The organism is Mastigocladopsis repens PCC 10914, from assembly GCF_000315565.1.
In the GTDB taxonomy this organism is placed as follows: domain Bacteria; phylum Cyanobacteriota; class Cyanobacteriia; order Cyanobacteriales; family Nostocaceae; genus Mastigocladopsis; species Mastigocladopsis repens.
In genome coordinates this window covers 5,379,552-5,436,237 of sequence record NZ_JH992901.1, presented here as the reverse complement: position 1 = coordinate 5,436,237, position 56,686 = coordinate 5,379,552, and the positions used below count along the sequence as shown (strand labels likewise).

The following is a 56,686-nucleotide window of genomic DNA, read 5'->3' as shown; positions in this document are numbered from 1 at the left end:
GCATTTTGGGATTTGTAGATCAAGAACGCCACTGGTTCAAATCATCTGTAGGCTTATCTAAGCTCCGAGGAGGAATAATGAATCAGCTGGCGCAAAGCCGTGAACTACCACGCTGGGAATCCTTTTGCACCAAGGTCGTAGAGAGTTGGCAAACATTGGTAATTAATGATACACACAACCTGACTGGCGCAGACAGTTCCGCGTATAGCAAGTTGGTTCACGATTATGGCATTCGCGCTTACTTGGGAGCGCCACTGTTTGATGCTTCAGGGCATTGTTTGGGTACATTGGCAGTCATGGATATAAAACCACGCGATTTTACAAATAAAGACATTGAATTGTTACAAATCATAGCTCGTTGGAGCATGAGTGAATTTGAGCGTAACCGTCTGTTGCAAGCAAACCCAAGCAGCAACATCCCTAGGAGTGCTTCTAACTGGTCACTCAAGGATGTCAATACTAGTGAAATCAGAATTAGCCCAGCTACTTTACAAAAAGAGTTAGTTCCTACCAACCAACTAAAACTGGAACTGTTAGAACAACTTATTCAGGAGTTACGTACCCCTTTAACATCTGTGCTAGGTATGGCTAGTGTGTTGGGACGTGAGATTTATGGTCCCTTGACAACTAAGCAGAGAGAATATCTAGAGATTATTCAACACAGCGGTCGGTACTTACTTTCGTTAGTCAACGCAATTTCTGAGATGGGGACAATGGAGGAAAACCCGACGGAGTTAAATCTAGCTCCTGTAGATATTGAAATGCTCTGTCAACAGGCTATCAATACTTTAGAAGAAGCAGCCAACCGCCGCGAACAAGATATTCGCTTGTCTGTAGAACCAGGGCGCAATCGCATTTGGTCTTTAGATAAAGACAAGGTGCGACAAATCTTGTATCACCTCGTTTTCAGCGTGATTCAGCTTTCTGCGACAGGTAGTGTTGTTCGCATTCATGTTTCTTACAAAGACGATACACTAAACATCACAATTTGGGTATCACATCCTTGGCTGGGTGACGGTATCACCGAAGTTGACCCCTACTTTCGCCTCAGTAATACACCACCATTGCTCAAGCTCATAGGTGCTATCTCAAGTCATAATGGTCATTTGGAGAACCAAGAGCCAGCAGGGGACTTATCAGCCAAACTGGATAAGTCAAGCGGAAATTCAACTAAGCCGCATGGTCATCTTTCTCGTGAAAGCTTGGGTCTGTTACTAAGCTGTCATCTGGCAGAGTTGCATGGTGGACAAATTGCTATTCAAGGTTCATCAGAATCAGGATATCGTTATGTGCTGAGTTTGCCACTGAATTTGGGCACAGTAGAAGCCGTGAGCGATGGCTGACTCAGGTTGACTTGCGTGGATGCCCGACTACAAACTACAGCGGTTTGCAACTGGGTAAGGTACAAAAAGAAATAAAGAACCACAGATGGACACAGATGGACACAGATGTAGGCGTAAGCCGTGCCGTAGGCTATTTGTACTTCATCCAATTGAATTGCGCTGTAGCTGTGTTCAATTAGCATCGACGGCAAATTGTTCAAATGATGAGCAATGGCTGATGGCAATTATCCATGAGTGAATAATAAGAAGCAACCTGCGTTGTGAACTTTTGGAAATCCCCAGATTATCATTAAGTCGAAGTTCTACGCGGGAATGCTAATTAATCACAGCTTGGTATTATGAATTTAGTTTGGCAACGATTCACTTTATCCTATCTGCCTCTGAGAGAATATCTTGGCACAAGTTACCTGCACCGCTCTCTAGTAGGGCTGTTGCATTCCTGGCGGCAAAGCAGCCTATTGATGCAGTGGGGAGAAACAATAGCGGCTGTTTTACTCAGCCTGGTCTATGCTTTTGCACCTTTTGTCCCCAATGACCTATTGGGATTGTTCCTGATAGCTTGTGCAGGATTCTGGCTGCTGTTAACTTTATCAGATGAAACAACACCAAATGCCCTAAATGTTACCCCCATTCACTTGCTGATATTGCTTTATTGGGGAATTGCTACCGTAGCGACAGCATTGTCACCTGTGAAGAAGGCAGCGTTGACCGATTTGAGGAATTTCACACTCTATTTGCTCTTGTTTGCCCTGTGTGCTAGGGTTTTGAGGTCGCCCCGTTTTCGCTCTTGGCTAATTGCGCTGTACTTGCACATATCCCTAATTGTGAGCGTCTATGGATTGCGGCAATGGTTTTTTGGAGCGCCAAGTCTGGCAACTTGGGTTGATCCAACATCTACTTTATCAAAGACGACAAGGGTTTACAGTTATTTAGGCAATCCCAATTTGCTGGCTGGGTATCTTCTGCCTGCGGTGATTTTAAGCATAGTCGCAATTTTTGTATGGCAAAGCTGGTTCAAGAAAGCATTGGCATTAACCATGTGTGTTGTTAATGGTTCCTGCCTGGTTCTGACTTTTAGTCGTGGGGGGTGGATTGGGCTAGTGGTTGCAGTTCTTATCTTAATAGGGTTACTGTACTACTGGTGGAGCGTGCAAATGCCTCCTTTTTGGCGCACTAGTTTGCCTTTGATTCTTTTGGCTAGCTTGACTGGGGTATTGGTGCTGTCTGTGCTGTTTGTTGAACCAGTACGCGAAAGGGTTTTCAGTATTTTTGCTGATAGAAAAGATAGCAGTAATAACTATCGCAGGAATGTGTGGACTGCTGTTTTCCAAATGATTCACGATTATCCAATTCTCGGTATTGGACCTGGTCACAATGCCTTTAATAAAATTTACCCTCTTTATCAACTTCCCCGTTACAGCGCTTTGAGCGCCTATTCAATTTTCTTGGAGATAGCTGTTGAAACTGGCTTTGTTGGTTTAGCCTGTTTCTTGTGGTTGGTGATTGTGATATTTAATACGGCTTTGCTACAACTGCGACGGTTACGAGAACTCAAAAGTGCAGATGGATTTTGGCTAATTGGCGCGATCGCTGCCCTAGCAGGTACGCTTGCCCACAATTTGGTTGATACTGTCTGGTTCCGTCCTGAAGTCAATACTGTATGGTGGCTGATGGTTGGCTTAGTTGCCAGCTATTACAAATCTTTACCCCAAGGTCGAGCCAGAGAATATAATTCTCCTAACCCAGAACCTACAGTTAGCTAACTTTTGTCTACAATAGTTAAGGACAGTCTTTGCTACATTAGACTGTCCTTAGCTTGATGGTCGTACAATTAAGCTTTAGATATCTACATATAAGCCTTAGATATCCAGTCTAAGGCTTTGCGTCTTTTCGTTGTTTCATCTCGTCCGCATTGACTAGATACTAGGATTATTCTCTGTAGCCAGTGGTGCCAACAGCATTGGGGTCACGATAGCGAGTTGGTTCTTCGTTGCGCTTTCTACCAGCCAAACCAGCCAAACCAAGCAAACCAAGTAATCCTAACCAACCCCAATCAAAATTATTGTCATCAGCAGTTCTTGTTTCAGTTGTTGTGCCAGGAGCAGTGGTAGCTCCGGATTCAGTTGTAGTCTGAGCAGAAGCAGGTACAGTGAAGGGCAATGCCATGCTTAGAGCAATAACGCTGGTGCCAATGACTTTAGTTAATTCACGTTTCATGATTTAAGTTCCTCAACCCTTTGGAGTTCACTCACCACTCTACCCAATCTGTACAAAAACAAAATCATTCTGCGGCTATAAAGTCTGCATTTAATAGACTCACACTCAAGAGGTACAAACTTATCTCAACTTTTATAGAAAAGAAATACTGAGTCTGTATTTGTTAAGATTTTTTGATTTTCTAGAACACACCATCAATTAGGTAGAAGAGGAAGATGAGTGTTTTTAAATAAGCTACAACTATTGTAAAAGTTTAATTAACAATACAAACAAGCTAAAACAGTACAAAAAAGCTAAATTAGTAGGATAACACTGAAATTCAGTTGAACATTTCTGGCGGTTTAATATCCACACATAATTCACAATCTCTCATAAACTATCTTTTCTAACACATTAGACGTACGTATAATTCTCGATGAGTGACAAGAACGAAGGTTACAAAGTTGTTAGCGACAATCGTCAAGCCCGTTATTTATACGAAATTCTCGAAACCTACGAAGCTGGTATTCAGTTGACAGGAACCGAGGTCAAGTCAATTCGTGCGGGTAAGGTTAATCTCCAAGATGGGTATGCCTTACTGCGTGATGGCGAAGTATGGCTGATTAACGCGCATATCTCCCCGTACACTGCTAGTGGGCAGTATTTCAACCATGAACCGCGCCGCACGCGCAAGCTGCTACTACATCGCGAGCAAATTCGCAAACTCATTGGCAAAGTAGAACAACAGGGTTTGACTTTAGTACCCTTGAAGATGTACCTCAAGCGCGGCTGGGTGAAAGTCAGTATAGCTCTTGCCAAAGGTAAAAAAATCCATGACAAGCGCGAAGACATTAAAAAACGTCAAGACCAGCGTGAGATGCAACGGGCGATGAAGAGTTATTAGTGCTGAGTATTCTTTTTTTGCACTCAAAACTGTTTTAAATCCTGCCACAGGTTAGAAGAAACGACATGAAAAATTAGGTAGTGTGAGGCTGGTTCCTCAAAAATCGGAAAAAACGCCTGTGGTTCCTATCAGAGATGATAATCCTATAACAATCACGCCTTATGTCACTTATGGGCTGATTGCTGCCAATGTCTTGGCTTTTCTTTACGAAGCAAGTCTGCCTCCGCAACAATTAGAAGGATTTTTACACCTTGCGGCTGTGGTTCCACGAGAACTCACTGCTAGTTTTGCGGGGATTTCAGTTCATCAGCCAGTCCCTGAATGGGTAAGTTTGATTACTTCCCAATTTTTGCATGGTGGTTTACTGCACCTGGCTGGTAATATGTTGTTCCTATGGATTTTTGGTAACAACGTAGAAGACAGATTGGGGCATATCAAATATTTGTTTTTCTACATAAGTTGCGGTGTTTTGGCATCACTAACCCAGTGGTACTTTTCACAAGGGTCTTCAATTCCTTCTTTAGGGGCTAGTGGTGCGATCGCTGGAGTTATGGGGGCATACATTCTGAGATTTCCCCAAGCGGAAATTCTCGGCGTAATACCCTTAGGGTTTTTCTTCCCCACCTTCCGTGTCCCAGCATTCTTCTTTCTGGGATTTTGGTTTATCCAGCAAGCTTTATACGGAGTCGCCAGTCTAGAAACACCTACTAATATTGGCATGGAAAATGGCGGTATCGCCTACTGGGCACATGCAGGTGGTTTTGTATTTGGGGCAATTCTTGGTCCAGTGCTGGGGTTATTTAGCGACAAACCAAGGGAAGAACCTTGGTACAGTTAGTACAAAGCAAGTGCCACGAATAGGGCTGGCACTTGTTTGTTATGAAGTTTGCCAAATATAGGTTTCTCATTGCAGCTTACAGCAGTCGGTGAAATTTCTTTTGATTTAGCAACTGCCAGCCCCACAAGATATATTGCAGTTAATCAGTGATGAGGAAAAACACCTGTGTTTCCCCTGTACGACGAAAACCCAACACGAATCACCCCATTTCTTACCTATGGGTTGATTGGCATGAATGTTTTAGTTTTTTTTCATGAACTTAGTCTGCCAGATGCACAATTAGAGCAGTTTTTCCATCTGTATGCCGTAGTACCACGAGAGTTAACTAACAACTTGGCTGGGGAGTGGACGACTTTATTTACATCGCAATTCTTGCACGGCGGTTGGTGGCACTTAATTTCAAATATGGTGTTTCTCTGGGTTTTTGGTAATAACATTGAAGACCGCTTAGGTCATTTGAAATACCTGATTTTTTATCTGGGTTGCGGTGCCCTAGCAGCCTTATGTCAGTGGGTAATAGGTATCAATTCTGCGATTCCATCCTTGGGGGCAAGCGGTGCAATTTCTGGAGTTTTAGGTGCTTACATCATTCGCTTTCCCCATGCAAGAGTGATGTCATTTGTCTTTTTAGGTTTTTTCTTTACCACAATTAGAGTTCCTGCACTGCTACTCATTGGGATTTTCTTTATCCAAAATGTCATCTCCGGTCTTGCTAACCTCCAAGCAGCTGCCAACATGAGTGTGGAGACAGGCGGAGTTGCTTACTGGGCACACATTGGCGGCTTTGTGTTTGGTGTGATTCTCGGTCCGGTGTTGGGGTTATTTAGGCGCGACGATTATTAGGGAATTGAGGCGAGGACACGTCTTTAATGAGTGCAACTTGATATAAGCGCGAAAGTGCTTCCTGTACTGTGGGAAGATTATTGTTGGGTTACGCCCAGTCAAGAGTTTGATGCTGCGTTTGAGCCATCCCATGTTCAAAATATTGAAATCCTGGCTGAATAACAGCCTAATTGCACTACTGCTGGTAACTCTATTTTTAGGAATAAGTACTGCTGGGTGGACTCCCGCTAGTAGCGCCGCGCTACCAGCCGGGAATGCTATTACTGACGGCAGATCTCTATTGCAGTACGCACTCCCTATAGATAATAAACCTGTGCGGCAACTGCAAGCTTCTTTAGAGGACATCTCCACCCAGCTGCGGGCAAATCGACGCTGGGGTGCTGTTTCCAAAGACCTTAGTAAAGCATCGCGGATTCTCGATAAACCCTCCCAACTTCTAGCAAGTGTTCCAGAAGAACGCCAACCCCAGGCTGAGGCTGTGATTGCTGAGTTAAAATCCGGTGTGAATGCCCTGCAAGAAGTCGTTAAAAGCAAAGATAAAGAACAAGTTCGGGAGCAACGTACCCATTTACTGAGTCTGGTTGGCAAACTAGAACAGTCAATGGTGAAGGAATTTCCCTTTGAAGTGCCAGCCGAATACAGCAATTTACCTCAACTTAAAGGTCGTGCCACTGTGGAGGTGAAAACTAACAAAGGCAATCTCACCGTTGTTGTAGACGGCTATAGCGCCCCTGTTACCGCTGGGAATTTTGTTGATTTGGTGCAACGGGGTTTTTATAACGGCTTAGAATTTACCCGTTCTGAAGAATCCTACGTCCTGCAAACTGGAGATCCACCAGGCAAGGATGTGGGTTTTATTGACCCAAAAACCGGTAAATACCGTGCCGTTCCCTTAGAAATTCTTGCTCAAGGCGACAAAGAACCTACTTACGGCATTACCTTAGAGGATGCTGGTCGTTACACTGATTTACCAGTTCTGCCTTTCTCTGCTTTTGGTGCTGTGGCGCTGGCGCGTCCTGAACGTGAAGTGAACGGTGGTTCTTCGCAAATATTCTTCTTCCTGTTTGAACCAGAACTCACTCCAGCAGGACGCAACTTGTTGGATGGTCGCTACTCCGTTTTTGGCTATGTCACTGAAGGAAAAGAGGTTTTGGATGAACTGAAGGCGGGTGACAAAATTGAATCGGCAAAAGTCATTCAAGGGGCAGAAAATTTAGTTGAGCCGAACGTGGCATAAGTCGCTATCAGCTTACTGTACCAGTAGACGCCCTCTATGGGCCAATACCGTTCAGATAAGACCAAAACAGTTATCAGCACGGCAATGTAGAGACGCGCCATGGCGCGTCTCTACACCTCACCGAATCTCACCAAAAATCCTTAACTGAACCGTATTGCTCTATGAGCGTCTACAACAATGAACAATTAGCTTTTGTGATGATAGCTGATACCTTGAGTTACTGAGAAACCTGCGGCGAACATCTGCTTGAGGGTGCTGCACTCCCTTGCAATCGCCAATTCTAGAAAGGCGTGACGCAAATTGTGTTGGCGTTTCTCAATAAACCTATTATAGTTGACATAATATAAAACTCCTATACATCAATTTTTATTTAAGAAATTAAGTAATTTAACAATACAATTTGTAAATTATTAAAAATTAAGCCACCAATACAAATATTTAAAGCTAGGTTCAAGAAAGTTGGAAGTTTTGACGTAGTTTCTCTTCTAGATTAATATTATTATACATATGTGTTGTTTTATTGAAAGTTAGTTTTTTCATATTTTTATATAAAGAAGACAAGGCAAATTTGTATTACTTTAACAAAATATCTGCCCAATAATTTTGGATTCTGGTAATCATCATTGGTTCTTAACCTAAAACTCTATGTAGAAATGATAGCAAAATTACTTACTGTAGAGCAGCAAGTCCATTCACAATCAACTAGACGAATTTTGCTAATTGAAGACAATGATGTCAATAGAATGTTGCTGAGTGATTATCTCAGATACTGTAGATACTCTGTTCAAAGTTTGCCAGGAGCTTCTAATTTTTTTAGAACCATAGATAAGTTCAAACCAGAACTAATATTACTAGACTTAAAATTACCGGATGTTGATGGTTATTCGCTACTAGAACAAATCCAGCAGAAACCAGATCTTTCAAAGATACCTGTTATCGTAGTTTCAGCCTTTGCTTTCAAAGCAGATCAGGAAAGAGCCATGAGATTAGGGGCTTGTCGCTACTTTGTTAAACCCGTCAATCTCACGAATCTTATCCTAGCAATTGAAGAAGAGCTTGCTGGTCTTCAACTATAAACTCTACTAAGCATACAATTATTCCAGGTTTTGCGTATTAATATACTCTTCAACAGTTTGACTTAGGCTTTGTACATAACTGCCAAGCAGGGAAATCGTATTTTGTACTTGCGCTAATAGCAGAATTGCTGTTTGTAGCTCATTTAGAGCTTCATCCATGTTGTTACGATACTGGGACTCAAATTCTTGTAAATTCATTCTTGACTCCGATAATCAATAAATCTAATCCATTTAACATGAATGTAAATCATAAAGTTCCTTGGAGAAATCCGTTAAACCTCTTAAGATTTTATGCTTACTTGTAGCTAGAGAATATTCGTAATATTCCTGCTTCTAAACCAGGAAGTATAATAATTTCATATAAGTAAGTAGATATTTTTGATAAGATAGAAAAATGAAAATATTGTTAAATAAGTAAGAAGATAAAAGCAAATGAAGCAAGATAAATAAATAAAAGAAGCAAGAGTAAATTTTAAATAAAGTGGTTTATAAAAGAAAAATTAACTTAGGGTAGCTATCTTGAATGTAAACGTAAATACATCAAACGAGTGTGGAAATTACCCCTAATTCACTGTTGACTAAGAGCTAAAGAATCAAACTAGGTGACTTCCCATTGGGAAAATGTGAAATCAAGAAAAAATAACAGTAAATTTACTTAAAATAGATATAGGTAAATTTGTAAAATTACCAAACACTGGTTGTGACAACATCTGCTCAAACAGTACCACTAGTCAAAGATCCAGAACGCCTGGAGCGCCGACTACAAGAAATTCCGCCGGAACCAGGAGTTTATTTGATGCGGGATGGAAGCGATCGCATCATATATATAGGTAAATCGCGGAAGTTGCGATCGCGTGTTCGTTCCTATTTCCGAGACTCCCAAAGACTAAGCGAACGTATCGCCACGATGGTTAAGCAGGTGACAGAAATTGAATTCATTGTCACCGATACCGAAGCGGAAGCTTTGGCGCTGGAAGCAAACCTCATTAAGCAGCACCAACCCTATTTCAACGTCCTGCTTAAGGATGATAAAAAATATCCTTACGTTTGCATTACATGGTCAGAAGATTATCCGCGTATTTTTATCACTCGTAAACGTCAATTAGGGAAAGAAAAAGATAAATTCTACGGACCTTATACCGATTCTCGGCTGTTGCGGGAGATATTGCGCTTGTGCAAGCGGATCTTCCCTTTGCGACAACGTCCTCAACCGCTGTTCAAAGACCGTCCTTGCTTGAATTATGATTTGGGACGCTGTCCGGGTGTGTGTCAAAAGCTGATTTCACCAGAGGAATACCGCAAAATCGTGCAAAAAATAGCGATGGTTTTCCAAGGTCGAACTCAGGAACTCATAGACATCCTAACCGAGCAAATGCACAAAGTAGCAGAAGAACTGAACTTTGAGTCAGCAGCACGCATTCGCGACCAAATTGCTGGGTTAAAGTCGCTGACTGCTGACCAAAAAGTCTCTTTACCAGATGATACAGTGTCCCGCGATGCGATCGCCCTTGCAGGGGACGAACAACTCGCCTGTATTCAATTATTCCAGATTCGCGCTGGGCAATTGGTAGGACGCCTTGCTTTCGTCGCAGATGCTCATGCTGAACCTGGTGCTATCTTACAACGAGTGTTGGAGGAGCATTATCAAACTGCTGACTCGGTGGAAATTCCCGCAGAGATTTTGGTACAGCACGAATTGCCAGATGGGGAGATATTAGCGGATGTTTTGACTGGGCGCAAGGGAAGAAAAGTCACGATTTTGAATCCTCAGCGACAAGTCAAGGCAGAATTAATTGAGATGGTGGAGCGAAATGCTCAGTATGAATTGCAAAGAATGCAAAAATTGGGCGATCGCAATCAAGAAGCCATGCACGATTTAGCTACCATTCTCGATTTACCCGACTTACCCCACCGCATCGAAGGTTACGACATTTCCCACATCCAGGGTTCAAATGCAGTTGCTTCGCAAGTCGTGTTTGTTGACGGTTTACCCGCCAAGCAGCACTATCGCCATTACAAAATTAAAAATCCCACAGTCACAACGGGACACTCAGACGATTTTGCTTCTCTTGCTGAAGTTATCCAGCGTCGCTTTCGCAAGTATGCGGAAGATCCGCAATTACAGCGAGTGGGAAATCCCGATTGGCCCGACCTGGTTATGATAGATGGTGGTAAAGGTCAGTTATCATCGGTTTTCGCAGTCTTGCAAGACATGAATTTATTGGAAGATTTGCGAGTTGTGAGTTTGGCAAAACGGCGAGAAGAGATTTTTTTGCCGGGAGAGTCCGAACCACTGGAAACTGACGCAGAACAACCCGGAGTGCAACTTTTGCGGCGCTTGCGAGATGAAGCGCATCGTTTCGCCGTGAGTTTTCACCGACAACAGCGTAGTGATAAATTGAAGCGATCGCGTTTAGATGAAATTCCAGGCTTGGGACACCATCGACAAAAGCAGCTTTTAGGGCATTTTCGCTCAGTTGATTATATTCGGCAAGCGACACCCACACAGATTGCTGAAGTTCCGGGTATTGGTCCGCGTTTGGCGCAGGAAATTTACGATTATTTCCATCCTTCTTGAACACAGGTGAGAAGTCAGGAGTCAGGAGTCAAGAGTCAGGAGTCAGAAGTCAGGAGTAAAATTGGCTCTGTGCCTGGCTTTTAGACAAAGCGCGTTGTACTTCATTTAGTTGCAATCTGCTGTAGTTGATCACGCTAATCTCTATGATTTGAATTTTTCCTTAAATTTTATTATTAGAGTTTCATCCCATTATTAACAATAAACAAAGATTAATAAAAGCTAAAAATTCATATTTTTTTACTAAGACTAAAGGTAGAGTTAGTTTTTAACTCATACTTTTTAGATACGCCTGTGAGCTAATACTAATGGCCTATGGAGTTCGTCTGCGGAGGTTTACTCTCTAGAAAAGAGTAGACGCTCTGAAAGTAGAGACTTAGCATTTAAAACAAACTGAGTTGCCGTAGCTGCATAAAAACTACATAAAAAGGGGATGAGAGTTGCTATTATCCGAGAATTATTGGGCTTTTCCCTGTTTGTTGCCAATATCTCGCTTTGAGAAAGCTTCTATAGCTTCGGCTAACATAAAATACAAAGTTGATATGACTATAAACTAGCTAATCTCAAAGGCTTATTCATTGGGATCAGGATATTTATAATTTGATTTGAATTAGTAAAAACAATTTATATATCTTTAGCTGGATAGCAGCAAAGCTAAAAACGAGGATAATAAAAAAACATAATTGAGTATAAATACTCGAAAATGTGTTAATTTAAGAGATAATAATTTATCACTTGTTAAATACCTTTAATCTCAAAGATTTTCAGGTTTAATTTGCGTTTTTTCAAAAAAATCATGAAAAACAAGGATTTGAAAATGCAGTTAGTACAAAAAATTCGCTGCCCAAACTGCGGTAGCGAAGGTGAAAGGCACTATTTATCTCAAAGTCAACTGACTCGCACGCAATGCCCAATCTGTGACTACTTAATGATTAGTTGTATGCGTACTGGTAGAGTGATTGAGGCTTATGCCCCAGGTATTCATGCAACAAGGTAAAAGTTAAAAGTAACAAGGTAAAAGTAGGAGAGAAATCTTTCTTTTGCCTTTTTACTTTTTACTTGCTCTAAGTTGTCCACAAGCGGCATCAGCTTCTAAACCACGCGAGTAGCGAACACTAACTGCAATTTTTTGCTGCTTGAGGACGTTGACAAAAGCTTGAATTTGGTTTTGGTTGGGGCGTTTGTAGTCAGCTTCTGTAATGGGATTGTAAGGAATCAAATTGACGTGGCTTTGGAATCCCCGTAGACGTTGCGCCAGTTCTAATGCGTGTTTTGGTAGATCGTTGACACCAGCAAGAAGAATGTATTCAAAACTCACGCGGCGTCCAGTCATTTCCACATACTCCCGACATTCAGCAAGCAAATCTTCTATAGGATAGGAGTGGGCGCTAGGAATGAGTTGTTCGCGCAGTGCTTGGTTGGGAGCATGGAGACTCACAGCAAGAGTGACTTGCAACTGATGTTGAGCAAATTGACGAATGCGATCGCGTATTCCAACAGTAGAGACAGTCAGGTTGCGCTGTCCAATACCCACATCTTTATTTAAAGATTTAATGGCTCCTATCAGATTATCTGTATTCAACAACGGTTCACCCATCCCCATGAACACTACATGGCTCACTCGCTGCTGGAAATCTTCCTGAACCGTCAACACCTGATCGACAATTTCATGGCGAGCAAGATTGCGCTTGTAGCCTCCTTTACCAGTAGCGCAGAAATCACACGCCATTGGGCAACCAACTTGAGAAGAAACGCAAACTGTCAGGCGCTTTTCTGTGGGGATACCCACACATTCAACAATTTGACCATCTGCTAGTTGTAAAAGATATTTAACAGTGCCATCGGGGGCAACAGAGCGGTAATGTATAGTTGAGCGCCCGATGGGAATTTCTGCAAGTTCTGCACGCCACTGTTTGGGGAAGACAGAGATATCCGAGAGACTACGCACTCCCTTTTGATAGATCCACTCGTGCAGTTGCTTTCCCCTGTAAGCTGGTTGTCCCTGATCATGCACCCAAGCCGTTAACTCCTCCAAACCAGCGCCTAAAAGCGGTGGAATAGAGAAGTTTGGTTGTTGCGGAATATGACTAGTTTTGGGGGAAGGGAGTACAGAGACAGACTTAGCAGACATGGTAGTTCAGAAATTCGCCTTGGATCTTTATGGTAGGCGATTCCTGCTCTTGTTGCCTGGGTTTGTGATTGCGGTTTCCAACACTCAAACAATCAAAAAATTAACCGAAAGTTGTACCATTCCAGCCCCACATTGCGCCTTTGGCATCAGCAAACTCTATATAGATGCGATTTTGAGGCACACCCAGCGCTTTGTTAATCTCTTGGCAAAAGTCCTGACTCATCGCCTGGGTTTGGTCTGGCTTCATTGTACCGACACTCTTAATCTCAATGTAACATACTGGATCTGTCGTACCGCCAAATGTCATAGGAACTCCTGCTTCAAAAGCCGTCATCATATAGGATTCTGGCTTTCCTGTATGCCTGGCTAGTTTAGCTGATAGGCTTTTGAGCATTGCTTCAACTTCTTCTCCAAGAGGAGCGGATACAGAAGTTTGGACTTTAATTAAAGGCATAATAACAATTCAAAATTCTCAATTTTGATAGTATCAATTACCCAGTTAATTTTATTAAGCTGCACGAGTAAGTAGGTGGACTTAATTAAATGTAAGATAAAACTTTTGTTCGTAGTGAGCGATTTATCGCTCTGTATAAGATTTTAAAGGGCTAAAGCCCTGACGCGCGAGTTTTTATTTAATTAAGCCCTTCTACTTACTTCCCCCACTCCTCATCACTGATCATGAGATGAGCGAAACAGATGAGTGTGTTCGGGATGATATAAACGAGAGCGTGCTGATGCTTGCGAGAGTGCAGGGCTGATGACATAAAGTGTGGTGCGAATCAGCTTTTCTTGGTGAGTACAATCTGCCATTTGATTGAGGGGAACAACCCTGATTTTTTCATCACTCCACCCTAATCGATAGCAAATTGCCACTGGCGTTTGGGCTGAATAGTGTTCTAAGAGTTTGGCTTGGGCATCTTCAACATGACGCGCACTCAGATATAAACATAGACTAGCTTGATGGGCTGCAAGCGTTGCTAATTCTTCTGTTTGGGGAACTTCTGTGCGTCCGCTGATGCGCGTCAGTATGATTGTTTGGACTAAACCGGGAACAGTGAGTTCTACTTTGAGTTTGGCGGCTGCGGCTTGAAAAGCGCTGATACCTGGTATGACTTCAAAGGGAATTTCTGCCTCTGCCAAAACGTGCATTTGCTCGTGGATAGCACTGTAAAGACTAGGGTCGCCAGAATGGAGACGCACAACAGATTTGTGCGATCGCACTCGTTCTATCATGACTGGTAAAATCTCTTCTAAAGTCTTGTTCGCAGTGGGAATAATCTCCGCATCTTCGCGGCAAAACTGTAAAATCTGTTGGGGTACTAAGGAATCAGCAAATAAAATCACATCGGCACGTTGGAGCAGTTTTTGCGCCTTGAGTGTCAACAAATCGGGATCTCCAGGTCCTGCACCCACGATATACACAGCAGGTTCTAAAGCTTTATAAGTTATTTTTGTACTCATTAGCTTAGTAAATTCACGCATACGCGAACACACATCAATTCCTCAAAAAATTTTTTTGGCATTTTCTTCAGTATCTTTCCGGATACAACCCCTCCTTCTAGAAAAATGTAGTGGTAGATGCACCCTGGTTAAGCCCTAGACAAAGCTCTGGGGCATTTTTTATTTTTGAGTCAAGGGTCAACAGTTAAGATTTCCCCTTGTTCCCCCACTCCCCCCACCTCCCCATTGCCCCATGTACCTAGGGTGTGGAAGTGACATCCGGTAAAGGGCGTTTAGCTTTGTAAAGCCAAGCTAACCCAGCTAAACCGAAGACTATTCCCAGTAAGCTCACAACTTGTGCTATCCGTAGCGGTCCAAGCATCAAACTATCCGTCCGAAAACCTTCTATCCATAGGCGTCCTAAGCTGTAAGCTGCCAAATAAACTAGAGACAGCGTACCTGTTTTCAAAGCTGGTTTACCCGACAAACTCCTAAAAAATAAAGTGATCAGCAAGGCGAATACCATGAAATCCCACAGAGATTCATAAAGAAAAGTGGGATGGAAGTACTCAAAATTAGCCAATTCTGGGGGACGGTGTTGCGGTGGAATATACAGCTTCCAAGGTAAATTCGTGGGACTACCAAAAGCCTCGGAATTGAAGAAATTGCCCCAACGTCCAATTGCTTGCCCTAAAATCAGCGAAGGAGCGACTACGTCAGCCAATTGCCAGAAAGAAACTTGCTTAGTTTTGGCAAATATTAATGCTGCAACAACGCCACCAATAATCGCTCCATGAATCGCAATGCCTCCTTGCCAAATAGCAATAATGCGCTCTGGGTGCTGGGCATATTCTGACCATTGAAACAAAACGTAATATAAGCGTGCTGCTGGAATTGCCGCAATGACCAACCAAATTGACAAATCGCTAATCAACTCTGGATTAACGTTACGGCGCTTTGCCAAGAACTGGGAAAGCGTAACACCAATCAATACTGCTGAAGCAATTAAAAAACCATACCAACGGATAGTTAATGGTCCTATTTTCACCAGAATCGGTCCTGGAGAAGTAAATTGAAATGCCAAGGGCAAGGTGGAAAGATCCAGTGCCATGCAAAAGTACCTAGAAGACTATAAAAAGCTAATGTACATTTGACCAAGAAGGGGTGTAGGGGTGTAGGGGAGCCAGTGCCGTGGGCGGGTTCCCCGACTTGAGGCATCTGGCGTTGTAGGGGTATAAGGTTCGTAGTCAGGACTTTAGTCCTAGATTCTTTGAGCGCTTAAGCGCTCACTACGAAGCCTTCAAAATAAATGTGATAGACCACTACTGTTGACTCCCTCAAAAACTGTTGCAACCACAGCATTGATTTTAAGTCCCCTTTGGTTAAGAAGGGAGCATAGGCAGTGTATTTATCAATAAGTTTATTTTCAGGGCAGATAAATAAGAGTATGACACCAGATGCACCAGAGCTTCACAAAGACAAATATCCTAAAATTTTGAAATGAAAACTTGTACTTTGCCACGAATAACCAGTGGTTAGATATAATCACCTAAGCAACTTTGATGCATTTCGTGATTGTGATTGCCATTTATCCAGGAAGCTTCGATCCTATCACCTTAGGACACCTTGACATCATCCAACGCGGCAGTCGGTTGTTTGCCCAAGTGATTGTCGCCGTCCTGAGAAATCCTAACAAAAATCCGCTGTTTACGGTGCAAAAACGGCTAGAACAGATTCGTCTATCGACAAAACACCTATCTAATGTAGAGGTAGACGCCTTTGACGGTTTGACCGTGAATTATGCTCAAATGCGGGAAGCGCAAGTGCTCCTGCGGGGTCTACGAGCAATTTCAGACTTTGAAGTAGAACTTCAGATGGCTCACACAAATAAAACCCTTTCTAATGAAATAGAAACAGTTTTCTTAGCAACATCAAATGAGTATAGTTTTTTAAGTAGTAGTGTGGTAAGAGAGATTGCTAAATTTGGTGGCTCTATAGATCATCTTGTTCCCCCGCACGTTGCCCTGGATATTTACCAATGCTACGCCCAAAACCATCCAGTATCGAATCAAATCAAAACGGAAGCAATCCCCGAACGCAAGAGTTTGCCGGTGGAATCTCCTACAACGGAGAAGCTACGCGAATAGCAAGCCTAGATATTCAGCAGGAACTCAACCGCTTGGAGGAGATGATTCTTGCTGGTTTCAACATTCCATTAACACGACGCACGTTAGTGGATGAAGACAAACTGCTGGATCAGCTCGATTACATAAGGCTTTCTTTACCTGAAGCTTTTCAAGAAGTAGTAGCAATCATCCAGCAAAGAGAGGAAATTCTCCTGCAAGCGGAAGAGTACGGGCAACAAATTGTTGATGCAGCGCAAGCCAAGCGATCGCAAATTTTGGATGAAAGCGATATCATCGCAGAGGCAGAACAGGAAGCCTCGGAAGTGCGGCGACAAGTGCAACAAGAATGTGAGGCTATGCTGCAAGAAACCCTCGCAGAAATTGACCGCAAGCGACGCGCCTGTCAGCAAGAAATAGAGGAAATCCGCCGTCAAGCAATTGCAGAAGCGGAAGCCATTGAACAGGGAGCCGATGACTACGCTGATGGCGTCCTAGAAAATATTGAGCAGAATCTTCAGGATATGTTGCGAGTCATCCGCAACGGACGTCAACAATTGCAACTAGACTCCTCTCAAGAGGATAATTCTCAATTTCCCAAGAAGAAATAGAAAAACTTTAGTTTTCCCATATCCTAGCTTTCTATTGCCCACAGCCCAAGTATTATAGCGGTTTGCAATTGGGTGAGGTACACAAAGAAATAATAAACCACAGATGGACACAGATGGACACAGATGTAGGCGTAAGCCGTGCCGTAGGCTATTAGTACTTCATATAAGATGAGAAGCGCTATATACAGCAGGAGTCAGAAGTCAGAAGCGGAGCCACCAGATGCTCCGCCTCCGGTCAGAAGTAAAATTGGCTCGGCGTCTGGCTTTTCGACAAAGCGCGTTGTACTCCATTTACTTGCAATATGCTGTAAGTTCTTACAGAGGCTGCAGTTTTGAACTGACCTTTAACCTCTTGGCGCGCAACTCATTTTTTGACAATAGACCTCTTGCATCTGTTTGATTCCATCTGTGTCCATCTGTGTCCATCTGTGGTTCATTATTCTTTTTTTGGAATGAATGCAAGAAGTCTAATCAATCAGCGGAATTTTCTGGGATTTAGGCGATAGCCTGTTTGAGGTTGAGACTTCTGACCACCAAGCGATACACCATTGCGGAGTTTTGCTCCGGTACCGCCATCGGCTCGATCCAGGAAAGGTTTGAGATTGATGGGGTCTTTAGAAGAAGCAGAGGGTTTTTTGCCCCCGCCGAAAATTGTTCGACCCAAGTTGGACAGCTCGTCATTACCACTGGTATAAGTGTTGACGCCAAAAGTTTGCTGTCCGCTATCAGCAGATGCGAGGTTTTGGAAAACGCTATTACGGACAACATAAGGGTCTTTTTCGGGAGGTACTGTCAGTACAATTCGACAGTAAGGAACAGCTTCAGTGGTTACACACAGAATATTCTGTCTGTTCTCTACCGCTGTCTTCAGATCAACCAAACCATCTGGGCGATACGTTTCTAAGCGTTGGGCAATGGTTTCACAACGCTTTTGTGTATCCCAGCCGCCTCCCAAAGTTCTAGGAGTTGCCCAAGCATAGTATTGACCGGGTTGACTTTCTGGCTGGTACATCACAGTGTACTGACCGTTGTAAGACTGACAGAAAAACCGATTACCGCTATCAATAGCTGTTGAGGAATTTGTTGTCGTTGTGCTTGTGGAGGAACCTGTTCCTGTTGTCGTTGTTGTAGTTGATGTTGTACCACTACTACCTGCTGGAGTTGTTGGTACGACAACATCACCCGATCCACCCACTTGCGCGAATGCTGTGGAATTACCCAGGAACAAGGATAAACCAAGACCACTCAAAAACAGAAACTTCAGAGGTTGAGATAGCATAGACACTTTTAACACGAGATCAAAGTTGGGAGTTGATAATTCCAATGACGAATAATCTTGTGATTTTGATTCATCGTCGGCGTCCCTTTTTATCTTTTCTTTCCTTTTCCTCTTTGAGGATCTGTTTTGCCTTTGCTTTAATTTCTGCGTGACGCGCGACTCCTTCATAAGCGTAGCGGTTGTAGTTGTTGCGCGAAATCAACTCTTCTAGAGAGCGAACTCGCTCATCGCCGCCTGGGTGAGAAGATAACCAACTGGGAGGGTTGAATTTCTGTTGTTTGTCCAGTGTCACCATTAAGTTACGCAAGCCATCAGCAGCGTATCCTGTTGCAGTAATCAAGCGTGTCCCAAGAGTATCTGCTTGACGTTCCATATCGCGGCTATAGCTGAGTGCAAACAATTGACCGATAGTACCACCATAGGGAATATACTGGGTGACGTTGGCAATGAGGTTTCCCTGTGTGACGAGTTGAAAACCGTGGGAAAGGACGACGTGGGATAATTCATGACCGATTAACCCAGCTAGTTCTGCTTCTGAGTTGGTTTTGGCAATTGCACCTGCGTTAAGAAAGATTTTGCCTCCAGGGAGTGCAAAGGCGTTGAGGTCTTCTTGCGGCATGACAAAAAACTCATATTTAAACTCATTACGTCCTGCCACTTTCGCAAGTTTCTGTCCAATTTCATCGACGTATTTTACAACAGCTTCATCTTTGACTAAATTCATTTGCTTTTTCGCCTGCTTTGCTACCGACTCACCTATGGCTTCTTCTCCCCGTAGCATCATAATCGTGGAGTCTAGGGCAGAAAACGGACCGAAAAGACTACCAGTCACTGCGTAACCTAAGACACCAGTGACGATGTTGGCGATCGCATTGCCTCTAATTTTTCTTCGTGCATCTATAAGAAGATAAATGCTTCAAGCTAAACCTGCATACTATATTAAGTACAAGCTCATTTGTGTGACACAAACTTATTTGAACAGCTTGAAGTATACAAAAGTTCAATAGTCTAGATATTTCAAATGTAAATTTTCTTGTAGATTTTGTATTCATGAAAAAAGATGAAAAAAGTTCTAATTTTATCAGCCAACCCTAGAAACACAGATTGGCTACGTTTAGATGAGGAAATTCGGGAAATAAAGACAGCTTTGAAACGTTCCAAATATCGAGATAATTTTGAAGTCATTACTGAGGGTGCTGTTCGGATTGATGATTTGCGTCGTGCTTTGTTAGATTACGAACCACAAATTGTACATTTTTCTGGGCATGGAATCAGAACTAACAGTTCAGTATTAGAAGATAACTCCAGACTAGTGCAACAACAGCGAAATATTGTCCCTAAGCCTGAGGTCTCAGGAGGCATAGCTTTAGAGAATAACTCTGGGCAAATGCAATTAGTAAGTACAAAATCACTAACAGACCTATTTAAGAGTTTTAAAAACAAAATTGAATGTGTGCTACTCAACGCCTGCTATTCAGAAGTTCAGGCTGAAGAAATTCATAAGCATATTTATTGCGTTATTGGTATGGAGAGTAGTATAGGGGATGATGCAGCAATTAAATTTAGCCAAGGATTTTATGATGTGATTGGTGCTGGGAGAAACTATGAGGATGCTTTTCAACTCGGCTGTAACAATATTGATCTAAATGGCATTCCACAGTCTTTCATTCCAAAAATCAAAATTAACAAAATTTTAGAAAATTTACCTTCTAGCAATCAAATAATTTTAAAAAATCAGGAACTAAAATCTGATATGACTGAGAAACGCAGTATCAACATAGGAAGCGGTAACTACAACGAGCGCATTCAAGGCAATTATGTACAAGGTAATTATTATGCTGATGGTGGTGGGCAAAAACAAAGCCTTGAGGTAGATGCTGCTGCTGAAATTCAGAAGTTACTCGAACAGTTAGACAAGTCTTATTCCACTGATACCACCTTGGGTAAAATGCAAGTAGCTGCCGAAACTATTAAGAGTATTGAAAATAATCCCTCTTTAGCAGAGAGGATACTTAGTGCATTGGAAGCAGGTGGTGTTCAGGCTTTTGAGCAATTACTCAATCATCCAGCAGCTAGCTTTGTCATTGGTGCTTTAGAAGATTGGCAAAAAACTAAGGGGAATTAAAGCTTAATATCTTCTATTTTTGTGTAAATTGTAGTCGTCTGTTTTCTTTGTTATTTAATAACTTTACTGGTGTAAGAGTATGACAAACAATAAAGAGTCTGCAAACCGCAATATTAACATAAGAACCGGCAATTATAATGAGTCAATTGAGGGTGATTATATCCAAGGTGACTTAATTCATGGAAGCGTCATTTATGTAAATAAAAGTCTTTTTCAGATATCTGATTTCTTAGGTCGGCGGGCATCTGATGTAGCAAAACCCTCTACTCAGGAGGAGTACAGACAACGTAAGGTTTTGCTCAATAAAGTTAAAAACTATTGGATTGAAGGTGTTTTAGAAAAGTCATTGCATACCAGAGTGATGATTGAACTGGGTTTGGAAGAGCGATTAGACGCAGTAGAACATCTTGGTATTGAGGAGTTGCCTGATAAATCTGGACAAGCACTACCCACGGGAGTTGGGGTAACAGATGTCTTCAATCGGATGGGAGAGGGACGAACTCTTCTGATATTAGGAGAGCCAGGAGCGGGTAAAACCACAACCCTCCTCACACTGACAAAGCATTTGATAACTCGTACTGAAGAGGACTTAAGCCGACCGATTCCAGTCGTATTTAATTTATCCTCTTGGGCAACTAAGCGGGAAAATATTGCTGATTGGCTTGTTCAAGAATTGAATAGGCAATATAAAGTTTCCAAATCGCTAGGTAAAACTTGGATTAAAGAGCAACAACTGCTACTGACGCTGGATGGTCTGGATGAGGTGAAGTCTGAGTATCGGGAAGCCTGTGTTCAAGCGTTAAATCAATTCATGCAAAAGCATGGACAAACCGAGATTATCGTGTGTAGCCGCATCCAAGATTATAAAGCTCTTTCTACTCGTCTGCAACTACAAGGTGCTATCTGCGTCCAATCTTTAACCGATGAGCAGATTAACCAATATCTAAACAGTGCTGGCAATCAATTAGAAGCCTTGAGAACACTACTTGAAAAAGATACTGCACTGCAAGAGTTAGCCAAATCTCCCCTGACTCTCAGCGTTATGACCCTGGCATATAAGGGCAAATTAGTTGAAGACTTACCCCAAATAGACTCGATAGAAGAACACCGTCGGCATCTGTTTAATACTTATATTGAAACGATGTTTAGCCGCAAGGAAGCTAAACAGAAATACCCGAAAGAACAAACAATGCGCTGGCTAATTTGGCTAGCAAAGCGTTTGTCTCAAACCTCTCAGACGATGTTTTTAATTGAAGGATTGCAGCCTACTTGGTTCCAGACTAAGACTCAAAAAATACTTTATAGGATTGGAAGTTTTCTGATTGGAGGGCTATTTGGGGGACTGATTGGTGCGTTAATCGGATTTATAGATCAAAGTAAGTTTGTTCAACTTAGTTTGCAAATTGGTCTACCTATTGGCGGGCTGAGTTTATTATGGCAGATGACAGAAATCAAAACAGTTGAAACCCTGAAATTGTGGTCTTGGCAAGAAGCAAAGAAGCTTCTGATCAATGGGCTAGTTGTTACACTGCCTCTGGGGCTGATTGTGGGGCTGCTTAATGGAAAGGATTTAGGATTGAAGGTGTTTTTGGGGGTGATTTATTGGCTAATTGCTGAACTGATTTTGGGGCTGCTTGGTGGGCTGAGAGGTCCAGAAATAGAGAGAAAAACAAGTCCCAATCAGGGCATTTCAAACTCAGGCAGGAATGCTCTGATTATTGGAGGAATTGGCGGATTAATTGGCATATTAATCGGCTTATTAAGCGGTAAACCAAATTGGGTACTTTTGGGGCTAGACTTTGGGCTAATTTTTGGGCTAATTTTTGGGGGTGGTAAAGCCTGCATCCAACACTTTACTTTACGCTTTATTCTTTATAGTAAAGGTTATATCCCCAAGAACTATGCCCACTTTCTTGACTATGGCACTGAACGCATCTTTTTGCAAACGGTTGGGGGTGGCTACATTTTTGTTCATCGAATGCTGCTCGAACATTTTGCTCAGATGTAGCCAGTACTTGTTCAAGTAACTCCAGTATTAATTCCTCAGTCTTTTGACAGCAATAATCCACCAACTGAACCAAATTTAACTAACGTTGGCAATAGCGCTTCTCAGCCTCAAACTCCAGTTCAAAATCATATTGTATGTACCAATTGTAGCCACAATAATCCGGATAATTCCAAATTCTGGTCCAAGTGTGGAACACCATTGGTTATACCACTTATCTGACAGTATCGGACAGATACCAATCTTTATAGAACCCATTTGAGATCTTTTTGCTAGCTAGCAGCTAATCGTTTGAGCATCAATCGGATAAAACAAAGTTTGAGCTTGGCATTGGCACGAGCGAGTGTGCGGTCAAAGTTTTTGACTAAACTTTTACATCGCTCTACCCAAGCATTGGATCTCTCTATCACCCATCTAGCAGCCACCGGAACAAATCCGGATTGTCCTTTGGCTTGCTTTTCAGCTTTTGATGGCTTGGCAGAGAGTTCAAATTGGATTTTGGTCATGATCTGGGGATAAATTTGCTCTAAGGCCGGGATAATTTTTTCAGGATGATAGCCATGATCTACCAAGATAGTTGTTTTGGGCAATTCCAGTGGTTTAGATTGGAAATAATCGATATTTTGTGAGAGCATTTCAATCAACCCCTGGTCATCAGATACGTTGGCGGTGGTGCAGTGAGTGAAGAAAGGGAAACCCAATATATCCACTGCTAGATGTCTTTTAATCCCGTTGGTTGCTTTTAAAAACAAAACCCTTTCGACTCAACACTGGCATTACAAGTATTTTTGACCGCTTGTGAATCAATCAGGATCAGGGTTGTCCAGTGTGGTTTTTTTTTACTTGTTCACGCACTCCCTGATGTAAATTAGCCATAATTGAGTCCAGGATGCCATCTTCACACCACTGCTTGTAATGCCAGAACACAGTAGAATAGGGCGGCAAATCTCTGGGTAAGTCTGCCCAGTTGCAACCATTCTTAAGTTGATAAAATATCCCGTTCAATATTTGCCTCTTTGTCCACACAGGAGGTCTTGTTTTCTTCTTGGTCGGCAATAACGGCTCGATAATTTCCCATTCCAAGTCTGTCACGTCGCTTGAATATCCCATTTTTCGCCCTGACCTGATTCTATTCCACTGTTTGTGCCGATTTTACTTCTTCACCTCAAAGATCTCAAATGGGTTCTATATATCAGACATTAGTCTGAACTCATTAAATATTAGCGCAGAAGACTGAAACATAAATACCTAAAATGATAATTACACCCTTACATCCCTCCTTGTATGTTGTTCTAAATGCAAGGACGGGTTTTACCCGCCCTTAGTACTTACCCTTGCATCACCGCATCCAACAACTTACCCGCGCCAAAACGCACTGAATCTGTACATGGTAGACCAGTTTCTGCTTCAGCCTGGGTGATCGCATCCAATGCCTCTGATTCCTCTAAGTGTTTAGTGTTAAGAGCGATACCCACTACAGGGACAGGTGCAAAAGCGCCACCTGCATGGGCTACAGTTTCATAAAGCTTTACCACCTCCCCTAAAGGTGGAATTGGCACATCACTATTATGCACCTCAGTTTGTCCAGCACGATGTACCAATATCAATTGTGTTGGTTGAGAACCGCGTATTAAGGGCAACGTTGCGGTGGAACCGGGGTGCAGGAGCGAACCTTGTCCTTCAATGTGCAAGATGTCATAGTTTTTACCATATCGCAGCACCATTTGTTCCACAGCACCAGCGGCATAGTCCACCCGTACGGCATCCAATGGCACACCGTCTCCTTCTAATATCAAACCAGTTTGACCTGTGGCAAGGAACTTAGAACGCCAGCCCCTCAGGCGTGATACCGAATGTAACTCTAGGCTTGTTGACATTTTGCCGACTGACATATCAGTACCCACAGTCAAAACCCGCCGACATGGAAGATGACGTGCTAAACCGCTTGCAACACCTAAGTTGGGTGGTTCTTTGCGTACATCCCAAATGAGTTGCCCTGGTTTAAGCAATGCCTTTAACTCTGGCATAGTTGCCAATGGTGTGTGCAAACCGTTCACCACCGACATCCCAGCTGATACAGCGTCCTTAAGTTCATGCCAATAATCATCTGGCAAAGCGCCACCTTTAGGAGCAATGCCAATGACCAAAACCTGAGGCTTGTATTCTAGGGCGGCTGCAACCGATGCAACTATCGGCACATCACGCTTGATACCTGTTAATTCTGGCAAAGATTTGCCTGCACATTCGCGGTCAATCGCGGCTACAATTGAGGCTTCACTATAGCGTAAAAGTGACAGCCCTGTTTTACCTAATGGTCCAGTGATTCCCTCATGGAGTAGGATAGCTACCCGTTGATTAAGCGCTAGACGCACTACGTTGTACCCCCAATCCTGGTAAATCGTTTGGCAAAATTCTCCCCTCCTGCACGTATGCACCTGTAAAAGGGTCATCTATTAAATTCAAGTGACTATCCAAGTCGAGATAGTCAGCCAGTGGGGCAAGCTGTGCCGCTGCTGTATTAGCTAGCGTACTGTCAGAATAGCAACCAAACATCACTTGCAACCCATGTGCCCGTGCTGTATGGACTATCCGCATTGCTTCGGTTAAGCCCCCAGATTTCATCAGTTTAATATTAATTCCATCCACACAGCTCACCAATTTAGGAATATCGGAGCTAGTGAAGCAACTTTCATCAACAAAAATAGGTAGAGAAATTCGCTTCTTCAGCTCTGCTAAATCTTCTTCCTGCCCTCTTGGCAGTGGCTGTTCTACATACTTTACACCTATATCGGCAAGCCAATTGCACATTTGGAGTGCATCTTCCAAACTCCAACCCCCGTTTGCATCAACGGACAACTCTAGCGCTGGTGCTTCTTCTCGCACTGCCATTAACATTTTCCGGTCTGCAGCAATGCCGTCTGGAGTACCTAACTTGACCTTAAAAACACGGACATCAGTCAATTCCAACCAATTTCGTACCCTTGCTCTTGCCCCTTCTGGCGAATTAATACCAATTGTCATTGAGGTCGGTACTATGGTGTTGCGATCCAACCCCCACATTTGCCACAGCGGTAGCCCCACACGCTTTCCCAACCAATCATACATTGCCATATCTAGCGCCGCTTTTGCAGACGAGGGCACTAACGCTTTTGTTAACACTTGCTCGATTTCCTGCCGTTGCAACGGATTGAATTCTTGCAAAGAAGATGCGGTTTGCAGCAACGCATCTTGTATAACCTGTGTTGATTGCGGATAAGTACCCACATTAAAGGGCGATGCTTCCCCCCAGCCTTCAATACCATCATGCAAAATCCTCACCCATACATTCGTCGTCTGTGCCCTTGTGCCGCGACTAATGGTCAAAGGAAAACGCTTGTTAAGAGTAAAACTTTCTACCTTTATATGCATGATTATACTTAATTTTCCAATAGATTGCAGACCCCAAACCCGAAGTTTAGTTCAGCGTTCTATCTTTAGAGTGTCTGTGTTATACTTTTTAACAAGCTTAGATTTTTTCTCTTACCTTTGGTATCCATTTTTTCATGACAGACTTACAAAAATGGAAGCTTTTGCAGTCAAAAATGGTTTTAGCTCATGACTGGTGCAAAGTCAGGCAAGATGAAATAGAATTACCAAATGGCAGAATTATAGATGATTATTTTGTAAATATTAAGCCAGAAATTGCTCTGATTTTACCTATTACTAGTAGTAAAGAGATTATTTTCGTTCGTCAATATAGGCATGCAGTAGGTGAATTTTTTATAGAACTCCCTGCAGGGAGTTTTGACGCAACAAAAGAAAGCGCCGAAGCAGCAGCAGCTAGAGAACTACAAGAAGAAACAGGTTATATTGCTCAAGAACTGACAAAGATAGCAACACTTTACGATAAGCCAAGTAAAGATACAAATAAAATACATTTATTCTTAGCAGAAAATGTGATAAAGTCTGGAGAACAAAAACTAGACATAACAGAAGAAATTGAGGTTCTCCTTATTCCTGTGGAATCAGTCAGGGAAAAAATCCTTCAAGGTGAAATTTGTGTAGCAGGAACCGTTGCGGCTATTTGCTTGGGGCTGAATTTTCTATAGAACCCATTTGAGATCTTTTTGCTAGCTAGCAGCTAATCGTTTGAGCATCAATCGGATAAAACAAAGTTTGAGCTTGGCATTGGCACGAGCGAGTGTGCGGTCAAAGTTTTTGACTAAACTTTTACATCGCTCTACCCAAGCATTGGATCTCTCTATCACCCATCTAGCAGCCACCGGAACAAATCCGGATTGTCCTTTGGCTTGCTTTTCAGCTTTTGATGGCTTGGCAGAGAGTTCAAATTGGATTTTGGTCATGATCTGGGGATAAATTTGCTCTAAGGCCGGGATAATTTTTTCAGGATGATAGCCATGATCTACCAAGATAGTTGTTTTGGGCAATTCCAGTGGTTTAGATTGGAAATAATCGATATTTTGTGAGAGCATTTCAATCAACCCCTGGTCATCAGATACGTTGGCGGTGGTGCAGTGAGTGAAGAAAGGGAAACCCAATATATCCACTGCTAGATGTCTTTTAATCCCGTTGGTTGCTTTGTAAAAACAAAACCCTTTCGACTCAACACTGGCATTACAAGTATTTTTGACCGCTTGTGAATCAATCAGGATCAGGGTTGTCCAGTGTGGTTTTTTTTTACTTGTTCACGCACTCCCTGATGTAAATTAGCCATAATTGAGTCCAGGATGCCATCTTCACACCACTGCTTGTAATGCCAGAACACAGTAGAATAGGGCGGCAAATCTCTGGGTAAGTCTGCCCAGTTGCAACCATTCTTAAGTTGATAAAATATCCCGTTCAATATTTGCCTCTTTGTCCACACAGGAGGTCTTGTTTTCTTCTTGGTCGGCAATAACGGCTCCATAATTTCCCATTCCAAGTCTGTCACGTCGCTTGAATATCCCATTTTTCGCCCTGACCTGATTCTATTCCACTGTTTGTGCCGATTTTACTTCTTCACCTCAAAGATCTCAAATGGGTTCTATAGTAGTTCTCAGTTGGGTGCAAGATACTACCAATTAATATGTAAATGACTCAATAATGTCTTTACGAGTTAAAACAGATACATAGTATTGAGCAAGAACAGTTTATCTACGAAACAATTGCAACCGCAGATGGACGCAGATGTAACAGCCTATTATCTGCGTCCATCCGCACGGCAGTTGCTAACTCCTACGGAGACGCTACGCGTAAGTGCTGCGGGAGGGTTTCCCTCCCGCAGCACTGATTCACCAACGCACTGCCTCGTTTATCTGCGGTTAATACATCCAAAATCCAAAATTTAGCGTGCCCATTGCTGCAAAATATAAGCGTAGAAAGCCTCTTTATCTACCTGATCCATCGCATAAATCTTACGTCCTCCTGGCACTATTTTGGTACGTCCTTGACTAAGACCAGTGGTGATAATTTCGGTTTCCCACTCATGCAATTGATAGAATTCTGGATGAGCAAGATAAGCTGTTGCTAGAACATCCCAGAAATAATAATCTTGAGGGATAACTAGGGCATAACATTGCCCCGCTAAATCAGAGATTGGATAGTCGCGTTGTTTTCCCATTTTGTACACAATTTCTGATGTCACAGGTACATTGTTGGTCAAATCTAAAGGACACATGATAATTTCAATCTGGGTTTGCCACACCCGCGCAACTGAAATAGGGTCCCAATACACATTCCATTCTGCGGAACCGTCTTGTCCTGGTTCCCAATTTTTTTCTACATTACCACCAACATTCAACGCACCTCCCATCCAAACAATCTTTTGAATTTTCGCTTCAATGTCTGGTGCTTTTTCGAGTGCGGTTGCTACCGTGGTTAACGGACCAGTGACCATCAGTGTTACAGGTTCTTCTGCTTCACGTAATACCCGGATCATGAAATCTTGACCAGGTTCTGCAACTAAAGGTGTGCGAATTGTTTCGTTTTGATTAAGAATGGGAAGATGGTCAACAACAAATGAATCGCGACGATAGAGGCGAGGAAAAGGGTTGATACCGCGTACACTACTTTCAGCAACGGGGATATGAGAACACCCCATTAAATCTAGAATTTTACGTGTAGCGCTTACAGCTGGTTCAGCATAGCAATCAGCTGGCGTGACGACAACACCTAGTGGCTGTATGTGATCCATCGTCATTAGCAGCATAGTTGCTAGATAATCATCTACACCGCCATCGTGATCCATTAAGACAAGTTGTTTAGACATGGAGATTTGATAAATGGATGAGTTCATGCAAGCTGCGATCGCACAAGCAAAAAAAGGCAGACAAGAAGGTGGAATTCCAATTGGTTCTGTTCTCGTCAAGGATGGCAAGATTATCGGCAAAGGACACAACAAGCGTGTGCAAGACGGAGATCCAGTCACCCATGCCGAAATCGATTGCCTTCGTAATGCTGGTAGAATCGGCAGCTACAGAGGTACAACACTCTATTCAACCTTAATGCCGTGTTATCTGTGTGCTGGGGCAGTCGTACAATTTGGGATTAAACAAGTTATCGCAGGAGAATCAAAAACTTTTCCTGGTGCCAAAGAATTTATGGTATCCCACGGAGTGGACGTTGTTGACCTCAACCTCGATGAATGCGAACAGATGATGAGTGAGTTTATTGAAGAAAATCCCCAACTGTGGAACGAAGATATTGGTAAATAGTTGATAGTTGGTAGTTGGTAGTTGGTAGTTGTTCCACTTCCCACTAACTACTAACCACTAACCACTCCCCTTTCCCGAACAAAGGTATCAAACGTCAACCTATCCGGAAGCGAAGGTTGCGCCCCTGATTTTGTCGCAGCCATTGCACCCGCTGCTGCACCCCAAACCACCGCCTGACGTAAAGGAAGTTCTTCACAAAGCGCCGCAGCCAAACCACTATTAAACGCATCCCCGGCGGCAGTTGTGTCAACGGTATGAACTGGAAACGCAGGTATAAAAAAGGTCTCCTTGGTGGTTGCACAAACAACACCCTTAGCACCTAGTTTCACAATTGCATTTTTCACACCCCGTTGCTGTAACACTTCAGCAGCCTTTTTTGCCGACTCTTCTCCATCCACCGGAAAACCCACCAGTTGCCCTGCTTCCACTTCGTTCGGTGTCATAATGTCTACCAATGAGTAAAGTTCATTTGGGACATCTTTTTGCACGGGTGCTGGATCGAGAATGACTGTCACTCCCGCCTCTGTTGCGACTTTGGCAGCTGCAACAACAGCAGACATGGGGATTTCAAATTGTAAAAGCAGTGCCCTAGCTTCCGGTAATAAACGCGACAATCGTTCCACATCTTGCTGATTGACACGCCCATTCGCACCAGGAATGACAATAATTTGATTTTCACCCCTCACATCTACAGTGATCATGGCAACACCAGAACTCACACTTTCATCCACAAACACATTGTCAGTCTGCACGCCAGATTCTTGTAGACTGTGGACAAGTTCTGCACCAAAACTATCTGCGCCTATGCGTCCCACCATGTATGTTGGAACTCCCAGTCGCGCTGATGCTACTGCTTGATTTGCGCCTTTACCACCTGGTGCTTTGAAAAAATCTCCTCCTAGCAGCGTTTCTCCTGCAACTGGTAAGCGAGGCGCTGTTGCAACCAAGTCTATGTTGATACTGCCGAAGACGATAAGAGTCATAATTTAGGGAAGTAGCGCAGAATTCTATTATCCCTCGTTCAGGCTCAGGTATCTTCTATTAGCACACTGCGATTTTCAACTTTTTAGTTGATCTAAGTTAGTCATTTATTTGGTACTAAGATAGAGATTTTCGCCATATCCTACCTATAGTCATAAGCTAATGAGCATTCAAGTTGCATAGTTACTATAAGCGAATCATCCTGGAAAAATGAATGACGATTGTATATACACATGACAGAAATTTTTGCCGATTACTCATTAATCTCCAGTAACTGCTGGGAATTAAACATAACATAATGAGCTTTTCCCTGTTCCTTTGCATGGTACATGGCGATATCAGCATCCCGCAGCAGATTTTCTGGTTGCTCATAACTACTACAACTTAAAGCAATACCAATGCTAGCTGCAATTGATATAAGATGTTCATTTAGATAAAGTGGTAATCTTAAGGTTTCTTGAATACGGTTGGCAACATTTGTTGCATCGGAAACGTCTTTAATATCTTCGATGAGAATCGCAAATTCATCACCACCAAATCGTGCTACCGTATCGCCACTGCGTAAGCACGATTCTAAACGTCGGGCAATTTCCATCAATAAATTATCACCCACACTATGTCCAAAGCTATCGTTAATTCTCTTGAAGCCATCCAAATCTAAAAACAAAACAGCATAACCATAATTGTTCCTTCGTTTTCCACGATCAAACACTTGTCTAAGCCTCTCAAAGAATAAAACTCGATTGGGTAGTGCTGTCAGCGCATCGTAGAAAGCATTGCGAACAAGTTGCGCTTCTGTTCGTTTACGTTGAGTGATATCTTCAAAAACTAAAACAGCGCCAATAATGTTACCATCGTCATCGCGGATGGGTGCAATACTACCCCCTATTTGTATTTCTGTATCATCTTTAGCAACTAATGTAAGAGTTTCTGGTAGATTCAAAACAACACCTGTTTGTATGACTTGTGTAGCTAAATCCTTGATAATCACCCCTGTATCTTTGTCAACCAAGCTCAATACTTCTGTTAAATTTTTATTAACCGCTTCATCTTGCTTCCAGGCTGTAAGTGCTTCTGCAATTGGATTTATCATATAGATACAACCATAGGTGTCTGTGATAATCACTGCACAGCCCATACTTTTAAGAATCGCTACAAACTTTTGCTTTTCTTCCTGTAATTTTCTTTTGGCTTTGTGCTGATAAAGAGCCATTTCAATAGCAATATGCAGGTCTCGTTCAGCAACTGGTTTAGTGATGTAGCCGAAAGGTTCTATTAATCGATTTGTATTTATTTTTTCTTCTGGACAATCGGTTAAATATAAAACTGGAACTTTAAAATTATTCATAATAATATCAGCAACTTGCCACCCATTAATTTTTCCTTTTAAACAAATATTAACTAATACTAGACTGGGATTTGTTTCTTCTACTTTTTTTATTGCTTCTTCTCCAGAAAGGGTAATTTCAGGAACAGAATAACCCAGGTTTTGCAATCTCTTTTTAAGCTCTAATGCTATTTTTTTTTCATTTTCAACAACTAAAATTTTTGGACTAAGCATATTAAAATTTAGCTTTGACTTAAGTAATAACGTTTTTGACAATATTAACTCAATCTAAAGTGAGTAATCATATCATAATAAAGTCTTCAAAATACCTACATATTTACTTTACTGGATACTTACTGAATAACTAGTTATTTATTAACTTAAAGATTTTTTCATTTGCGCTTTTTTTAACTTTTTGGCTAGACTAATTGAATTACCATAGATGCTTACAGCCATTTGCATCTAAATAGACCAGATTGTCCAGACGTTGCACTTGCTAGTCTGTACAGGGTTTAAATTAGTGCATCTGTGGTTCATTTATTTAAAAACCGCTCTAATATCGGGTCACAAGCGGGATAAAATGGATGTCTGCAAAAATAGCAGGTGCAAAAGGAATCTTTTCAAATATGTATGAATTCCTAAAACCTCCTCACTTACGTCGCACTCTCCCCTTTTAGGGGAGACTACGGGAATCAACACGATTTATTTCCCTGCTTGCAAGTTGGGAAGATTAGGGCTAGGTATTAGATTTAGTTTTAGTCAGTTCAATGCTAATTCTGCCGCCAAAATCTGGAATGGGTGCAGCAGGTTTACTCAAAATAACTTGAACTTGTACCACGCGATCGCTTGATGCCAAGATAGAATCTGCAATGGTGGTTGCTAACCGTTCTACCAAAGAGAACCTTGATGTCTTCACCAGATTTTGCACTAAGCTGATAACGCTACGATAATCAATGGTATCTTCTATTGCGTCAGTTTTAGCCGCTTTTGAGAGATCCAGCCACAACCTCACATCCACCTCAAACCATTGTCCAAGTACCTGTTCTTCTTGCAGATACCCAGTGTAGCCATAGCAGCGAATTCCTGTTAAATGAATGCAATCCATAAAAAATAGTCCTGAGTTAGTACTTTCAGTATTTATCAACCCATTGGATTTCCTGATTAATCTCCGATAGGAAGGTTGGTTGAAATATACCAGAGAATAGGACGATGAAATAGCAACACAGATAATCAGTTTAAGATGACACGATGATGAAAGCATATACAAGTACAAGACCTAACCCTGGCTTAACTCATCCCTTCGCTGGAAGGAATGGGCTTCCCCGCCGCCTTTTTGTGAGAGGTTTGGAGAGAGGTCAAATTTACCTTGATCGAACTCACATTAAATAACGTGAGTTCGACGGGGTGAATTGACTGTGGTAGTTGGTTGGGGGTTCAATTCAAGTTAGGCGATCGCTGCGTATAGATTATGATGCATCTCAAGTCTCGGTTGGACATCACACAGGTTTTTTGTGACCTCGACGACTTCTGCCAATTTTACAAAACATCAAAGTCACAAAAACTCAGAAGATTCAAGGTTTCAACCTAGCTGCTAAATGGAAGCGATTGCCCGAAGGGCACTGCGCAGAGCGCAATCGCTCAAAGGATGGTCAACAGAAGAAGGATGGTTTATCTTAACCAATTTAACCGACTTAACCTCGGCTATAAATGCTTATAAAAAACGCTATACTCGCCTCTGGCGAGAAGCAAGCTACGTAATTCGTAGCAGTGCGCTGATAAAGTACGGGAGCGTAGGCGTAGCCCGTCGTAGACATCGCTACATGCCCCTCCTTAGCTAAGTTCTCAGCAACTTCCCGAATATGAATATTTACCCCAAAGATTTCCTGAATCACAATCACGGCGGGGAATTTTCCCTCTTTTGCAGGTTCAGCTAGGTAAGCATCAATTTGCAAATCACCGTTTGGGACTTTAACTTGAGTTGTGCGAATTTCTGTGCTTGTCATTAGACATCTCCGAAATAGTTTTTGTCGCGATACAAGAATATAAAATGACCTTTTTAGCACACAAAAATGGCTAACATACTAGAGTACATCGAGAAAAATCCAGAGCAAGCACAGCGCTTAGTAGGCCTAAAATATGACCAATTACAGCAGCTAATTCAAAACGCAATCACACATAATCAAAAGTTGGCAGAAGCCGAAGAACAAAAAATAAGAATTATTAAGGGAGGTGGAGGTCGGAAAGTCAAGCTGTCTATGGAAGAGCAAATAATATTAACTTTAATTTACCTCAGACATTTGACTACATTTCAATTGCTAGGTATCCAATTTGGAGTTAGTGAGACCACAGCAAATGACACTTTTAACTATTGGTTCCCACTGCCCGCGAGAATTGTTACCTTCAAGTATGTTAGAACAAGTAAAAAAAACTCTAGTGACTACGAAATTGTTAAAGAAATTCTCACAGAGTATGAATTAATAGTAGATAGCTGTGAGCAGCCGAGGGAACGCCCTGGAGAGTATCAGGAGCGAAGTCTGCCGGGGGAAGCTTCCCCCGGCGAGCTTCAAAAAAAAGTATGATTCGGGTAAAAAGAAAAATCATACTTTAAAAAACCAGTTAATCGTTTTACCTGACGGTACAGACATTGTTGATGTTGTAGCAGGTAAACCAGGTCCGAAAAGTGATATCAATCTGTTTAGACAGCAGTCATGTTTTGACCCAAGACAAAGATTTAACGGTGACAAAGGTTATGTGGGAGAACCATCAATTAAAACTCCACAGAAGAAACAAAAAAATCAAGAATTAACGCCCGAACAAAAACAATTAAATAAAGAGCTATCATCTGAAAGAATATTTGTTGAACATATAATTCGTTTTGTGAAAATCTTCAGGATAGCCCAAGAAAGATTTCGATTGAATCCCCATAAATATGAAGAAATCATTCTCACAATTTGTGGACTTGTAAGGTTAAGAATTGGAGCGTTAGTCTTATAAGTTTAAACTTATCTGTTTAACGGGGTTAAAATTAGGTACCTATAAACCTATATTTTCCCCTGTTTTTAACAAAAAGCGTCTCAAAATACTATTCTAACGTTAAACTGGCGTTCTTTTACAATTCTGCGTTCGCCTGCTTAAAGTTAGTTTCAGACTAGCTTTGCTTGTTTTCGGAGATGTCTATTCAAGCTAAAGCCGTTATCTTATGTACAGGTGCTTGTGGCAGATTAGGATTACCTGCTTCCGGCTATCTCTATGGCACTTATGAAAATCCTACCAATGCCGGAGATGGCTATTCAATGGCTTATCATGCAGGTGCAGAACTCAGCAATATTGAATGCTTTCAAATTAATCCTTTAATTAAAGATTACAACGGCCCCGCCTGTGCCTATGTTGCTGGGCCTTTTGGCGCACATACAGCCAACGCCGAAGGAAATCGCTTCATTAGCTGTGACTATTGGAGTGGTCAAATGATGTTGGAAATCTGGAAAGAATTAAATTCTGGGAAAGGACCAGTCCAATTGAAAATGACCCATCTTGATGAAGATACAATTGCTGAAATTGAATCTATACTTTGGGCAAATGAACGACCAAGTAGAGAACGCTTTCATCAAGGTAGAAATGAAGATTACCGCAGTCACGGCGTAGAGATGCATATTTCCGAAATAGGCTTATGTAGTGGTCACAGTGCCTCTGGTGTGTGGGTAAATGAAAATGCTCAAACGACAGTCCCAGGTTTATATGCAGCCGGAGACATGGCCAGCGTTCCCCATAATTACATGATTGGGGCGTTTGTTTTCGGTCGTATAGCCGGGGCTCATGCTATTGAGTATATCCAATATTTAGATTTTCTAGAACCAGATGCAGAGTTTTTGGAAACAGAAAAAGCCAGGGTTTATGCACCTTTAACTCGTCCTAATGGTGTACCTCATACTCAAGTAGAATATAAATTAAGACGCTTAGTTAATGATTATCTGCAACCACCAAAATCAGGTAACAAAATCGAGATTGGTTTGAAACATTTTGTTCAAGATGAACAAACATTAGATGTAATGGGCGCTCGTGACCCTCATGAATTGATGCGCTCTATAGAAGTACATTTTATTAGGGACTGTGCAGAAATGGCAGCTAGAGCATCCTTATATCGTCAAGAAACTCGTTGGGGACTTTATCATTACCGCTTAGATTATCCTGAAAAAAATGATGATGAATGGTTTTACCATGTCAACTTAAAAAAAGATAAATTAGGGCAAATGGTATTGTTTAAGCGTCCTGTAGAACCTTACATTTTAGAAGTAGATACAGTCAAGGAATCGTACAATGTAGCTGTGAGGTAAAATCTTTAAAATATAGATGAAGGAGTACAGTTATTAACAGCAGATTTAAGTAGTGGTGAATGGACACAAAAGTATGGTGATATTCGCAATTTAACAGAGATTGATTTAGGTTATCGTTTTATTTGCGCAACGTTGAATAACTAAATAACTGTGATTTAAACTTATGACAAATACTAATAGATGTTGTTGCAAGAGCTTACACACGCCAAATTGCACTTTTAATAGGCTGTGATATCCATCCTTTGAATATCAAGAGAGTTTGCAATTATCTCACTTCACCAATAGGTCTGAACAATAGTTTAATTAATAAAAAAGGGTAAATGGTTTTGTATCGGCTCAATAAACAGGGGTAGTCGAGAAAAATAAAAAAACGAGCGAGGAACACATGGAAGAATTCTCTAAAACTCTTGCCTCAAGAAACTGTATTTAGCTGCACAGACTTTAATACACTACTTGATACATATCTACCCAAATTAGGCTCTGTCCAACGTACTCGTGTTTTAGAAGCAGCCGCAATCGCCTTTTATCATCAGCAAAGAGATTGGCCAGTGGTGCAAGCTCTCGTATGTGATGATGCTCCTCAGTTCAAGTTACTCACTGATGATTTGGCTTTATGCTGGGTAGATGAGGGACGACATTATAAGAAGTTAAGTCCACTGGTTGCTTATCATCAACAAGCCCTTGATAAATTCTTGGATGATTTCTGGGATTATTACCGAGAATTACTCACTTACAGAGATTTTCCCAGTGCAGAAGTCGCACGAGAACTAAAGTCTAAATTCTGGAAACTTTTTGATACAAAAAGTGGTTACGAACAGTTGGATGAACGAAAACGATTAACTGTTGCCAAAGCTTCAGAACTGCTTCTAGTTTTAGAGCATCCGGAATTACCCCTGCATAATAATCCTGCTGAATTAGCTGCTAGGACTATGGTGCAGCGACGTAATGTTAGCTATGCAACTCAGACAACTGAGGGAACTCAAGCTTGGGATACTTTTATGTCTCTTGTGGCTACTACTCGCAAGTTAGAAATCAGCTTTTTTGAGTATATGCGTGACCGTATTTCTCAAATTCGAGCAATCCCCTCTCTTGCCCAAGTTATTCGCGAGAAATCTTCTCTCATTCCATTGGGCTGGTCGTGGCAGCTTGAATCACTGCCTACCCCAAATTATTGAGCCGATACCTTTATGGAGATGTGTACTTATTGGGTTCAATTGTTGTCGAGCCAGTGGCTAAACCTTGCACTGATTAGGCAGGGAGCGATCGAAGGTGTAATCAAACTCATCCACGGTGGGCATGGAACTATAACCAAAACCAGGATAGTCAGGGGCAACCAGATGGAAACGATCGGCAAGCGCAGGTATCAGATTGCGGAACATATGGGATGAGGTCGGGAAGCCATGCAACAGCAGAATCGTCGGATTATCGCGAGAGCCAGCTTCTCGATAAAAGATATCTAAACCATCGATTGAGACTGTGCGAAATGCGGTCATAACTTTGTTCCTAGTAAGGTTATAAGTGATAAAATTATGACGTGAAATCAAAACACGCTACTGCTGAAAATAGTCGCGCCAACTTTTGGGTAAGGCTTCCAGTTGAGCAGCACGGTGCAGTAACTCTGGATTGTCCTGCTCACGAACATAAAGCTGAGTGATATCAGCAACACTAATATTGTTATCATCCCGGCTTACCAACTCTAAAGTATCTCCGGCTCCGACTTCGCCCTCTTGGAAAACACGAAAGTAAAATCCGGTTCGACGACTCGCAAGAAATCGTTTAACCATATCCGGTCGTCCAAACCGAATCCCAAGTTTGTAGCAAGGTAGGCGAGGTTGTGTCACCATTAGTTTTACAGTGCCGATGTGAAAACAATCCCCAATGTTCACTTCCTCTTCTTTCAACCCAGTGGTCGTGAAATTTTCACCAAAGATGCCTAGCGGTAGTTCTGTGTCAGGCAATTCACTTCGCCAGTACTCGTAATGCTCAAACGGATAGACATAGACTGCTTTGTCTGCTCCTCCATGAACGGTTAGATCAGCTTGCTTATCACCGTCTAAATTGAGCGAGCGCACCATCACCCTTTCGCTGACTGGCTCTTTGAAAATTCCAGTACTCACTATTTTTCCTTTCCAGGTCACTTCACGCGGAAGCCCTACGTTGACAGAAATGAGTTTCATCTTCAGCTCCAAAGTATTGGATTACATTCGATTACGGCAGTCTAAAACACCTTTCTATCGCAACAGATACCATAGATTTGGGCTGGTTCTCAGTTAGTTTGTGTTTTGTAAGCCGAGTAAGCTATTGTTCTTACGCAGAGTTTAATTGATAGCGGAGTCTGGAGGAAAAATAGTCAGACCGTATTGGGGAGCCAGGGCGATCGTATGACGGATATCTGCATCCGTAACAGGAGGTGGCGGTGCAGTGGGATCATCAGCCGGAGTGCCAATCTCCATGAAAAACTGCTCTAGTCCAGCGGGTGTTACCCAGCACAACATCTGGGCAGGTTGGTCGCTTTTGTTGGCAAACAGATGACGCTGTCCTCTGGGCGAGTAGATGAAGGTTCCAGGGGTTGCCACAAGGGTTTGTCCATCAATTTGAAACTGAATTTCTCCCGATTGAATAAAGAAGGATTCATCTTCGCGGCTGTGGATGTGGGGAGGTGAGCCAGTCTGGGGATAAACGAGCATCTCCATTAACGAATAAGCTCCATTCGTATCCTGGCTCACGGTCTTAAAGGTATACAGGTCGCCCAACACCCAGTAAGATGTCCCCTGACTTGGTTGTAACAAAAGACCGTTCTGATTCATTTGGTTTGCAAACATGACTATTTCTCCACAATATGAGGTTTACTGAATCTGGGTTGATCAGTGTCAGGTTTTGTGTGACATACCACCAATGACAACGTACTGGACTTGGGAATGCTGATTAATTTTCTTTAAGAAAGTCCAGCAGCACAGGATTGACTTGATCTGCATGAGTCCAGTTGATGGCATGCGGACCGCCAGGTATCACCACAAGGCGGCTGTCTTTAATTAACTTCGGTAGTCTCGCTCCGGTGGAATGATGCGGGAGGATGCGATCAGCATCCCCCTGGATGATCAGCGTTGGCACGTCGATGCGAGGCAGATCATCACGGAAGTCGGTCAACCAGGATGGCACACAGTCCAGAGTTCCCTTGGCGGATGCTCCTGCCGCGACATTCCAGCTCAGCCGGATGGCATCATCGCTGATGCGAGTGCCGAGAAGCACATCAACATTGTAGAAGTCTTTGAAAAATGCGGACAAATAGGCGGGGCGATCGTCTACGATGCTCTTCATAATCCCGTCAAAGTTGATGTTTAATAGCCGTACTAATCAGAGTGGTCAATTGCTGCAAAGGTGCGCCCGCTGGAAGCGATCGCTCCGCGCCATCGCCTGCTTTGTAGGTTGAGTTCTGTCATCCCTGCTTCAAATATTTCTCAAACCATCTCAAGGCAGTTGTACTTGCAATCTCGAAGCCCTCTCCCTGGAAGCCGTCAAAGTGTCCGCCCTTCAAGATTGTAAGAGACTTCGGCTCCATCGCCCGCGCATGGACAGCAGCGGTCAAGTCGGCAGGTGAAAGAAAGTCCTTCTCGCCTACAATCAGGCATAGCGGGGTGGGAAAGATCGCCTCGACGTGAGGAGCCGGTTCGTAATAGAGACAGTGTTCAATCGATTCAAAGGTGAGTCGATTCTCCCATCTTCCTTCGCTCGCGCTTTTGGTCGATTCAACCCAATTGAACGCATCGGGTGTAGGAAGGAAGCAGGGTTGACCGGGCGGGGCAACCAACGGGAGGTAACTTACCTCTTTGGTTTGATACCGTTTTATCCGGTCAAGTGAAAGCATCTTTGTGAGTTCCTCCATTTCAAGTGGGAGGTCAGGCGGCGAGAGATGAGAAACGCATTCACCGTAGGCATCTGTGCCACGATCGCTTTCACTCTCGGATCGAATGCGGCCAAATGCAGCGCGTGACCGCCGCTATAGGAGAAGCCCCACAGACCTATGCGCTCAGGGTCAACTTCGCTTTGTAGTTGAGTCCAGGTGATGGCATTGCGGAAGTCCTCATGCTGTTCGGTAGAACGCGTAGACGCAAAGCGGCTTGTCGCAGACATCGCTTCACTGCCCAAATGGATGAGGCATTAGAACCTTGGGACGCGTGGCTGTGTCCAGTTGCTGCAACCCCTGCTTTTACTCATCGTCCCGCTTGGAGTGCTATTGAGATTGATGGCAGACCCTACCCTCATGCAGTGGCAAACGGAGCTTACACCATGCCATTTAATCTGAGTGGACATCCTGTAGTAGTGATTCCCATTGGGCAGACTCAGAATGATCTACCGATTGGAATGCAAGTTGTTGGCAAACGGTGGCGTGAGATGGAGTTATTAGCGATCGCTCAGGAACTTGATAAAGTCATTAATGCTTTCCGAAGCCCATCTGAAATTATTTAACTAAATTTTATTTCTACGCCACCAATTTCATCAAGGTTATCTATATCATCTAGGTAGAAGTAGTTAACTCTCCTCTCATAATGATTATAATTATATTTTCTGGGATGTTTTATTTTTTGGAAGTCCCTCAGTTCTAGAGGAAAGCCGGAGGTGCGATCGCCCTCGGTGCAGCGAAGCTGATCACCTACCGTGTGCAGAACGCGATCGCATGATTGCTGACGCTCCAGCAATGTCTTGCTTTTGCAAATCCCCAGCCTGTCGCGACCTTATGCATTGCAATTACACTCTGCGATCGCCCCTTGGGCGGCTCCTGTGGAGCATCGCCTACGGCGCAGCGTAGCTGATCGCTTCTACAATACAAATAAGAAGTTTTTAAGCGTTCAGAGCGTATATAGTAAAAGTTAACTCTGTCCTATGCTGTCGTCAGGCGTTGAGCACTTTCACGATTTCAAGGTTTAACACCTTTGAGTGATGCAGGGCAGCTGGGATTAACATAACCCTGCCTGCTCCAAACCTTTGATGCCGTAAGGCGTTGAACACATTAGTAACTAACTTGACATCTTGCTCAATTTTTGTTATCACTTAGTTTGTTCTGATGTTTCATGATTTAAAAGTAAGGTCTAGAGTTTCACACTGAAATACAATCTAGTTTTGGATCGAAGCATGATGTGCTGTCGGTTCTTGTTTGCTACCTCAGATGCCGTAAGGTGTTGAAAATTTAGTTATTTAAGATTTGTCATTTAGGAGGATTCCTGAAGTGATTGCATCTGTAGGTTTTTCTGCGTCTCAAAATCCAGGTAGTGAACTTGAGCCATTTGTTGAACTTTGCTTTCCAGTCCGAGGGAGATATTTGCCTGCGGATCATAACTACGCTCTCTTTGCAGCGTGCGTTTATATCATTCCAGAAATACGTCAGCAACCAGCACTCAGCATTCTGACAATTCCTGGTTTTGCTGATAAACAAGGCAAAATTCTGCTGACAGAACAATCTTGCTTGCGAATTCGCGTACCGATTCCTCAAATTTCGTTGATTTATAAATTGGCAGGAAAAAGTATTCGATTAGGAATACATGAGATTCAAATTGGCATTCCAGAAATATTTACGCTCAAGCCAGCGAAGACGCTTAGGTCAAGAATTGTTGTTATCAAGGGATATAGCGAACCGGAATCTTTTTTAAATGCAGCACAGCGTCAGCTTGATGATTTAGGAATTTCAGGGAAACTTTCTATTCCGGTAGATAAAAAAGGTGCTTTTAGTCGTAAAACGCTTAAAGTCAAACGATATACCATTGTTGGTTTTACAACAGAAGTTTCAGGCTTAAGTGATGATGATTCTTTAAAGTTACAGCAGTTAGGGATTGGTGGCAAAAGACACCTTGGTTGTGGATATTTCTTGCCTTGTAAGGGAGGTAGAAATGTTTAAGGTGTTGTTGGCTAAATCGTTATCAGTAGAGGAGAACAAAAACGATATAGCACGAGGCGCTGCAAAGTATACAGGACATATCAGCTTGGTGGTGCAAGCGGCTGATGTTTTGGTAGGTAACTTGGGTAAGCCCATTCTCCAGCAATTAGGGATAAAACATATTGATTTAGATTACTTTGCAACGACAGTTAGATTAGGCGCGTACTTACATGATTGGGGTAAAGCAAATCAACATTTTCAGGAGATGGTTTACCTGAAAACTCTTGATCCTAAATCACCAGATCCAAAGCTCCGAGATTATAGAAAGCGAATTTTGGCACTTTCCAAGGAGCATTCAGACAAACAAATGCTGCGTCATGAAATTATTAGCGGTATTTTGGCGTTGCAAGTACCTACCTTTAGGGAATGGTTGGAACAATGCCAGAATGCAAACTTGATGATTGCTGTTTGGGCAGCAATGGGACATCATTTAAAAATAGGAATAAATCAAAATAATCAAGCCGCAGAATTTATAGCTGAAATTCCTTCAGGTATTGGAGATGAATTAAAGTTTTATACCCATCATTCAGACTTTCAAGCTGTTTTGAAAATGGGTCATAAAGCTTTAGGATTACCTGAAAGCTTACCAGACTTACCTCCAGAAATTTGGTCAAAGTCACAATTACAAAAGGCTTTAATAAATCTACGTAACGAATTTATTCAGTTTGAATCGCAACTAGATTGGGAGCAGCAAAAATTTATTGCTGCTGTGAAAGCAACGGTAATTGCAGCAGATTTGGCTGGTTCTGCGTTACCTCTAGCTGAAGAAGACTTCAAGGAATGGATTGAACAAGTCTTATCATTGCAACTTTCAAAAGAAGATATTCAGAAATTAGTCAATCAACGCCTAAAAGGTCAAAAGTTACGTCCCTTTCAAGAGTTAATTGCCAAATCGCGTCGTCGAGTAACGCTTGTCAAAGCAGGTTGTGGAACAGGTAAAACGATTGGTGCATACGCTTGGGGAGAAAAATGGGCAGTAGGACGTAAACTATTTTTTTCTTATCCAACTACAGGTACAGCTTCACAGGGATATATCGACTATGCAGATGGTACAGAAATCGAAGCAGCTTTAATGCATTCTCGTGCAGATTTGGATCGAGAACTACTATTTTCTGGGGAATCTGATGATTCTGAGGGTATCGATGCTCGATTAATGGCTTTTCAGGCATGGCGGAAGAAACTGATTGTCTGTACAGTTGATTCTGTATTGGGCTTAATTCAAAACAATCGCAAGCCGCTTTACTCCTGGGCGGCGATCGCTCAATCAGCTTTTGTATTTGATGAAGTCCACGCATACGATACACGTCTTTTTGGTGCATTGTTGAAATTTATCAAAGCGTTTCGCGGTGCGCCCATTCTCTTGATGAGTGCCAGTTTTACTCCCGAACAGTTACAAGCTATTCGTCAAGTACTTGCAGAACAAGGCGAAGAATTAGACGAACCCATCGAAGGACCAAAGGAACTAGAGGAACTTAAGCGTTACGACATTAAATATGTCCCTGAAGTAACTGACTTTGATGAAAAGGAAATCTGGCAACCTGTAATAGAAGCTCTCAGAAATAAGCAGAAAGTGTTATGGGTAACTAATTCTGTACCAAGCTGTATCAAAATTTATCGCACAGCCAAAATTAAGCTTGCTGAACAATTACCACAGTTAAGCCTCGAACCGTTAATTTATCACAGTCGTTACCGTTACAAAGATAGACTTAAAAAGCATAAAGCTGTAATTGAAGCCTTTGGAAAAAATGAACCAGTCTTGGCTATCACTACGCAAGTTTGTGAAATGTCGTTGGATTTAAGCGCTGATTTCTTGATATCTGCAATGGCTCCCGCAGCATCTTTAATTCAACGCTTAGGAAGACTGAACCGCAGAATGACGAAACCAGAAGAAGGGGCAAAACAGGCAATTATTTATCCTTGGAATAATGATGGACGACCCTATGATTTGGCAGAACTTGCCACAGGAAAACAATTAATTCAAGAATTTTCTGGTAAAACAGGTATTTCTCAACGAGATTTAGCACAAGTCGCTGCCCGTCTTCACTCAGAGAAAGTCGAGCAAGTTAAATCAAGTTGGTTGGAAGATAACTGGTGTAATCGCCCAGATTTTCTACGTGAAGGTGGATACACAATTACCGTGTTATTGGGTGAGGATGAAACAGCGATATGGGATATTGCCGAACAGCGCAGACAAGAATTACTCAAACGAGGCATAAATGAATCCCGGATGAAATTGTTCAAACAGGAAGCACAAGCTTGGTCAGTACCTATCCGAATTGAGAAAGACTACTATCAATGGGAACGTAGGGGATTCTATCCCATCACTCTAAAAGGCAGAATTCGCTACAGCGAAGAGGTAGGGGCAGAACAGTGAAATTAGAGTTTGATTTAGGTAATCCTAGCTTTACTTTATTGCATTGTGCTGGTTTAGCTGGGTTATGGATGACTTTAAAGCAGTTAGAAATAGAAAAAGTGGCTCGTCCAGAGGGGTTAAATTGGCAGCTTTCCAACCGAAAAGTCATCTTAAATTGGGAAAGAAGCGATAAAACAGTTTTGGAATGGCTATTAAAAGAATCATTCCAAATAAATGATGGACTAATTGCCCTTCGCGGTTTAGATTCACAAACTATGCGTAAGGACGCTCAGGTAATTGTACACCAGGGAATTCTTGGCACTTTTTTACAGCATACCAGCACCCATAAATCGAGTGGAACCAAAACCGAATCTCTATCATTAGGTGAGGGGGAAAAAGAGATTCAGGTTACATATAAAACCTTACAAAGCTATGCTTATCAAGATTTTGCCAGTAACCTTTGTGATAAAAACGGGCAATTACTGACAAAACCAATTAGTGTTGCTGGGTGGTTAAATCCTGGTGCAGTGGTACGTCATGTTGCTTTCAGTTCTGATACTTCTTTTGAAGAACTTCCAGAAGATGCATTTGTTCTGTTATTTGCTCCCGTCGCTTGTTATTACTACATTCTGCGCTCGAAGTTGCGAGATAAACGTGCTCAGTATGCATTGGTAGTTCCGGAAATTACAGATTTAGAAAAGTATGCCCAATATCGTCAAAATCAAAACTTAAGATATGCCACTTACAAAGATTTTCATGCATCAGGTTTAGGTGATGCAGGGCTAAAATTTTTGACTTTAGAAACAACAATAGATATTACTAGAGACTTTGGTGTATCGCGTTGCCAAGTTTTCACTTTGGGAACTGTTGCATGGGCAACTCAACAAAAAACTCGGACAGATATGTATGTGGTAAAAGCCAATGACGAGATTTGTCACAACTATCAGGTTTGTAAAGATTGGTTGAAAGATAAATCAATTGAAGGTAAGGATAGTAATTTTGTGGTAACTAGCTTTGCTAAGGAATTAATTGCTGAAAACTTAGCTAGAAATCAACCTTGGTATTCTGGTATTTCCGAAAAAGTAAACAGTAACGAATTATTCAAAAAGTTAGCTTACGAAAGGGGAGGGCTATATCAAGTGATTCAGAAAGTTAAATCAGATGAACGCGAAAAACTATTTGTTCAAGCTTGCCATGAGGCAATCAATTATACTTATGGTCAAGTTGCTGATAAAACTAAACCTGGTGAGATTCCTAATTTTGAACGTGTCACTGTAAAAATCAGAACCGGATTAAGTAGATGTAAAAATTCGGATACATTTCGAGAATTTATTACTGATTTTTGGTCACGAGCAGGGAAATTACCCACTTTACAGGAACATTGGGAAGAGTTAATGGAGTTTGTGATGGCTGAGAAGAACTGGAAAAAATCGAGAGATTTAGCTTTGCTGGCGTTAGCTAGTTATAAAGGTAAAGGTGTTTCTAATGAAGATGATGTAATTGATATTGGCATTTAAAAGTTTGAAGAAATTAGATTTTTGTAAATGCTTGTAATTCTTGAGGAGATTTCAAAAATGTCGTTTCATTTATTTGGAAATGTGTTGACTGGGTATGGTACTGCTGCCAATAATCGTGGAGAAAACGAAGGTAATATTACAACCTTACAAAAAATTCTTTGGAAGGGAGAAGTACATACAACAGTTTCATCTGAGGCAATTCGTTGGGCATTACGCTACTACTGGCAGACTGCTGGCAACGGTTATCAAGTTAATCGTCGTTGGGATGATGATGCCAATGATAATATTTGGCAAAATGAAAATTTTGATGACACCAATTTTATTGATGATGATGTATTAGGTTTTATGCGTGCAGAGGGTGCAAAAGTTGAAGCTTCAGATGAACCCAAACAAAAAGGAAAAAAAGCACCTAAAGGTACAACAACAGCTAAACGAGGAGTTTTGGAAGTAACTCGTGCTGTTTCTACAACACCTTTTAGTGGTGATTTAACCTTCAATGCTGCTAGTGGTAAAAAAGGACGGACTTCACTTTATGGAACTGAGGTTCATGCAACTCGTTATCAATATGGATTTGCATTAACTCCAGAACGTCTGAAAGATAAATCTCGCATAATTGCAGTTCTAGATGGTTTGAGTTCTCTGGGCGAAGTAGCAGGTAATCATTCTCGCTTTCTCTACGATTTTTCTCCCGAAAGTTTAGTTTTACGATGGACTCATGACTTCGCTCCCCGTATTCTTTACTGCTTTGAAGAGAATGAAGAAGAAATATCAATTGGGGAATTGGTAAGAAAGGTCAAAAATCAGGATATTGAACCGCAGGAGTTATGGATAGCTGGTGCCATTACAGAATCTCAGGAAGCGGAAGAATTAGAAGAATTGGGGGTGAATATTTTCCCAGGAATTAAATTAGCTGTTCAAAGCATGAAACAAGTCATCGATAGGGATTTACAGCTACCTCAATTGGAGTTAATTCGATGACGACAACCACTGAGAAAATATTGGCTATGTTCGTAGAAGTTCCTATAGCTAGTTTTCGTCAATCTCGTGCAAGAGAGTACGCTGAAACTTACCCAGTCCCTCCACCATCCACAGTTTATGGAATGCTACTTTCAATGGTTGGTGAGATGGACAGGTACAAGCACTGTGGAACTCGTTTGGCGATGGCGCTCCCGCGCCCGCCGGAGGCGATGCTCCCGGAGGGAGCCGCCCAAAGGGCGATCGCTCTGGTTTCCCAACCACAAAAATCTACTGTTATCCGCACATTTCGCCGTTTTAAGAAGAAAGATATCCATGATCCTAGTAATGCCAGACCAGATTATCAGGAACTGTTGACTGATGTTAGATTTATTACTTGGGTTGATGCTGGGGAGGATAATTCACAGCCAACGCTAGCAGAACGCTTACAGATGGCATTTGCCAATCCTGCTTCCATCAATCGTTTTGGCGGTCTTTGTTTAGGAGAAAGCCGAGATTTGGTTAATGATGTTACCTTGTTGCCCAAAAACTACCAAGGTCAATCATTGCAATGGCTGGTACAAGATGAAAACGGGTTGTTAACTTTACCCTATTGGGTGGATCATGTTGGTTCAAAGGGTACTCATTGGCAGAGATACATAATACTTGAACCTTCTGAGTTATCTCATCCTCCTGAGTCTGCCTGGACGGTCATTAAAGCAACTTAGCAGTTGTCACTTAAACTAAAAGTAAGCCTCTTTTACCATATAAAACCTATGGTTCAGTCTTCTAATCAACGCCTAACGCTAGAAGAATTTCTTGCACTCCCGGAAGGAGATATTACATACGAGTTTGTTAATGGTGAAGCTGTCCCAAAATATAAAGACGATGAAATGTCACCAAAGTTTTTTCATGGCTCGACTACTGGTGCTTTATTTATACTATTGTCTGCATGGGCACAAGCAAAAGGTCGAGTTGTTATTGAATGGGCAATCAAACTAACACGAAATCAACAAGATTGGATGCCTGTACCCGATCTGACCTATATTTCATATCACCGTCTTCCTGCTGACTGGCTATTAGATGAAGCTTGCCCTGTTGCACCGGAATTAGTAATTGAAATTATCTCACCTGGGCAAACTTTTGGCGAAATTGCCGAAAAAGCGACTGATTATCTCAAAGCTGGTGTTCCTTGTGTTTGGGTGGTTGATACAAAAGCTAGAACTGTAACTGTATTTACGTCATCTTTGCCGATTACTTATCGATTTGATCAAGTCATTACTGATGATTTGCTACCAGGATTGGAAATTACCCCTAACGCAATCTTTCAACAAGCTGGGTTAAATCCCTAAAATTCCATTTCCTCTGATGTCGTAAGGCGCTAAAACACAATTACCTTACAGACATATATGCAAACTCTCAAATATCTTGAATTTTCTACAAAACCAGAAACCATTCGTGTATCTGCACTCCACGCCCTCGCTTACTGCCCCCGCCTCTTCTACCTCGAAGAAGTTGAAGAACTTTACACCCAAGATGCCGCAGTCTTTGCCGGACGCAGACTGCACACCGAACTCGAAAAACAAGAAGACGAAGAGTGGGAAGAACTTTTTCTCGAAAGCGAAGAACTAGGATTACGCGGTCGGCTTGATGCCCTCCGCACCCGTGACGGACAAACAATTCCCTACGAACACAAACGCGGTCGCGCTCACCGAGACGAGAACAAGCAACCATCTGCTTGGCAGAGCGACAAGCTACAAATCCTTGCTTATGCCTATCTCTTAGAATCAGCCTTGGGAATCACAGTCAAAGAAGGTCGCATTCGCTACCACGCTGATAATGTCTTAGTTCATGTACCATTAGATGATGCAGGACGCTCAGCGGTTCGCGAAGCAATTCAGCAAGCACGCACTCTCAGAGAATCTACTCACCGACCACCAGTGATTGATAATGAGCGATTGTGCGCCCGTTGTTCCTTGGCTCCCGTCTGCTTGCCTGAAGAAGCGAGACTTGCCCATGACCGGGAATGGCAACCAATTCGCTTGTTTCCTGAAGACGACGAACGGCAAGTGATTCATGTTTTAGAACCAGGGACATCTGTCGGCAGAACAGGAGAACAAATCAAAATTGCCCGTCGCAATCAACCTGTAGAAACCATTCCTGCTCGTCAGGTTGGACAACTGGTGTTGCACAGTTTCTCCCAAATCTCCACCCAAGCACTGCACTTTTGTGCTGATCAAGGAATTGGGGTGCATTTTATTTCTGGTGGTGGACGTTACCTCGGTAGTTTTGATACCCGCCAGGGTAGCATCCAACGCCGTATTCGTCAGTATACTGCTCTTAGCAACCCTGATACCTGTCTGGAGTTAGCCCGTAAACTGGTAGTTTGTCGCGCTCAGGGACAGAGGAAGTTCTTAATGCGAGGGACTAGGGGCAAAGCTGAAACACCAGAGAGTTTGAAGGCGGCAATCGCCCAAATGAAAGTTGTCCTCAAACAAGTTCCTCAAGCAAAATCTTTGGAATCCCTATTAGGACTGGAGGGGAACCTTGCTGCTCTTTATTTTAGTGCCCTGCCTTGTTTGATTTCTAAAGAAGTGCCAGAAGGAATGCATTTTGCTGGGAGAAACCGCAATCCACCCAAAGATAGGTTTAATACGCTGTTGAGTTTTGGATATGCTTTACTACTTAAAGATGTAATGAATGCCATCTTGACAGTAGGACTGGAACCTGCATTAGGTTTTTACCATCAGCCGCGTTCACAAGCTGCACCACTAGCATTGGATCTGATTGAAATATTTCGAGTGCCTTTGGTAGACATGACAGTGATGGCTTCAGTTAATCGCAACCAATGGGATATCAAGGCAGATTTTGAAGTTCGTGGAGAGCAGGTTTGGTTGAGCGAAGCTGGTAAGCGCAAGTTTGTTGAACTGTACGAGCGCCGCAAACAAGAGAGTTGGAAACATCCAGTCACTAGTTATTCCCTTACCTATCGCCGTTTGTTTGAGTTGGAGGTGCGATTGTTAGAAAAAGAATGGTCTGGTGAGGGTGGTTTGTTTGGTCATCTGGTGCTGCGATGAGGTGCGACAATGGCAGAACATAAAAATTGCTACCTCATTTGTTATGATATTCGCGATTCAAAGCGTTGGCGCAAAGCTTACAACCTACTCCAAGGCTATGGCGAACGAATACAATACTCTATTTTTCGCTCTTGGCTAAGTCAGCGATCGCGAGAGAAATTACGCTGGGAGCTAGAAAAGATATTAGCCCCAGAAGATACTCTACTTTTGATTCGTCTATCGCACCAGTGTGTTGCTGGTATACCAGCTTATAACCGTCCGGGTGCTTGGTCATTTCCAGAGGAGGCATACCGCATTGTCTGATGCAAGGATCTGTGAGTGTGAAGTCTTAACACAGAAAAACACAAGAACAAAACTCCCATTGGGCTTGCTATTCGAGGTTTTTAGACTAACGATCAGTGCTTGCATTTTCTCTAAATGACCTGAAAGTTAGCCTATTCAAGGGTTTTTAAAATTGTCTGCTATCCTTAGGGTAAAGTTTGGGTAAAAATTTAGCTACTTTGTTGCTTTCTAAAGCTAGGTGCTTGTAATATCAGAGCCGGGTGGTTATCTGATATGGGTTTCAGCAAGCGGACTGCCCAAACCTGTGATGCCGTAAGGCGTTGAGCACATAGTGCATCCGTACTGATTGGCAATTTGCACCAGTCTGCCCAAACCTGTGATGCCGTAAGGCGTTGAGCACATTTTTATCTGCTTATTACTTATACTAACGAAGTTACTGCCCAAACCTGTGATGCCGTAAGGCGTTGAGCACCTTAACAGAAGGTAACAGTATATCCTTTAATGGACTGCCCAAACCTGTGATGCCGTAAGGCGTTGAGCACTAGTACTGGGCGCTATTGTCCTCTGTCGCTTCAGACGCTGCCCAAACCTGTGATGCCGTAAGGCGTTGAGCACAAAGGAGCATTATGAACTTACTCGAATTTGTACACCTGCCCAAACCTGTGATGCCGTAAGGCGTTGAGCACAACGGCGGACAGCGAAGCCAACTAGTTCCGATTGCGACTGCCCAAACCTGTGATGCCGTAAGGCGTTGAGCACAAGAAGTGTTAACAGAAGCTGGGGGGAAAGTTGGTAACTGCCCAAACCTGTGATGCCGTAAGGCGTTGAGCACACGTTAATCAGATACAGCTTTTCACGCTTGTTCATTCTGCCCAAACCTGTGATGCCGTAAGGCGTTGAGCACTTAGAAATTTGGACAATAGGGGACAGATGCTCGGAACTGCCCAAACCTGTGATGCCGTAAGGCGTTGAGCACATACACATCAAAACTCGATCCCGGAGATCCAGATCTGCCCAAACCTGTGATGCCGTAAGGCGTTGAGCACTAATCGTCCATACCTTTAGCTTCACCTTCTGGTAGCTGCCCAAACCTGTGATGCCGTAAGGCGTTGAGCACATTCTTTTTACGGAAAGTCTCTCATGGTGTGCAACTGCCCAAACCTGTGATGCCGTAAGGCGTTGAGCACAATTTTCAGCTTAAACCTTACGACTTCCCCGACTTCTGCCCAAACCTGTGATGCCGTAAGGCGTTGAGCACACGAGCAATACTCTTTAAGCGATAATTGTTTTAAGCTGCCCAAACCTGTGATGCCGTAAGGCGTTGAGCACACAAAGACGAATGACTGCCAGCGCTCAAATGTAATCCTGCCCAAACCTGTGATGCCGTAAGGCGTTGAGCACGGCATCTAGCAATGGGTATGCCCTCAGCATTGATGCTGCCCAAACCTGTGATGCCGTAAGGCGTTGAGCACAAGACCTTTTGCTTTTGCAAACCACTAACGGCTTCTGCCCAAACCTGTGATGCCGTAAGGCGTTGAGCACGAGAAGTTGGAAGCAAGGATAACTCGCTAAGGTTCTGCCCAAACCTGTGATGCCGTAAGGCGTTGAGCACATTTGGAACGAGATAGGCATTAACTCCTGTACCCTCTGCCCAAACCTGTGATGCCGTAAGGCGTTGAGCACTCTCCGGGCAATTTGTAAGCACCACCCAATTCAATTCTGCCCAAACCTGTGATGCCGTAAGGCGTTGAGCACCTGGCGATGCACGGCGCGCCAGTGGTGCTCGCATTGCTGCCCAAACCTGTGATGCCGTAAGGCGTTGAGCACGACAAGGTTTTAAATATCTTTATGACGATTTAATTGCTGCCCAAACCTGTGATGCCGTAAGGCGTTGAGCACTTTCTTTCTTTCTTCCAGCGCTCAACTCGGTCGCAAACTGCCCAAACCTGTGATGCCGTAAGGCGTTGAGCACCAATCCAAAATCAGCATCATCGGTGAGCAACTCACCTGCCCAAACCTGTGATGCCGTAAGGCGTTGAGCACACCATTACCTGCTTGCCCTCAATGGCGCTAATGACTGCCCAAACCTGTGATGCCGTAAGGCGTTGAGCACTTTTTTAGTCAGCTTAACGAAAAGATTGACTATAACTGCCCAAACCTGTGATGCCGTAAGGCGTTGAGCACTCTGCTAATGCTCAGCAAGCTTTGACAGCTTATGCTGCCCAAACCTGTGATGCCGTAAGGCGTTGAGCACCTTCTCATTGGGATGAGCACGGAGATGAAATAACTCTGCCCAAACCTGTGATGCCGTAAGGCGTTGAGCACATTTTTCTGGCAACAACGTAACCTTTACGACAGAGCTGCCCAAACCTGTGATGCCGTAAGGCGTTGAGCACAAAGCCTACGTAAGCAATCGCTGTCCTTTGAGCAGAGACTGCCCAAACCTGTGATGCCGTAAGGCGTTGAGCACGGTTGCTTTTCAAAAAGCCATGAAACAAATAGCCGACTGCCCAAACCTGTGATGCCGTAAGGCGTTGAGCACGTAACTACGTACCCGTCTTCAGCTAATTTGATTACTGCCCAAACCTGTGATGCCGTAAGGCGTTGAGCACAGTTGTTATCAACGGATTCAGTCTTGGTCAAAACACTGCCCAAACCTGTGATGCCGTAAGGCGTTGAGCACAAAGCTAAGAACGAAGCACTTGCATTAGGTATCACTGCCCAAACCTGTGATGCCGTAAGGCGTTGAGCACATTTTTTTAAAGCGAAATACTAGACCGTCAACAGATTGGGTAAATCCCACAGCTGCTGGACTACCATCTTGTCTCTGGGTGAAGCGAATTGTCGTATCAAGTTCCTGGCCATTGTCGAAGCGGATGTTAGCATGAGATGCGATCGCTTTTCTAAAACTGGGTTAAACAAAATATCATAGCCTTGATAGGCGATTCTGTCCCGTCCATAATCAGAAAGCACCACCACCGTCCAAGGTCGCATGGTTCTGCGTCGTCCCGCCCGTCCTTTCCTTTGCAGAAATGAGGCCATATCTCGCGGTGCTTTGTGCTGGATGACATCTCCAACTTCTGGATCGTTAAATCCCACTTCCAGGGATGCAGTAGCAACAATCACGTCTGCATTTGGGGTAACTCCGGTATCTTGGGAACTGGTGCGCCCAATATTCAAAGGAAGTTGCAAACCGTGACCGATTTCTTGGCACAGCAGCCAGGATTGACCAGCAATCAGCCTTTCTCTACCATTAGCGGCGATCGCAAAGCCGCTAATGGCTGTCGCCGTGGTAAGGGACGACCCCAACTGTCTCGACCTTCGGCATCCAAAAGGTTGTGGAATAAGCGATTGGTAACATCTAAGTCATCAGTGAAGGCAAAAACACGGGAACCATAGAAACCTTTGCTAGGGGGGTCTTCAGATGGGCGGATCGTCCTTAAATGCTCCGGCTCATCTTGTGCTTCCCAATTGTTCACAATGCGAGTATAGACAAGGCGATCAATAACAGAGGCTAAAAAAGACGATTGCCACGAACATATTACAACTCAAACAGCATTGCTATGGCAGTGCTGCCCAATTTTGCAGAGCGCAGATAGGCAAAAGCCACACTTTAAGTAACGCATTAAGTAAGAACAGTTGCTAGGACGCTTTTAAGGCGACTCAAGGTTGATCAACTCATGCTTAATGTTCAAGAAAGTCCAATAGCTGACAAGAGGAAAAGCATAAAAATATCGGTTGCTGCAGCGCGAATATTGCTGGTTGAGGATAGCTATACGAATCGGCTAATGTTTGACGATTATCTCATTTATTGTGGATACCAGGTTCTCGATTTAGCTAATGGCTCTGGTTTTTTCAGGCTTTAGCTGACTTCCACCCGCATCTGATTTTGCTGGATTTGAAGTTACCAGACATCGATGGCTACACCCTACTTGAACAAAAGCAACAGTCAAACTGGCGGCACATCCCTGTGATTGCCGTTTCTGCGTTTGCTTTTAAAGCAGACGAGCGACGCGCTCGCAGCTTGGGGGCAATTCAATACTTAGTCAAATCAGTGAACCTTGATGAGTTGCAACAAGCAATTCAAGAAGTATTGCTCGATTACATTGACCAAGATTTGGCTTAATTTTAAAATTAACAAGCGACCTTTGTTGGTTGATAAATTCTTGCTTTTGAACAAGACCTGTTATTTTAAAGTTAGCGGAAATACATACTTTCTTGTTATTTTAATATACGCCCTAGATAAACACCTAGCCAATTTTGAAATTTATTATCATTGTCAAATAATTAATTAAACAACTTTTGTTGGTATAACACAGGCAATAGCTAAAAGCTTCTAAAAAAATATAGTATGCGAACTAATTCTTTATTAACTGATGTGATTAATGACATCAGTACCCTATTGGATTCGGAACTAAAAAAATGATTATGTGAATCAGATTTATTTATGAAACATATAGCTTTTGATGCTTGTTATAGATAATAGCAAGAGTAAAATTAGTTATTATGATAAGTAACTAGCTAATAAATTATTATTTTGTGTGTCAACCATTTCTATTCTACTCCAAAGATAATATTTTTAGGCAATCCATGAAAATGTCTAAACCTACAATTGGACAACTAGAAAGAGAAATAACAAATCGTATCCGCTCCTTGTATAGGAATCAACTTGGGCATCAAACAGGAAAAATCATTTGCCAATTTTTTGATAAAGAATTGGCAATCTCTATAGAAAATTCTGTGACCCGTCCTGAGCAAACTCTCATAACAGAAGGTTATAAGAGTTTGGCTGAACAAGTGCGATTAGATTTAAACAAAATAATTGCCCCACAACTCAAAGATTTGATTGAGGGAGTCATAAAAAAAATAGTGGTAGACCTATTGATAAATACAAGTTTAACAACAGGTCGCACTGGTATTATTATTTTTTTAGAAGCATTGCCAGAGGTTCGCAATTGTGAAAGTATTCCTAAGGCTAATTGTAAGAGTGTACCCGATTAAGATGGCAGTGGATAGCTGCTTCTAATTGAGGAAAATTATATGGTTTGGTAATGCAATCATCAGCTCCTGCTAGAAGAATGGAATCCCCGTCTTGTTCGCTTGTTAAAACTGTCACTCCAATAATTGGAATCATCGTTGTCTCTGGGTTTCGCTTCAAGTAATGAATAACTTGTAAACCATTTAAATCAGGTAGTGCAATATCTAGCAGAATTAAATCTGGTTGGTGGGTTTGCGACAAAATCAAAGCCTTGATTCCTTGTTTGGCACAAATACACGATAATTTTAGTAACTTAAAGTGAGAATTGAGAAGTTCTAAATAGTGTAAATCTTGTTCTACAACTAAAACCAATGGCTGCCTATACATAGATAACTCGTTGCCTTTAAAGAGAGACCACATACATCAAAACCGTCGTCACTAAAAAACTTGTTTTTAGGGAAGCATCATGTTAGCAAGATGTACGAGGCTTCCTCTAAGCGGCTGTTAGCGGCTTGAGATGGATTGACTCGTCTGTGACTCACTAGGCAAAGTGTCTCTGCGCTGATATTTAGGGAAGAACACGATGAGCTAGTGGCAACATCAAGCAAATATCATTATGTTAGATAAGGATTTCGTCAAGTGTCAGTTGAAAAAATTTAGCTTTGGTTAAATTCGATAGAGCTTTAGTCTCGTGGGTTGTCTTGCAAGTAGAGGACTCCCAAAGCTGCTGGAGGTGTAGACTGACCACCTAATACCAACAAGGGCAAGCATAGCTGTTAAATAGGGTCGCATAATCAAAAATTGATAAGGGATATTAGCACCAAACAGCAAGCAAGCCAACCCAGTTTCTAAAGGATACCACTTACCAAAAATTAAGGCTGCTATGGCAATAAAACCTTTCCCCGCACTCATCCCCTCGGCAAAGTATTTTATCTGCTCCAAAGTTAAATAAGCACCTCCCAACGCAGCTAGACAACCACTGATGACGACAGCAAGGTAACGCACCTGTTACACCCGAACCCCAGCCGTGTTAGTAGCTTTGGGATATTCTCCTACAGATCGTAAGGTAAGACCAAGGCTGGTTTAAACAAACTATAGGTGCTTAGAAAAACTAAAATCATCAGTAAATATACGACAATCTCCTGATGGAATAGCAAAGGCCCGATTAGGGGAATATTCACAAGACCACGAATGACAATTGGTTCAATTCCCGGCACACGCTGGATGCTGTCCTTGCATCCAAAATACCTACAAACTCACCTGTGTACATCACCGCAATCCGATCACTCATTACCATAACCTCATCAAAAATTGCTGCTAAACTTACGGAACATAAAGTATATTTCACTTGAACTTCACCACTCCAATTTTCTTACCGCGTAGTTTGGATATATCAATAACTGGTGTGAAATGCATCAGCCTTAAACAAAGAATGAATTCTATGAAATTAGCAAATATTATCGGTTCTGTGGTCGGTGGAGGAGTAGCGCTTATTACCCTGGTAACAGCCGATATAGCACAAGCAGTCACCTTCAATGG

General features: G+C 42.6%; 60 protein-coding genes, 4 pseudogenes and 1 CRISPR repeat array (2 of these 65 only partly in view). Of the genes and pseudogenes, 33 read left to right on the top strand and 31 right to left on the bottom strand.

Going from position 1 to position 56,686, the window contains the following annotated elements:
- On the top strand, positions 1-1,343 hold the 3' portion of the coding sequence (locus tag MAS10914_RS0126160; RefSeq protein ID WP_026082829.1) for a GAF domain-containing sensor histidine kinase. The gene continues 175 nt to the left of window position 1, outside the view; the window shows 1,343 of its 1,518 coding nt (coding positions 176-1,518); the start codon falls outside the window, past its left edge; its stop codon occupies positions 1,341-1,343.
- Here MAS10914_RS0126160 and MAS10914_RS35960 read toward each other — a convergent pair.
- On the bottom strand, positions 1,286-1,567 hold the full coding sequence (locus tag MAS10914_RS35960) for a hypothetical protein (protein WP_232224238.1): 282 nt from the start codon (positions 1,565-1,567) through the stop codon (positions 1,286-1,288). The two genes, MAS10914_RS0126160 and MAS10914_RS35960, sit on opposite strands and share 58 nt — an antisense overlap.
- A 114-nt stretch (positions 1,568-1,681) precedes the next feature.
- Here MAS10914_RS35960 and MAS10914_RS0126155 point away from each other — a divergent pair, with 114 nt between their 5' ends.
- Positions 1,682-3,106, top strand: coding sequence for an IctB family putative bicarbonate transporter (locus MAS10914_RS0126155; RefSeq protein WP_017318905.1), 1,425 nt, complete (start codon positions 1,682-1,684; stop codon positions 3,104-3,106).
- Between the two features lie 166 nt (positions 3,107-3,272).
- Here the strand turns inward: MAS10914_RS0126155 and MAS10914_RS0126150 are convergent, their stop codons facing one another.
- Positions 3,273-3,560: a WGxxGxxG family protein gene (locus MAS10914_RS0126150; RefSeq protein ID WP_017318904.1), complete on the bottom strand. Its 288-nt coding sequence runs from the start codon at positions 3,558-3,560 to the stop codon at positions 3,273-3,275.
- Positions 3,561-3,975: 415 nt separating this feature from the next.
- Between MAS10914_RS0126150 and smpB the strand changes: the two genes are divergently transcribed.
- From smpB to MAS10914_RS0126125, 5 genes are all read left to right on the top strand, one after another.
- Positions 3,976-4,443 (top strand): SsrA-binding protein SmpB, encoded by a 468-nt coding sequence (gene smpB, locus MAS10914_RS0126145; protein WP_017318903.1) that lies wholly within the window; start codon positions 3,976-3,978, stop codon positions 4,441-4,443.
- A 118-nt stretch (positions 4,444-4,561) separates the two neighbouring features.
- The gene (locus MAS10914_RS0126140; protein WP_026082828.1) at positions 4,562-5,281 is read left to right on the top strand and encodes a rhomboid family intramembrane serine protease; all 720 of its coding nucleotides are present in this window, start codon (positions 4,562-4,564) and stop codon (positions 5,279-5,281) included.
- Between the two features lie 165 nt (positions 5,282-5,446).
- Positions 5,447-6,124 (top strand): rhomboid family intramembrane serine protease, encoded by a 678-nt coding sequence (locus MAS10914_RS0126135; RefSeq protein ID WP_017318901.1) that lies wholly within the window; start codon positions 5,447-5,449, stop codon positions 6,122-6,124.
- A 130-nt stretch (positions 6,125-6,254) separates the two neighbouring features.
- The gene (locus MAS10914_RS0126130) at positions 6,255-7,361 is read left to right on the top strand and encodes a peptidylprolyl isomerase (protein WP_033366566.1); all 1,107 of its coding nucleotides are present in this window, start codon (positions 6,255-6,257) and stop codon (positions 7,359-7,361) included.
- Positions 7,362-8,014: 653 nt separating this feature from the next.
- Positions 8,015-8,437 (top strand): response regulator, encoded by a 423-nt coding sequence (locus MAS10914_RS0126125; RefSeq protein WP_026082827.1) that lies wholly within the window; start codon positions 8,015-8,017, stop codon positions 8,435-8,437.
- 18 nt (positions 8,438-8,455) lie between these two features.
- On the opposite strand, the gene MAS10914_RS0126120 is transcribed toward MAS10914_RS0126125, so the two are convergent.
- Complete coding sequence (locus MAS10914_RS0126120) at positions 8,456-8,635, bottom strand: hypothetical protein (RefSeq protein WP_017318898.1); 180 nt, start codon at positions 8,633-8,635, stop codon at positions 8,456-8,458.
- Between the two features lie 502 nt (positions 8,636-9,137).
- Here MAS10914_RS0126120 and uvrC point away from each other — a divergent pair.
- Positions 9,138-11,015: an excinuclease ABC subunit UvrC gene (gene uvrC, locus MAS10914_RS0126115; protein ID WP_017318897.1), complete on the top strand. Its 1,878-nt coding sequence runs from the start codon at positions 9,138-9,140 to the stop codon at positions 11,013-11,015.
- An 814-nt stretch (positions 11,016-11,829) separates the two neighbouring features.
- Positions 11,830-12,009 carry a replication restart DNA helicase PriA gene (locus MAS10914_RS35955; RefSeq protein WP_033366562.1) on the top strand — a complete coding sequence of 60 codons (180 nt, stop codon included), beginning with the start codon at positions 11,830-11,832 and terminating at the stop codon, positions 12,007-12,009.
- A gap of 51 nt (positions 12,010-12,060) precedes the next feature.
- On the opposite strand, the gene rlmN is transcribed toward MAS10914_RS35955, so the two are convergent.
- The 4 genes from rlmN to lgt all read right to left on the bottom strand — a co-directional run bounded on the left by rlmN (position 12,061) and on the right by lgt (position 15,694).
- Positions 12,061-13,143, bottom strand: a complete 1,083-nt coding sequence (gene rlmN, locus MAS10914_RS0126110; protein ID WP_017318895.1) for a 23S rRNA (adenine(2503)-C(2))-methyltransferase RlmN — start codon at positions 13,141-13,143, stop codon at positions 12,061-12,063.
- A gap of 100 nt (positions 13,144-13,243) precedes the next feature.
- Positions 13,244-13,597, bottom strand: a complete 354-nt coding sequence (locus tag MAS10914_RS0126105; RefSeq protein ID WP_017318894.1) for a phenylpyruvate tautomerase MIF-related protein — start codon at positions 13,595-13,597, stop codon at positions 13,244-13,246.
- 215 nt (positions 13,598-13,812) lie between these two features.
- Positions 13,813-14,625, bottom strand: a complete 813-nt coding sequence (gene cobM / locus MAS10914_RS0126100) for a precorrin-4 C(11)-methyltransferase (protein ID WP_017318893.1) — start codon at positions 14,623-14,625, stop codon at positions 13,813-13,815.
- A 217-nt stretch (positions 14,626-14,842) separates the two neighbouring features.
- The gene (gene lgt, locus MAS10914_RS0126095) at positions 14,843-15,694 is read right to left on the bottom strand and encodes a prolipoprotein diacylglyceryl transferase (protein ID WP_017318892.1); all 852 of its coding nucleotides are present in this window, start codon (positions 15,692-15,694) and stop codon (positions 14,843-14,845) included.
- 466 nt (positions 15,695-16,160) lie between these two features.
- Between lgt and coaD the strand changes: the two genes are divergently transcribed.
- Both coaD and MAS10914_RS0126085 read left to right on the top strand, forming a co-directional pair.
- A complete protein-coding gene (gene coaD / locus MAS10914_RS0126090) occupies positions 16,161-16,730 on the top strand; it encodes a pantetheine-phosphate adenylyltransferase (protein WP_026082826.1) in 570 nt (189 codons plus the stop codon).
- Positions 16,622-17,317: a DivIVA domain-containing protein gene (locus MAS10914_RS0126085; RefSeq protein ID WP_198015005.1), complete on the top strand. Its 696-nt coding sequence runs from the start codon at positions 16,622-16,624 to the stop codon at positions 17,315-17,317. The genes coaD and MAS10914_RS0126085 overlap by 109 nt, the downstream gene beginning before the upstream one ends.
- A gap of 475 nt (positions 17,318-17,792) precedes the next feature.
- On the opposite strand, the gene MAS10914_RS0126075 is transcribed toward MAS10914_RS0126085, so the two are convergent.
- Positions 17,793-18,596: a COP23 domain-containing protein gene (locus MAS10914_RS0126075; RefSeq protein WP_017318888.1), complete on the bottom strand. Its 804-nt coding sequence runs from the start codon at positions 18,594-18,596 to the stop codon at positions 17,793-17,795.
- 70 nt (positions 18,597-18,666) lie between these two features.
- Positions 18,667-19,488, bottom strand: a pseudogene (locus MAS10914_RS31805) (M48 family metallopeptidase); the annotation flags it as partial.
- 168 nt (positions 19,489-19,656) lie between these two features.
- Between MAS10914_RS31805 and MAS10914_RS31095 the strand changes: the two are divergent.
- From MAS10914_RS31095 to MAS10914_RS36715, 3 genes are all read left to right on the top strand, one after another.
- Complete coding sequence (locus MAS10914_RS31095; RefSeq protein ID WP_017318886.1) at positions 19,657-20,721, top strand: CHAT domain-containing protein; 1,065 nt, start codon at positions 19,657-19,659, stop codon at positions 20,719-20,721.
- Between the two features lie 79 nt (positions 20,722-20,800).
- Positions 20,801-22,729 carry an NACHT domain-containing protein gene (locus tag MAS10914_RS31090; RefSeq protein ID WP_017318885.1) on the top strand — a complete coding sequence of 643 codons (1,929 nt, stop codon included), beginning with the start codon at positions 20,801-20,803 and terminating at the stop codon, positions 22,727-22,729.
- A gap of 30 nt (positions 22,730-22,759) precedes the next feature.
- Positions 22,760-22,948 carry a zinc-ribbon domain-containing protein gene (locus MAS10914_RS36715; RefSeq protein WP_408605899.1) on the top strand — a complete coding sequence of 63 codons (189 nt, stop codon included), beginning with the start codon at positions 22,760-22,762 and terminating at the stop codon, positions 22,946-22,948.
- Between the two features lie 50 nt (positions 22,949-22,998).
- Here the strand turns inward: MAS10914_RS36715 and MAS10914_RS31800 are convergent, their stop codons facing one another.
- The 4 genes from MAS10914_RS31800 to MAS10914_RS0126040 form a co-directional block, all read right to left on the bottom strand.
- On the bottom strand, positions 22,999-23,436 hold the full coding sequence (locus tag MAS10914_RS31800; protein WP_232224236.1) for a transposase: 438 nt from the start codon (positions 23,434-23,436) through the stop codon (positions 22,999-23,001).
- 103 nt (positions 23,437-23,539) lie between these two features.
- The gene (locus MAS10914_RS0126050; protein WP_017314682.1) at positions 23,540-23,836 is read right to left on the bottom strand and encodes a transposase; all 297 of its coding nucleotides are present in this window, start codon (positions 23,834-23,836) and stop codon (positions 23,540-23,542) included.
- 218 nt (positions 23,837-24,054) lie between these two features.
- Positions 24,055-25,098: a DUF1611 domain-containing protein gene (locus MAS10914_RS0126045; RefSeq protein ID WP_017318884.1), complete on the bottom strand. Its 1,044-nt coding sequence runs from the start codon at positions 25,096-25,098 to the stop codon at positions 24,055-24,057.
- Positions 25,082-26,134 carry a dipeptide epimerase gene (locus MAS10914_RS0126040; protein WP_017318883.1) on the bottom strand — a complete coding sequence of 351 codons (1,053 nt, stop codon included), beginning with the start codon at positions 26,132-26,134 and terminating at the stop codon, positions 25,082-25,084. Before MAS10914_RS0126040 ends, MAS10914_RS0126045 begins: the two co-directional genes overlap by 17 nt.
- A gap of 134 nt (positions 26,135-26,268) precedes the next feature.
- Here MAS10914_RS0126040 and MAS10914_RS0126035 point away from each other — a divergent pair, with 134 nt between their 5' ends.
- Positions 26,269-26,814, top strand: coding sequence for an NUDIX hydrolase (locus MAS10914_RS0126035; protein ID WP_017318882.1), 546 nt, complete (start codon positions 26,269-26,271; stop codon positions 26,812-26,814).
- A 21-nt stretch (positions 26,815-26,835) separates the two neighbouring features.
- Here the strand turns inward: MAS10914_RS0126035 and MAS10914_RS0126030 are convergent, their stop codons facing one another.
- Entirely contained in the window at positions 26,836-27,372 is a 537-nt protein-coding gene (locus MAS10914_RS0126030) for a transposase (RefSeq protein ID WP_232224257.1), read from the bottom strand.
- A 5-nt stretch (positions 27,373-27,377) separates the two neighbouring features.
- Positions 27,378-27,674 (bottom strand): transposase, encoded by a 297-nt coding sequence (locus MAS10914_RS0126025; protein WP_017318881.1) that lies wholly within the window; start codon positions 27,672-27,674, stop codon positions 27,378-27,380.
- A gap of 208 nt (positions 27,675-27,882) precedes the next feature.
- On the opposite strand from MAS10914_RS0126025, the gene MAS10914_RS35950 reads away from it, so the two are divergent.
- On the top strand, positions 27,883-28,053 hold the full coding sequence (locus MAS10914_RS35950) for a hypothetical protein (protein WP_232224235.1): 171 nt from the start codon (positions 27,883-27,885) through the stop codon (positions 28,051-28,053).
- On the opposite strand, the gene MAS10914_RS0126020 is transcribed toward MAS10914_RS35950, so the two are convergent.
- Entirely contained in the window at positions 28,050-28,973 is a 924-nt protein-coding gene (locus MAS10914_RS0126020; RefSeq protein ID WP_017318880.1) for a nucleoside hydrolase, read from the bottom strand. The genes MAS10914_RS35950 and MAS10914_RS0126020 overlap by 4 nt on opposite strands.
- Positions 28,974-28,986: 13 nt before the next feature.
- Here MAS10914_RS0126020 and MAS10914_RS0126015 point away from each other — a divergent pair, with 13 nt between their 5' ends.
- Positions 28,987-29,418 (top strand): nucleoside deaminase, encoded by a 432-nt coding sequence (locus MAS10914_RS0126015; RefSeq protein ID WP_017318879.1) that lies wholly within the window; start codon positions 28,987-28,989, stop codon positions 29,416-29,418.
- A 50-nt stretch (positions 29,419-29,468) separates the two neighbouring features.
- Here the strand turns inward: MAS10914_RS0126015 and rbsK are convergent, their stop codons facing one another.
- From rbsK to MAS10914_RS0125995, 4 genes are all read right to left on the bottom strand, one after another.
- Positions 29,469-30,401, bottom strand: coding sequence for a ribokinase (gene rbsK, locus MAS10914_RS0126010; RefSeq protein WP_017318878.1), 933 nt, complete (start codon positions 30,399-30,401; stop codon positions 29,469-29,471).
- 251 nt (positions 30,402-30,652) lie between these two features.
- The gene (locus tag MAS10914_RS0126005) at positions 30,653-31,960 is read right to left on the bottom strand and encodes a diguanylate cyclase domain-containing protein (protein ID WP_017318877.1); all 1,308 of its coding nucleotides are present in this window, start codon (positions 31,958-31,960) and stop codon (positions 30,653-30,655) included.
- A 502-nt stretch (positions 31,961-32,462) separates the two neighbouring features.
- Positions 32,463-32,831 (bottom strand): dihydroneopterin aldolase, encoded by a 369-nt coding sequence (gene folB, locus MAS10914_RS0126000; RefSeq protein WP_017318876.1) that lies wholly within the window; start codon positions 32,829-32,831, stop codon positions 32,463-32,465.
- 586 nt (positions 32,832-33,417) lie between these two features.
- The gene (locus MAS10914_RS0125995) at positions 33,418-33,729 is read right to left on the bottom strand and encodes a dienelactone hydrolase family protein (RefSeq protein ID WP_017318875.1); all 312 of its coding nucleotides are present in this window, start codon (positions 33,727-33,729) and stop codon (positions 33,418-33,420) included.
- Between the two features lie 66 nt (positions 33,730-33,795).
- On the opposite strand from MAS10914_RS0125995, the gene MAS10914_RS36475 reads away from it, so the two are divergent.
- The 4 genes and pseudogenes from MAS10914_RS36475 (at position 33,796) to MAS10914_RS32315 (ending at position 37,232) form a co-directional block, all read left to right on the top strand.
- Positions 33,796-34,305, top strand: coding sequence for a helix-turn-helix domain-containing protein (locus tag MAS10914_RS36475; RefSeq protein WP_017318874.1), 510 nt, complete (start codon positions 33,796-33,798; stop codon positions 34,303-34,305).
- Positions 34,217-34,720, top strand: a complete 504-nt coding sequence (locus MAS10914_RS35940) for a transposase family protein (RefSeq protein ID WP_232224234.1) — start codon at positions 34,217-34,219, stop codon at positions 34,718-34,720. The genes MAS10914_RS36475 and MAS10914_RS35940 overlap by 89 nt, the downstream gene beginning before the upstream one ends.
- Positions 34,721-34,902: 182 nt before the next feature.
- Positions 34,903-36,057 (top strand): annotated as a pseudogene (locus MAS10914_RS31080) (fumarate reductase/succinate dehydrogenase flavoprotein subunit); the annotation flags it as partial.
- A gap of 407 nt (positions 36,058-36,464) precedes the next feature.
- Positions 36,465-37,232, top strand: coding sequence for an IS66 family transposase (locus MAS10914_RS32315; protein WP_017318871.1), 768 nt, complete (start codon positions 36,465-36,467; stop codon positions 37,230-37,232).
- Between the two features lie 57 nt (positions 37,233-37,289).
- Here MAS10914_RS32315 and MAS10914_RS31070 read toward each other — a convergent pair whose 3' ends face one another.
- The 6 genes from MAS10914_RS31070 to MAS10914_RS36710 all read right to left on the bottom strand — a co-directional run bounded on the left by MAS10914_RS31070 (position 37,290) and on the right by MAS10914_RS36710 (position 40,188).
- Positions 37,290-37,550, bottom strand: coding sequence for an alpha/beta fold hydrolase (locus tag MAS10914_RS31070; RefSeq protein ID WP_017318870.1), 261 nt, complete (start codon positions 37,548-37,550; stop codon positions 37,290-37,292).
- Between the two features lie 57 nt (positions 37,551-37,607).
- Positions 37,608-38,234 carry an MOSC domain-containing protein gene (locus MAS10914_RS0125965; protein WP_017318869.1) on the bottom strand — a complete coding sequence of 209 codons (627 nt, stop codon included), beginning with the start codon at positions 38,232-38,234 and terminating at the stop codon, positions 37,608-37,610.
- 141 nt (positions 38,235-38,375) lie between these two features.
- On the bottom strand, positions 38,376-38,879 hold the full coding sequence (locus MAS10914_RS0125960; RefSeq protein ID WP_017318868.1) for a cupin domain-containing protein: 504 nt from the start codon (positions 38,877-38,879) through the stop codon (positions 38,376-38,378).
- A gap of 103 nt (positions 38,880-38,982) precedes the next feature.
- On the bottom strand, positions 38,983-39,375 hold the full coding sequence (locus MAS10914_RS31795) for an alpha/beta fold hydrolase (protein WP_017318867.1): 393 nt from the start codon (positions 39,373-39,375) through the stop codon (positions 38,983-38,985).
- A gap of 118 nt (positions 39,376-39,493) precedes the next feature.
- Positions 39,494-39,940, bottom strand: coding sequence for an alpha/beta hydrolase family protein (locus MAS10914_RS31790; protein WP_232224233.1), 447 nt, complete (start codon positions 39,938-39,940; stop codon positions 39,494-39,496).
- Positions 39,901-40,188, bottom strand: a complete 288-nt coding sequence (locus tag MAS10914_RS36710; RefSeq protein ID WP_084786410.1) for an alpha/beta hydrolase — start codon at positions 40,186-40,188, stop codon at positions 39,901-39,903. Before MAS10914_RS36710 ends, MAS10914_RS31790 begins: the two co-directional genes overlap by 40 nt.
- On the opposite strand from MAS10914_RS36710, the pseudogene MAS10914_RS0125945 reads away from it, so the two are divergent.
- Positions 40,171-40,524, top strand: a pseudogene (locus tag MAS10914_RS0125945) (amidase family protein); the annotation flags it as partial. The gene MAS10914_RS36710 and the pseudogene MAS10914_RS0125945 overlap by 18 nt on opposite strands.
- Here MAS10914_RS0125945 and MAS10914_RS0125940 read toward each other — a convergent pair.
- Positions 40,521-40,754, bottom strand: a complete 234-nt coding sequence (locus MAS10914_RS0125940; RefSeq protein WP_017318863.1) for a hypothetical protein — start codon at positions 40,752-40,754, stop codon at positions 40,521-40,523. The pseudogene MAS10914_RS0125945 and the gene MAS10914_RS0125940 overlap by 4 nt on opposite strands.
- Before the next feature lie 527 nt (positions 40,755-41,281).
- Here MAS10914_RS0125940 and cas6 point away from each other — a divergent pair.
- From cas6 to cas2, 8 genes are read left to right on the top strand one after another with little or no spacing between them, the layout of a single operon-like run.
- A complete protein-coding gene (gene cas6, locus MAS10914_RS0125930) occupies positions 41,282-41,947 on the top strand; it encodes a type I-MYXAN CRISPR-associated protein Cas6/Cmx6 (protein WP_017318861.1) in 666 nt (221 codons plus the stop codon).
- A complete protein-coding gene (cas3, locus tag MAS10914_RS0125925) occupies positions 41,940-44,360 on the top strand; it encodes a CRISPR-associated helicase Cas3' (protein ID WP_017318860.1) in 2,421 nt (806 codons plus the stop codon). Before cas6 ends, cas3 begins: the two co-directional genes overlap by 8 nt.
- The gene (gene cas8a1, locus MAS10914_RS0125920) at positions 44,357-45,856 is read left to right on the top strand and encodes a type I-MYXAN CRISPR-associated Cas8a1/Cmx1 (RefSeq protein ID WP_017318859.1); all 1,500 of its coding nucleotides are present in this window, start codon (positions 44,357-44,359) and stop codon (positions 45,854-45,856) included. The genes cas3 and cas8a1 overlap by 4 nt, the downstream gene beginning before the upstream one ends.
- 57 nt (positions 45,857-45,913) lie before the next feature.
- Positions 45,914-46,834 (top strand): type I-B CRISPR-associated protein Cas7/Cst2/DevR, encoded by a 921-nt coding sequence (cas7i, locus tag MAS10914_RS0125915; RefSeq protein ID WP_017318858.1) that lies wholly within the window; start codon positions 45,914-45,916, stop codon positions 46,832-46,834.
- A complete protein-coding gene (gene cas5 / locus MAS10914_RS0125910) occupies positions 46,831-47,538 on the top strand; it encodes a type I-MYXAN CRISPR-associated protein Cas5/Cmx5/DevS (protein WP_017318857.1) in 708 nt (235 codons plus the stop codon). The genes cas7i and cas5 overlap by 4 nt, the downstream gene beginning before the upstream one ends.
- A gap of 48 nt (positions 47,539-47,586) precedes the next feature.
- Entirely contained in the window at positions 47,587-48,162 is a 576-nt protein-coding gene (locus MAS10914_RS0125905; protein ID WP_017318856.1) for a Uma2 family endonuclease, read from the top strand.
- 57 nt (positions 48,163-48,219) lie between these two features.
- The gene (locus MAS10914_RS0125900) at positions 48,220-49,887 is read left to right on the top strand and encodes a type I-MYXAN CRISPR-associated endonuclease Cas4/Cas1 (RefSeq protein ID WP_017318855.1); all 1,668 of its coding nucleotides are present in this window, start codon (positions 48,220-48,222) and stop codon (positions 49,885-49,887) included.
- Between the two features lie 9 nt (positions 49,888-49,896).
- The gene (gene cas2, locus MAS10914_RS0125895; protein WP_017318854.1) at positions 49,897-50,190 is read left to right on the top strand and encodes a CRISPR-associated endonuclease Cas2; all 294 of its coding nucleotides are present in this window, start codon (positions 49,897-49,899) and stop codon (positions 50,188-50,190) included.
- Between the two features lie 271 nt (positions 50,191-50,461).
- A CRISPR array of direct repeats spans positions 50,462-52,922; the repeat unit is 36 nt; unit sequence CTGCCCAAACCTGTGATGCCGTAAGGCGTTGAGCAC.
- Positions 52,923-52,941: 19 nt separating this feature from the next.
- Here the strand turns inward: cas2 and MAS10914_RS0125890 are convergent.
- Together MAS10914_RS0125890 and MAS10914_RS35070 are read right to left on the bottom strand one after the other, a co-directional pair.
- Entirely contained in the window at positions 52,942-53,478 is a 537-nt protein-coding gene (locus MAS10914_RS0125890; protein ID WP_026082823.1) for a helicase-related protein, read from the bottom strand.
- Positions 53,406-53,648: a hypothetical protein gene (locus tag MAS10914_RS35070; protein WP_198015004.1), complete on the bottom strand. Its 243-nt coding sequence runs from the start codon at positions 53,646-53,648 to the stop codon at positions 53,406-53,408. The genes MAS10914_RS0125890 and MAS10914_RS35070 overlap by 73 nt, the downstream gene beginning before the upstream one ends.
- Before the next feature lie 410 nt (positions 53,649-54,058).
- Between MAS10914_RS35070 and MAS10914_RS36470 the strand changes: the two genes are divergently transcribed.
- On the top strand, positions 54,059-54,295 hold the full coding sequence (locus tag MAS10914_RS36470) for a response regulator (RefSeq protein ID WP_332248829.1): 237 nt from the start codon (positions 54,059-54,061) through the stop codon (positions 54,293-54,295).
- Positions 54,296-54,765: 470 nt separating this feature from the next.
- On the top strand, positions 54,766-55,170 hold the full coding sequence (locus MAS10914_RS0125880; protein WP_017318853.1) for a DUF2294 domain-containing protein: 405 nt from the start codon (positions 54,766-54,768) through the stop codon (positions 55,168-55,170).
- Here MAS10914_RS0125880 and MAS10914_RS0125875 read toward each other — a convergent pair.
- Both MAS10914_RS0125875 and MAS10914_RS33660 read right to left on the bottom strand, forming a co-directional pair.
- Positions 55,145-55,534 (bottom strand): response regulator, encoded by a 390-nt coding sequence (locus MAS10914_RS0125875; protein WP_017318852.1) that lies wholly within the window; start codon positions 55,532-55,534, stop codon positions 55,145-55,147. The genes MAS10914_RS0125880 and MAS10914_RS0125875 overlap by 26 nt on opposite strands.
- Positions 55,535-55,830: 296 nt before the next feature.
- Positions 55,831-56,376, bottom strand: a pseudogene (locus MAS10914_RS33660) (ABC transporter permease); the annotation flags it as partial.
- A gap of 212 nt (positions 56,377-56,588) precedes the next feature.
- Between MAS10914_RS33660 and MAS10914_RS0125865 the strand changes: the two are divergent.
- A protein-coding gene (locus MAS10914_RS0125865) for a lectin-like protein (protein ID WP_017318851.1) crosses the window boundary here: on the top strand, positions 56,589-56,686 show its 5' portion. It continues 436 nt past the right edge of the window; the window shows 98 of its 534 coding nt (coding positions 1-98); the start codon lies at positions 56,589-56,591; its stop codon lies off the right edge, out of view.

Excerpts from the sequence above, each read along its gene's own strand:
- MAS10914_RS0126155 (WP_017318905.1), top strand. The coding sequence starts at position 1,682 with ATGAATTTAGTTTGGCAACGATTCACTTTATCCTATCTGCCTCTGAGA.
- MAS10914_RS0126150 (WP_017318904.1), bottom strand. The coding sequence starts at position 3,560 with ATGAAACGTGAATTAACTAAAGTCATTGGCACCAGCGTTATTGCTCTA.
- smpB (WP_017318903.1), top strand. The coding sequence starts at position 3,976 with ATGAGTGACAAGAACGAAGGTTACAAAGTTGTTAGCGACAATCGTCAA.
- MAS10914_RS0126130 (WP_033366566.1), top strand. The coding sequence starts at position 6,255 with ATGTTCAAAATATTGAAATCCTGGCTGAATAACAGCCTAATTGCACTA.
- MAS10914_RS0126125 (WP_026082827.1), top strand. The coding sequence starts at position 8,015 with ATGATAGCAAAATTACTTACTGTAGAGCAGCAAGTCCATTCACAATCA.
- MAS10914_RS0126120 (WP_017318898.1), bottom strand. The coding sequence starts at position 8,635 with ATGAATTTACAAGAATTTGAGTCCCAGTATCGTAACAACATGGATGAA.
- MAS10914_RS35955 (WP_033366562.1), top strand. The coding sequence starts at position 11,830 with ATGCAGTTAGTACAAAAAATTCGCTGCCCAAACTGCGGTAGCGAAGGT.
- rlmN (WP_017318895.1), bottom strand. The coding sequence starts at position 13,143 with ATGTCTGCTAAGTCTGTCTCTGTACTCCCTTCCCCCAAAACTAGTCAT.
- MAS10914_RS0126105 (WP_017318894.1), bottom strand. The coding sequence starts at position 13,597 with ATGCCTTTAATTAAAGTCCAAACTTCTGTATCCGCTCCTCTTGGAGAA.
- cobM (WP_017318893.1), bottom strand. The coding sequence starts at position 14,625 with ATGCGTGAATTTACTAAGCTAATGAGTACAAAAATAACTTATAAAGCT.
- lgt (WP_017318892.1), bottom strand. The coding sequence starts at position 15,694 with ATGGCACTGGATCTTTCCACCTTGCCCTTGGCATTTCAATTTACTTCT.
- MAS10914_RS0126085 (WP_198015005.1), top strand. The coding sequence starts at position 16,622 with ATGCTACGCCCAAAACCATCCAGTATCGAATCAAATCAAAACGGAAGC.
- MAS10914_RS0126075 (WP_017318888.1), bottom strand. The coding sequence starts at position 18,596 with ATGCTATCTCAACCTCTGAAGTTTCTGTTTTTGAGTGGTCTTGGTTTA.
- MAS10914_RS31095 (WP_017318886.1), top strand. The coding sequence starts at position 19,657 with ATGAAAAAAGTTCTAATTTTATCAGCCAACCCTAGAAACACAGATTGG.
- MAS10914_RS31090 (WP_017318885.1), top strand. The coding sequence starts at position 20,801 with ATGACAAACAATAAAGAGTCTGCAAACCGCAATATTAACATAAGAACC.
- MAS10914_RS0126050 (WP_017314682.1), bottom strand. The coding sequence starts at position 23,836 with ATGGGATATTCAAGCGACGTGACAGACTTGGAATGGGAAATTATCGAG.
- MAS10914_RS0126040 (WP_017318883.1), bottom strand. The coding sequence starts at position 26,134 with ATGCATATAAAGGTAGAAAGTTTTACTCTTAACAAGCGTTTTCCTTTG.
- MAS10914_RS0126035 (WP_017318882.1), top strand. The coding sequence starts at position 26,269 with ATGACAGACTTACAAAAATGGAAGCTTTTGCAGTCAAAAATGGTTTTA.
- MAS10914_RS0126025 (WP_017318881.1), bottom strand. The coding sequence starts at position 27,674 with ATGGGATATTCAAGCGACGTGACAGACTTGGAATGGGAAATTATGGAG.
- MAS10914_RS35950 (WP_232224235.1), top strand. The coding sequence starts at position 27,883 with ATGGACGCAGATGTAACAGCCTATTATCTGCGTCCATCCGCACGGCAG.
- MAS10914_RS0126020 (WP_017318880.1), bottom strand. The coding sequence starts at position 28,973 with ATGTCTAAACAACTTGTCTTAATGGATCACGATGGCGGTGTAGATGAT.
- MAS10914_RS0126015 (WP_017318879.1), top strand. The coding sequence starts at position 28,987 with ATGGATGAGTTCATGCAAGCTGCGATCGCACAAGCAAAAAAAGGCAGA.
- rbsK (WP_017318878.1), bottom strand. The coding sequence starts at position 30,401 with ATGACTCTTATCGTCTTCGGCAGTATCAACATAGACTTGGTTGCAACA.
- MAS10914_RS0126005 (WP_017318877.1), bottom strand. The coding sequence starts at position 31,960 with ATGCTTAGTCCAAAAATTTTAGTTGTTGAAAATGAAAAAAAAATAGCA.
- folB (WP_017318876.1), bottom strand. The coding sequence starts at position 32,831 with ATGGATTGCATTCATTTAACAGGAATTCGCTGCTATGGCTACACTGGG.
- MAS10914_RS0125995 (WP_017318875.1), bottom strand. The coding sequence starts at position 33,729 with ATGACAAGCACAGAAATTCGCACAACTCAAGTTAAAGTCCCAAACGGT.
- MAS10914_RS36475 (WP_017318874.1), top strand. The coding sequence starts at position 33,796 with ATGGCTAACATACTAGAGTACATCGAGAAAAATCCAGAGCAAGCACAG.
- MAS10914_RS31070 (WP_017318870.1), bottom strand. The coding sequence starts at position 37,550 with ATGACCGCATTTCGCACAGTCTCAATCGATGGTTTAGATATCTTTTAT.
- MAS10914_RS0125965 (WP_017318869.1), bottom strand. The coding sequence starts at position 38,234 with ATGAAACTCATTTCTGTCAACGTAGGGCTTCCGCGTGAAGTGACCTGG.
- MAS10914_RS0125960 (WP_017318868.1), bottom strand. The coding sequence starts at position 38,879 with ATGTTTGCAAACCAAATGAATCAGAACGGTCTTTTGTTACAACCAAGT.
- MAS10914_RS31795 (WP_017318867.1), bottom strand. The coding sequence starts at position 39,375 with ATGAAGAGCATCGTAGACGATCGCCCCGCCTATTTGTCCGCATTTTTC.
- MAS10914_RS31790 (WP_232224233.1), bottom strand. The coding sequence starts at position 39,940 with ATGGAGGAACTCACAAAGATGCTTTCACTTGACCGGATAAAACGGTAT.
- MAS10914_RS36710 (WP_084786410.1), bottom strand. The coding sequence starts at position 40,188 with ATGTCTGCGACAAGCCGCTTTGCGTCTACGCGTTCTACCGAACAGCAT.
- cas3 (WP_017318860.1), top strand. The coding sequence starts at position 41,940 with ATGTTTAAGGTGTTGTTGGCTAAATCGTTATCAGTAGAGGAGAACAAA.
- cas7i (WP_017318858.1), top strand. The coding sequence starts at position 45,914 with ATGTCGTTTCATTTATTTGGAAATGTGTTGACTGGGTATGGTACTGCT.
- cas5 (WP_017318857.1), top strand. The coding sequence starts at position 46,831 with ATGACGACAACCACTGAGAAAATATTGGCTATGTTCGTAGAAGTTCCT.
- MAS10914_RS0125905 (WP_017318856.1), top strand. The coding sequence starts at position 47,587 with ATGGTTCAGTCTTCTAATCAACGCCTAACGCTAGAAGAATTTCTTGCA.
- MAS10914_RS0125900 (WP_017318855.1), top strand. The coding sequence starts at position 48,220 with ATGCAAACTCTCAAATATCTTGAATTTTCTACAAAACCAGAAACCATT.
- cas2 (WP_017318854.1), top strand. The coding sequence starts at position 49,897 with ATGGCAGAACATAAAAATTGCTACCTCATTTGTTATGATATTCGCGAT.
- MAS10914_RS0125880 (WP_017318853.1), top strand. The coding sequence starts at position 54,766 with ATGTCTAAACCTACAATTGGACAACTAGAAAGAGAAATAACAAATCGT.
- MAS10914_RS0125875 (WP_017318852.1), bottom strand. The coding sequence starts at position 55,534 with ATGTATAGGCAGCCATTGGTTTTAGTTGTAGAACAAGATTTACACTAT.